This is a genomic window from Streptomyces sp. NPDC052701 (assembly GCF_040678355.1).
In the GTDB taxonomy this organism is placed as follows: domain Bacteria; phylum Actinomycetota; class Actinomycetes; order Streptomycetales; family Streptomycetaceae; genus Streptomyces.
The window spans coordinates 1-55,699 of record NZ_JBFATO010000010.1 but is presented as its reverse complement, the minus strand read 5'-3'; the positions used below and the strand labels follow the sequence as shown (position 1 = coordinate 55,699).

The 55,699-nt window shown below is 74.2% G+C and carries 51 protein-coding genes, 3 tRNA genes, 3 pseudogenes and 1 riboswitch (1 of these 58 cut by a window edge); of the genes and pseudogenes, 37 read left to right on the top strand and 20 right to left on the bottom strand.

The annotated features are described in order from the left end of the window. The 4 genes from dxs to AB0L29_RS14240 form a co-directional block, all read left to right on the top strand. Positions 1-1,072, top strand: partial view of a 1-deoxy-D-xylulose-5-phosphate synthase gene (dxs, locus tag AB0L29_RS14255; protein WP_365826807.1) — the 3' portion only. It extends 824 nt beyond the left edge of the window; 1,072 of the gene's 1,896 nt are visible here — the last part of the coding sequence; the start codon falls outside the window, past its left edge; it ends in the stop codon at positions 1,070-1,072. Continuing rightward, positions 1,069-2,475 (top strand): aspartate aminotransferase family protein, encoded by a 1,407-nt coding sequence (locus AB0L29_RS14250; RefSeq protein ID WP_365826805.1) that lies wholly within the window; start codon positions 1,069-1,071, stop codon positions 2,473-2,475. Before dxs ends, AB0L29_RS14250 begins: the two co-directional genes overlap by 4 nt. Before the next feature lie 74 nt (positions 2,476-2,549). Next, positions 2,550-3,194, top strand: a complete 645-nt coding sequence (locus AB0L29_RS14245) for an XRE family transcriptional regulator (protein ID WP_365826803.1) — start codon at positions 2,550-2,552, stop codon at positions 3,192-3,194. Further along, positions 3,191-3,310, top strand: coding sequence for a DUF6126 family protein (locus tag AB0L29_RS14240; protein WP_365826801.1), 120 nt, complete (start codon positions 3,191-3,193; stop codon positions 3,308-3,310). Before AB0L29_RS14245 ends, AB0L29_RS14240 begins: the two co-directional genes overlap by 4 nt. Positions 3,311-3,356: 46 nt before the next feature. Here AB0L29_RS14240 and AB0L29_RS14235 read toward each other — a convergent pair whose 3' ends face one another. After that, a complete protein-coding gene (locus AB0L29_RS14235) occupies positions 3,357-4,154 on the bottom strand; it encodes a tyrosine-protein phosphatase (protein WP_365826799.1) in 798 nt (265 codons plus the stop codon). Positions 4,155-4,333: 179 nt separating this feature from the next. On the opposite strand from AB0L29_RS14235, the gene AB0L29_RS14230 reads away from it, so the two are divergent. From AB0L29_RS14230 to AB0L29_RS14160, 15 genes and pseudogenes are all read left to right on the top strand, one after another. Next, complete coding sequence (locus tag AB0L29_RS14230; protein WP_365826797.1) at positions 4,334-6,412, top strand: alpha-galactosidase; 2,079 nt, start codon at positions 4,334-4,336, stop codon at positions 6,410-6,412. Positions 6,413-6,746: 334 nt separating this feature from the next. Further along, positions 6,747-6,907: riboswitch (cyclic di-AMP (ydaO/yuaA leader) on the top strand. A 4-nt stretch (positions 6,908-6,911) separates the two neighbouring features. After that, complete coding sequence (locus AB0L29_RS14225) at positions 6,912-7,880, top strand: LysM peptidoglycan-binding domain-containing M23 family metallopeptidase (protein ID WP_365826795.1); 969 nt, start codon at positions 6,912-6,914, stop codon at positions 7,878-7,880. Between the two features lie 369 nt (positions 7,881-8,249). Beyond that, on the top strand, positions 8,250-9,035 hold the full coding sequence (locus AB0L29_RS14220) for an SGNH/GDSL hydrolase family protein (protein ID WP_365827030.1): 786 nt from the start codon (positions 8,250-8,252) through the stop codon (positions 9,033-9,035). 665 nt (positions 9,036-9,700) lie between these two features. Further along, positions 9,701-10,966 (top strand): MBL fold metallo-hydrolase, encoded by a 1,266-nt coding sequence (locus AB0L29_RS14215; protein ID WP_365826793.1) that lies wholly within the window; start codon positions 9,701-9,703, stop codon positions 10,964-10,966. A 678-nt stretch (positions 10,967-11,644) separates the two neighbouring features. Further along, positions 11,645-13,612, top strand: a pseudogene (locus tag AB0L29_RS14210) (ATP-binding protein); the annotation flags it as partial. A 758-nt stretch (positions 13,613-14,370) separates the two neighbouring features. Next, a complete protein-coding gene (locus AB0L29_RS14205) occupies positions 14,371-14,805 on the top strand; it encodes a roadblock/LC7 domain-containing protein (RefSeq protein ID WP_365826791.1) in 435 nt (144 codons plus the stop codon). Positions 14,806-14,807: 2 nt separating this feature from the next. Continuing rightward, complete coding sequence (locus AB0L29_RS14200; RefSeq protein ID WP_365827028.1) at positions 14,808-15,179, top strand: DUF742 domain-containing protein; 372 nt, start codon at positions 14,808-14,810, stop codon at positions 15,177-15,179. After that, a complete protein-coding gene (locus AB0L29_RS14195; RefSeq protein WP_365826789.1) occupies positions 15,157-15,774 on the top strand; it encodes an ATP/GTP-binding protein in 618 nt (205 codons plus the stop codon). The genes AB0L29_RS14200 and AB0L29_RS14195 overlap by 23 nt, the downstream gene beginning before the upstream one ends. A gap of 61 nt (positions 15,775-15,835) precedes the next feature. After that, complete coding sequence (locus AB0L29_RS14190) at positions 15,836-16,411, top strand: GAF domain-containing protein (protein ID WP_365826787.1); 576 nt, start codon at positions 15,836-15,838, stop codon at positions 16,409-16,411. A gap of 240 nt (positions 16,412-16,651) precedes the next feature. After that, positions 16,652-17,680: an L-threonine 3-dehydrogenase gene (tdh, locus tag AB0L29_RS14185; RefSeq protein WP_365826785.1), complete on the top strand. Its 1,029-nt coding sequence runs from the start codon at positions 16,652-16,654 to the stop codon at positions 17,678-17,680. Positions 17,681-17,715: 35 nt separating this feature from the next. Further along, the gene (locus AB0L29_RS14180) at positions 17,716-18,918 is read left to right on the top strand and encodes a glycine C-acetyltransferase (protein ID WP_365826783.1); all 1,203 of its coding nucleotides are present in this window, start codon (positions 17,716-17,718) and stop codon (positions 18,916-18,918) included. Positions 18,919-18,944: 26 nt separating this feature from the next. Then, positions 18,945-19,847, top strand: a complete 903-nt coding sequence (locus tag AB0L29_RS14175) for a LysR family transcriptional regulator (protein ID WP_365826781.1) — start codon at positions 18,945-18,947, stop codon at positions 19,845-19,847. A 92-nt stretch (positions 19,848-19,939) separates the two neighbouring features. Beyond that, positions 19,940-20,263: pseudogene (locus AB0L29_RS14170) on the top strand (GNAT family N-acetyltransferase); the annotation flags it as partial. 30 nt (positions 20,264-20,293) lie between these two features. Further along, on the top strand, positions 20,294-20,677 hold the full coding sequence (locus AB0L29_RS14165) for an MmcQ/YjbR family DNA-binding protein (RefSeq protein WP_365826779.1): 384 nt from the start codon (positions 20,294-20,296) through the stop codon (positions 20,675-20,677). A gap of 139 nt (positions 20,678-20,816) precedes the next feature. Further along, a tRNA-Pro gene (locus AB0L29_RS14160) sits at positions 20,817-20,893 on the top strand. A gap of 133 nt (positions 20,894-21,026) precedes the next feature. Here AB0L29_RS14160 and katG read toward each other — a convergent pair. The 8 genes from katG to AB0L29_RS14120 form a co-directional block, all read right to left on the bottom strand. Beyond that, positions 21,027-23,252: a catalase/peroxidase HPI gene (katG, locus tag AB0L29_RS14155; RefSeq protein WP_365826777.1), complete on the bottom strand. Its 2,226-nt coding sequence runs from the start codon at positions 23,250-23,252 to the stop codon at positions 21,027-21,029. 32 nt (positions 23,253-23,284) lie between these two features. Beyond that, positions 23,285-23,722 (bottom strand): Fur family transcriptional regulator, encoded by a 438-nt coding sequence (locus tag AB0L29_RS14150; RefSeq protein ID WP_365826775.1) that lies wholly within the window; start codon positions 23,720-23,722, stop codon positions 23,285-23,287. 207 nt (positions 23,723-23,929) lie between these two features. After that, positions 23,930-24,466, bottom strand: coding sequence for an NUDIX hydrolase family protein (locus AB0L29_RS14145; RefSeq protein WP_365826773.1), 537 nt, complete (start codon positions 24,464-24,466; stop codon positions 23,930-23,932). Positions 24,467-24,600: 134 nt separating this feature from the next. Further along, on the bottom strand, positions 24,601-25,413 hold the full coding sequence (locus AB0L29_RS14140; RefSeq protein ID WP_365826771.1) for an SAM-dependent methyltransferase: 813 nt from the start codon (positions 25,411-25,413) through the stop codon (positions 24,601-24,603). A 392-nt stretch (positions 25,414-25,805) separates the two neighbouring features. Then, the gene (locus AB0L29_RS14135) at positions 25,806-26,150 is read right to left on the bottom strand and encodes a DUF3140 domain-containing protein (RefSeq protein WP_365826769.1); all 345 of its coding nucleotides are present in this window, start codon (positions 26,148-26,150) and stop codon (positions 25,806-25,808) included. A gap of 107 nt (positions 26,151-26,257) precedes the next feature. Further along, a complete protein-coding gene (locus AB0L29_RS14130) occupies positions 26,258-26,746 on the bottom strand; it encodes a DNA starvation/stationary phase protection protein (RefSeq protein ID WP_365826767.1) in 489 nt (162 codons plus the stop codon). Further along, on the bottom strand, positions 26,743-27,015 hold the full coding sequence (locus AB0L29_RS14125) for a WhiB family transcriptional regulator (RefSeq protein WP_365826765.1): 273 nt from the start codon (positions 27,013-27,015) through the stop codon (positions 26,743-26,745). The genes AB0L29_RS14130 and AB0L29_RS14125 overlap by 4 nt, the downstream gene beginning before the upstream one ends. 55 nt (positions 27,016-27,070) lie before the next feature. Then, the gene (locus tag AB0L29_RS14120) at positions 27,071-27,895 is read right to left on the bottom strand and encodes a lysophospholipase (RefSeq protein ID WP_365826763.1); all 825 of its coding nucleotides are present in this window, start codon (positions 27,893-27,895) and stop codon (positions 27,071-27,073) included. Between the two features lie 186 nt (positions 27,896-28,081). Here AB0L29_RS14120 and AB0L29_RS14115 point away from each other — a divergent pair, with 186 nt between their 5' ends. The 3 genes from AB0L29_RS14115 to AB0L29_RS14105 all read left to right on the top strand — a co-directional run bounded on the left by AB0L29_RS14115 (position 28,082) and on the right by AB0L29_RS14105 (position 31,015). Beyond that, positions 28,082-29,269 carry a thiolase family protein gene (locus tag AB0L29_RS14115; protein WP_365826761.1) on the top strand — a complete coding sequence of 396 codons (1,188 nt, stop codon included), beginning with the start codon at positions 28,082-28,084 and terminating at the stop codon, positions 29,267-29,269. A 113-nt stretch (positions 29,270-29,382) separates the two neighbouring features. After that, a complete protein-coding gene (locus tag AB0L29_RS14110) occupies positions 29,383-30,156 on the top strand; it encodes a sulfite exporter TauE/SafE family protein (protein ID WP_365826759.1) in 774 nt (257 codons plus the stop codon). Positions 30,157-30,229: 73 nt separating this feature from the next. Continuing rightward, a complete protein-coding gene (locus AB0L29_RS14105; protein WP_365826758.1) occupies positions 30,230-31,015 on the top strand; it encodes a cobalt-precorrin-6A reductase in 786 nt (261 codons plus the stop codon). A gap of 173 nt (positions 31,016-31,188) precedes the next feature. Here AB0L29_RS14105 and cobF read toward each other — a convergent pair whose 3' ends face one another. Both cobF and AB0L29_RS14095 read right to left on the bottom strand, forming a co-directional pair. After that, a complete protein-coding gene (cobF, locus tag AB0L29_RS14100) occupies positions 31,189-31,962 on the bottom strand; it encodes a precorrin-6A synthase (deacetylating) (protein WP_365826756.1) in 774 nt (257 codons plus the stop codon). Positions 31,963-32,096: 134 nt separating this feature from the next. Beyond that, a complete protein-coding gene (locus AB0L29_RS14095) occupies positions 32,097-32,621 on the bottom strand; it encodes a DUF309 domain-containing protein (RefSeq protein ID WP_365826754.1) in 525 nt (174 codons plus the stop codon). A gap of 100 nt (positions 32,622-32,721) precedes the next feature. Here AB0L29_RS14095 and AB0L29_RS14090 point away from each other — a divergent pair. From AB0L29_RS14090 to AB0L29_RS14080, 3 genes are all read left to right on the top strand, one after another. After that, positions 32,722-32,795 (top strand) — tRNA-Pro (locus AB0L29_RS14090). Between the two features lie 270 nt (positions 32,796-33,065). After that, positions 33,066-34,049 (top strand): aldo/keto reductase, encoded by a 984-nt coding sequence (locus AB0L29_RS14085; protein WP_365826752.1) that lies wholly within the window; start codon positions 33,066-33,068, stop codon positions 34,047-34,049. A 79-nt stretch (positions 34,050-34,128) separates the two neighbouring features. Then, positions 34,129-34,932, top strand: a complete 804-nt coding sequence (locus tag AB0L29_RS14080) for a DUF427 domain-containing protein (RefSeq protein WP_365826750.1) — start codon at positions 34,129-34,131, stop codon at positions 34,930-34,932. On the opposite strand, the gene AB0L29_RS14075 is transcribed toward AB0L29_RS14080, so the two are convergent. The 5 genes from AB0L29_RS14075 to iolC form a co-directional block, all read right to left on the bottom strand. Next, complete coding sequence (locus tag AB0L29_RS14075; protein WP_365826748.1) at positions 34,922-35,707, bottom strand: GntR family transcriptional regulator; 786 nt, start codon at positions 35,705-35,707, stop codon at positions 34,922-34,924. The two genes, AB0L29_RS14080 and AB0L29_RS14075, sit on opposite strands and share 11 nt — an antisense overlap. A 205-nt stretch (positions 35,708-35,912) precedes the next feature. After that, a complete protein-coding gene (gene iolD, locus AB0L29_RS14070) occupies positions 35,913-37,784 on the bottom strand; it encodes a 3D-(3,5/4)-trihydroxycyclohexane-1,2-dione acylhydrolase (decyclizing) (protein WP_365826746.1) in 1,872 nt (623 codons plus the stop codon). Beyond that, entirely contained in the window at positions 37,781-38,674 is an 894-nt protein-coding gene (gene iolB, locus AB0L29_RS14065) for a 5-deoxy-glucuronate isomerase (protein WP_365826744.1), read from the bottom strand. Before iolB ends, iolD begins: the two co-directional genes overlap by 4 nt. Before the next feature lie 32 nt (positions 38,675-38,706). Beyond that, on the bottom strand, positions 38,707-39,585 hold the full coding sequence (locus tag AB0L29_RS14060; protein ID WP_365826742.1) for a deoxyribose-phosphate aldolase: 879 nt from the start codon (positions 39,583-39,585) through the stop codon (positions 38,707-38,709). A gap of 28 nt (positions 39,586-39,613) precedes the next feature. Beyond that, positions 39,614-40,570 carry a 5-dehydro-2-deoxygluconokinase gene (gene iolC / locus AB0L29_RS14055; RefSeq protein ID WP_365826740.1) on the bottom strand — a complete coding sequence of 319 codons (957 nt, stop codon included), beginning with the start codon at positions 40,568-40,570 and terminating at the stop codon, positions 39,614-39,616. Positions 40,571-40,891: 321 nt separating this feature from the next. Between iolC and AB0L29_RS14050 the strand changes: the two genes are divergently transcribed. The 6 genes from AB0L29_RS14050 to AB0L29_RS14025 all read left to right on the top strand — a co-directional run bounded on the left by AB0L29_RS14050 (position 40,892) and on the right by AB0L29_RS14025 (position 46,755). Continuing rightward, positions 40,892-41,911 carry a sugar ABC transporter substrate-binding protein gene (locus AB0L29_RS14050; protein WP_365826738.1) on the top strand — a complete coding sequence of 340 codons (1,020 nt, stop codon included), beginning with the start codon at positions 40,892-40,894 and terminating at the stop codon, positions 41,909-41,911. After that, positions 41,911-42,987: an ABC transporter permease gene (locus tag AB0L29_RS14045; RefSeq protein ID WP_365826736.1), complete on the top strand. Its 1,077-nt coding sequence runs from the start codon at positions 41,911-41,913 to the stop codon at positions 42,985-42,987. Before AB0L29_RS14050 ends, AB0L29_RS14045 begins: the two co-directional genes overlap by 1 nt. 5 nt (positions 42,988-42,992) lie before the next feature. Next, positions 42,993-43,904, top strand: coding sequence for an ATP-binding cassette domain-containing protein (locus AB0L29_RS14040; protein ID WP_365826734.1), 912 nt, complete (start codon positions 42,993-42,995; stop codon positions 43,902-43,904). Position 43,905: 1 nt separating this feature from the next. Beyond that, the gene (locus AB0L29_RS14035) at positions 43,906-44,808 is read left to right on the top strand and encodes a sugar phosphate isomerase/epimerase (RefSeq protein WP_365826732.1); all 903 of its coding nucleotides are present in this window, start codon (positions 43,906-43,908) and stop codon (positions 44,806-44,808) included. Positions 44,809-44,826: 18 nt separating this feature from the next. Next, complete coding sequence (locus tag AB0L29_RS14030; protein WP_365826730.1) at positions 44,827-45,846, top strand: Gfo/Idh/MocA family oxidoreductase; 1,020 nt, start codon at positions 44,827-44,829, stop codon at positions 45,844-45,846. Between the two features lie 306 nt (positions 45,847-46,152). Beyond that, positions 46,153-46,755 carry a GPP34 family phosphoprotein gene (locus tag AB0L29_RS14025; RefSeq protein WP_365826728.1) on the top strand — a complete coding sequence of 201 codons (603 nt, stop codon included), beginning with the start codon at positions 46,153-46,155 and terminating at the stop codon, positions 46,753-46,755. A gap of 407 nt (positions 46,756-47,162) precedes the next feature. On the opposite strand, the gene AB0L29_RS14020 is transcribed toward AB0L29_RS14025, so the two are convergent. From AB0L29_RS14020 to AB0L29_RS14010, 3 genes and pseudogenes are all read right to left on the bottom strand, one after another. Beyond that, positions 47,163-48,167 (bottom strand): Gfo/Idh/MocA family oxidoreductase, encoded by a 1,005-nt coding sequence (locus AB0L29_RS14020; RefSeq protein ID WP_365826726.1) that lies wholly within the window; start codon positions 48,165-48,167, stop codon positions 47,163-47,165. A 45-nt stretch (positions 48,168-48,212) separates the two neighbouring features. Continuing rightward, positions 48,213-48,341, bottom strand: a pseudogene (locus AB0L29_RS14015) (short-chain dehydrogenase); the annotation flags it as partial. 132 nt (positions 48,342-48,473) lie between these two features. Continuing rightward, positions 48,474-49,640: a phytanoyl-CoA dioxygenase family protein gene (locus AB0L29_RS14010; RefSeq protein WP_365826724.1), complete on the bottom strand. Its 1,167-nt coding sequence runs from the start codon at positions 49,638-49,640 to the stop codon at positions 48,474-48,476. 116 nt (positions 49,641-49,756) lie between these two features. On the opposite strand from AB0L29_RS14010, the gene AB0L29_RS14005 reads away from it, so the two are divergent. Continuing rightward, on the top strand, positions 49,757-50,785 hold the full coding sequence (locus tag AB0L29_RS14005) for a LacI family DNA-binding transcriptional regulator (protein WP_365826723.1): 1,029 nt from the start codon (positions 49,757-49,759) through the stop codon (positions 50,783-50,785). Positions 50,786-50,850: 65 nt separating this feature from the next. Then, complete coding sequence (locus tag AB0L29_RS14000) at positions 50,851-51,462, top strand: TMEM175 family protein (RefSeq protein ID WP_365826721.1); 612 nt, start codon at positions 50,851-50,853, stop codon at positions 51,460-51,462. A 79-nt stretch (positions 51,463-51,541) separates the two neighbouring features. Here AB0L29_RS14000 and AB0L29_RS13995 read toward each other — a convergent pair whose 3' ends face one another. After that, positions 51,542-52,705, bottom strand: coding sequence for a Gfo/Idh/MocA family oxidoreductase (locus tag AB0L29_RS13995; protein WP_365826719.1), 1,164 nt, complete (start codon positions 52,703-52,705; stop codon positions 51,542-51,544). A gap of 109 nt (positions 52,706-52,814) precedes the next feature. On the opposite strand from AB0L29_RS13995, the gene AB0L29_RS13990 reads away from it, so the two are divergent. The 4 genes from AB0L29_RS13990 (at position 52,815) to AB0L29_RS13975 (ending at position 55,650) form a co-directional block, all read left to right on the top strand. Further along, the gene (locus AB0L29_RS13990; protein WP_365826717.1) at positions 52,815-53,870 is read left to right on the top strand and encodes a LacI family DNA-binding transcriptional regulator; all 1,056 of its coding nucleotides are present in this window, start codon (positions 52,815-52,817) and stop codon (positions 53,868-53,870) included. 271 nt (positions 53,871-54,141) lie between these two features. Beyond that, positions 54,142-54,215 (top strand) — tRNA-Pro (locus AB0L29_RS13985). Positions 54,216-54,514: 299 nt separating this feature from the next. Further along, entirely contained in the window at positions 54,515-54,637 is a 123-nt protein-coding gene (locus tag AB0L29_RS13980) for a putative leader peptide (protein WP_365826715.1), read from the top strand. A 146-nt stretch (positions 54,638-54,783) separates the two neighbouring features. Continuing rightward, entirely contained in the window at positions 54,784-55,650 is an 867-nt protein-coding gene (locus tag AB0L29_RS13975) for a glutathione S-transferase C-terminal domain-containing protein (protein WP_365826713.1), read from the top strand. Positions 55,651-55,699 lie beyond the last annotated feature (49 nt).

The window sequence follows — 55,699 nt, the reverse complement described above, 5'->3', positions numbered from 1 at the left end:
CCACTGCCTCACGGAGAAGGGCCGCGGATACGGGCCCGCCCTCGCCCACGAGGAGGACCGCTTCCACGCCGTCGGCGTGATGGACCCGCTGACCTGCGCGCCGCTCGCCCCCGCGGGCGGCCCCTCCTGGACCTCCGTGTTCGGCGACGAGCTGGTGAGGATCGGCGAGGAGCGCGAGGACGTGGTGGCGATAACCGCCGCCATGCTGCATCCGGTGGGCCTGGGCAGGTTCGCCGAGCGGTTCCCGGACCGGGTGTGGGACGTGGGCATCGCCGAGCAGCACGCGGCCGTGTCCGCGGCGGGCCTGGCCACGGGCGGGCTGCACCCGGTCGTCGCCGTCTACGCCACCTTCCTCAACCGCGCCTTCGACCAGCTCCTGATGGACGTGGCCCTGCACCGCTGCGGGGTGACCTTCGTCCTGGACCGGGCGGGCGTCACGGGCGTCGACGGGGCATCCCACAACGGCGTGTGGGACCTGTCCGTGCTCCAGGCCGTGCCCGGCCTGAGGATCGCGGCGCCGCGCGACGCCGACCGGCTGCGCGCCCAGCTGCGCGAGGCGGTCGCCGTCGACGACGCGCCGACCGTCGTGCGCTTCCCGAAGGAGTCCGTCGGCCCGTCGATCCCGGCGGTGGACCGGGTGGGCGGACTGGACGTGCTGCACCGGGCCGCCCGGCCGCAGGTGCTCCTGGTCGCCGTCGGAGTCATGGCCCCGGTGTGCCTGCAGGCCGCCGAGCTGCTCCGGGCCCGGGGCATCGGCTGCACCGTCGTCGACCCCCGCTGGGTCAAGCCCGTCGATCCCGCGCTCGCGCCCCTCGCCGCCGGGCACCGCCTGGTCGCGGTCGTGGAGGACAACAGCCGTGCGGCCGGGGTCGGCTCGGCGGTGGCCCTGGCGCTGGGCGACGCCGGCGTCGACGTGCCCGTGCGGAGGTTCGGCGTCCCGGAGCAGTTCCTCGCGCACGCCAAGCGGGCCGAGGTGCTCGCCGACATCGGCCTGACACCCGTCGAGGTCGCCGGACGGATCAGCGCGAGCCTGGCCGTCAAGGAAGAGCCGTTCAAGGAGAACCAGCCATGACCACCGCCGAACCGGCAGCCGGGGCAGGGGAGTTCGACCTCGGCAAGCTGCTGGCCGAGCGTGGCGGCGAACGCTACGACCTCCACGCCCGCCACCTCAACCACCAGCTCCCGCGCATGCTGCACACCATCGGCTTCGACAAGGTCTACGAGCGGGCCGAAGGCGCCTACTTCTTCGACGCGGACGGCAACGACTACCTGGACATGCTCGCCGGGTTCGGGGTGATGGGGCTCGGCCGCCACCACCCCGTCGTGCGCAAGGCGCTGCACGACGTCCTCGACGCCTCCCTCGCCGACCTCACCCGGTTCGACTGCCCGCCGCTGCCCGGCCTGCTGGCCGAGAAGCTGCTCGCGCACAGCCCGCACCTGGACCGGGTGTTCTTCGGCAACAGCGGCACGGAGGCCGTCGAGGGCGCGCTGAAGTTCGCCCGGTACGCGACCGGCAGACCCAGGATCCTGTACTGCGCGCACGCCTTCCACGGCCTGACCACCGGCTCGTTGTCGGTCAACGGGGAGGACGCCTTCCGGGACGGCTTCGCCCCGCTGCTGCCCGACACGGCCGTCCCCCTCGGCGACCTCGACGCCCTGGCGCGGGAGCTGAGGAAGGGCGACGTGGCCGCCCTGATCGTCGAGCCGGTCCAGGGCAAGGGCGTGCACGAGGCCCCGCCCGGCTATCTGCGCGCCGCCCAGGAGCTGCTGCGCAGGCACAAGGCGCTGCTCATCGCCGACGAGGTGCAGACGGGGCTCGGCCGGACCGGCGACTTCTACGCTTACCAGCACGAGGACGGCGTCGAGCCGGACCTGGTGTGCGTGGCCAAGGCGCTCTCCGGCGGCTACGTCCCGGTGGGCGCCACGCTCGGCCGGGACTGGATCTTCAAGAAGGTCTACTCGTCGATGGACCGGGTGCTCGTGCACTCGGCCAGCTTCGGCTCCAACGCGCAGGCCATGGCGGCCGGCCTCGCGGTGCTGTCGGTGATGGAGAACGAGCGGATCGCGGCGAACGCCCGTGCCACCGGCGAGCTGCTGAAGTCCCGGCTCGCCGCGCTGACCGAGAAGTACGAGCTGCTCGCGGACGTCCGGGGCCGGGGCCTGATGATCGGCATCGAGTTCGGCCGTCCCCGGTCGCTGAAGCTCCGCGGCCGCTGGAGCGTGCTGCAGGCCGCCCGCAGGGGACTCTTCGCGCAGATGGTGGTCGTCCCGCTGCTGCAGCGGCACCGGATCCTCACCCAGGTCTCCGGCGACCACATGGAGGTGATCAAGCTGATCCCGCCGCTGATCATCGGTGAGCGGGAGGTGGACCGGTTCGTGGAGGCCTTCACCGCCGTGATGGACGACGCCCACGACGGCGGGCTGGTGTGGGACTTCGGCAGGACGCTGGTGAAGCAGGCGCTGGCCGGCCGCTGACGGCGGCCGCGGAATGCTTTTGCCTCTGAGGCAAGAAATTTGCCGCAGAGGCAAGAGTCCGGCTGAATGGAGGCATGAGCTCCTCCGAGTCCGGGCCCGTCGCCGAGCCCGGCCCGTCGTCGGCCGGTCCGGCCGGCGCGCTGCCCGCCGTCGCGCCGCAGCTGCGCGCCCTGCGCCGCCGGGCCTCCCTCACGCTGGAGGCCGCGGCCCGCGCCGCCGGGCTGTCGCCCGCCCACCTCTCCCGGCTGGAGACCGGACAGCGCCAGCCCTCGCTGCCGATGCTGCTCGCGCTCGCCCGTATCTACGGTACGACCGTCTCGGAACTGCTCGGCGAGACGGTCGCCGACCGGGACTCCGTGATACGCGCCGCCGACATGGAACCCACCGCGGCGGGCGGCTGGACGTACTGGCCGGCCGGCGCGTCCGGGCGCGGGATGCAGGCCCTGCGGGTCCAGGTCCCGTACGGCTCCCAGGGCGACATCGTGCGCGTGCACCCCGGCGAGGAGTGGCTCCACGTGCTCAAGGGGCGGCTGCGGCTGCGGCTCGGGGACGCCACGCACCGGCTCGCCCCGGGCGACAGCGCGCACTTCGACTCGCTGACCCCGCACCGCATCGCCGCTCAGGACCCCGACGGGGTCGAGCTCCTGTTCGTCCACACCCTGCTGCAGAGCCCCACGGCCGCCCTGTGCCTGGGCCGCACCCCTGGAGACGCGCCATGAGCGACATGGAGGAGAAGTTCCCTCGCGCCCTGTGGGTGCGGCTGATCGTCTACATCGCGGTGGGGCACGTCTTCGCGGCCTTCGTCTACCTGCTGTTCGAGGTGGGCGCGAAGTAGCTCCTGTCCGCCCGGCCCGGGCGGCGGCTCCTGCGGGCCGCCGCCCTCAGTCCAGCAGGCGCTCGCGCAGCCGGTCCCGGGTCCGCGGCGTGATCCCCAGCCCCTTCTCCAGGTAGGCGTCGACGCCGCCCCAGGTCTCCTCGATGGTCTCGAAGGCCGCCGTCAGGTACTCGGCGCGCGCGTCGAACAGGGGGCTCAGCAGCTCCATGACCTCGGGGGAGTAGGCCGAGGCCGAGCTGCTGCTGCGGCGCACCTTGTAGCGGCGGTGCTTGGCGTTGGACTTCAGGTAGTCGTCGAGGACGGCCTCGCGCTCGACGCCCAGGGCCAGCAGCGTCACCGCGACGGACAAGCCCGCGCGGTCCTTGCCCGCCGCGCAGTGCATCAGGGCGGGGACGCTGCCCCCGGCGAGCGCGTGCAGCACCTGGGAGTGCTCGGCGGTGCGCTCCCGGATGATCGTGCGGTAGGAGGCGATCATCCGGCTGGCGCCCTTGCCGTCCGCGAGGATCTCGCGCAGCTGGTCGATGTCGCCGTCGCGCACCATCCTCCAGAACTCCGCGCCGTCGGCGGGGTCGGACAGCGGCAGGTTCACATTGCGCACGCCCGGCAGCGCGACGTCCGGCCCCTCCAGCTTCTGGTCGGCGGCGTTGCGGAAGTCGAAGATCGTGTGCAGGCCCAGCGAGGAGAGGAAGGCGGCGTCCTGCTCGGTGGCGTGCGCCAGGTGCCCGCTGCGGAACAGCACCCCGTGCCGCACCCGCCGGCCGTCCACGGTCGGCAGTCCGCCCACGTCGCGGAAGTTGCGCACTCCGGCCAGCTCGGGTTCGGTCGACGGGACCTGCTGCGTCACGGGGGCTCCCTCCCACTCGCCCCGCCGGCGCGGCTCGTCGACGGGCACCACTCGACGATACGGCATGGCCGCCGGGCCGACCGGGTCGTCCGCAGGCGTTGCCCGTCGGCCTCCGGACCCCTGATGATGTTGGTGTCCGATCGCACCTGTTCGCACCTGTTCGCATCTGTGGGGGCCTGATGCCGGAGATCTCGCGGGACGGTCGTACCTGGCTCCTGTCGGGGCCGGCCAGCAGCTACGCCGTCCACCTCACCGGCCGCGACGAGCTGGTGCACCTGCACTGGGGCCCGAGGATCGCGCTCGCCGACGCGCAGGCCCTCGCCGTCCGCCCGCTGCCGGACGAGTGGCCCTTCGAGTCCCCGCTCGACGGGCGCGAGGAGTACCCCGTCGAGGGCGGCCCGCGGTTCGTCCGGCCCGCCCTGTCGGTGCGCACCGCCGAGCGGCGCGGCACGCAGTGGGCGTACGAGGGGCACGAGACGGCCGGGGACGGCGCGCTGCGGCTCCGCTTCCGCGACGGCGGGCTGACCGTCACGCTGCACTACCGGATGCGCCCCTCCACGGACGTCGTCGAGCGCTGGGTGACCCTGGCGAACGAGGGCCCGGCCGTCGAGGTGCTGCGCGCCGACTCCGCCACCTGGACCCTGCCCGACCGCGACGGCTGGCGGCTGTCCCAGCTGCACGGCCGCTGGGGCGCCGAGTCCCGGCTGGTGCGCTCGGACCTCACCTACGGCGAGAAGGCCGTCGGCAGCCGCCGCGGCCACACCGGGCACCAGCACCTGCCCTGGGTCGCGCTCGACACGGACGCGGCCGAGGAACACGGCGAGGTCTACGGCTGCGCCCTGGGCTGGTCCGGCTCCTGGCGCATCGCCGTGGCCCAACTCCCGGACGCCCGCGTGCAGATCACCGGCGGCGCCGGACACGACGACTCCGGCCTGCTGATGCTGGGGGAGGGGGAGTCGTACACCACCCCGGTCTTCGCGGGGCTGTGGAGCGACGGCGGCTTCGGCGGCGCCAGCCGGGCCTGGCACGCCTACCAGCGGGCGTACGTCGTCCCGGACGCGGACCGGGACCGGCCCGTGCTGTTCAACTCCTGGGAGGCGACCGGTTTCGACATCTGCGAGCGGCAGCAGCGCGAGCTCGCCGAGCGGGCCGCCGCGACGGGCGTGGAGCTGTTCGTGGTCGACGACGGCTGGTTCGGGGCGCGCACCGGCGACCGGGCCGGGCTCGGCGACTGGTGGCCCGACCCGGACCGCTTCCCCGGCGGTCTGAGGCCCCTCGCCGACCACGTGCACGCCCTCGGCATGCAGTTCGGCATCTGGGTCGAGCCGGAGATGGTCAACCCGGACAGCGACCTGTACCGGGCGCACCCGGACTGGGTGCAGTTCCAGCCGGGACGGGTGCGCACGGAGTTCCGCAACCAGCTGGTGCTCAACCTGGCCCGCGAGGACGTCCGGGAGTACCTGTGGGAGCGGCTCGACGGGCTGCTGTCCGGCGTCCCGGTCGACTACGTCAAGTGGGACTTCAACCGCTGCTTCACCGACGCCGGCTGGCCCGGCGACCCCTATCCGCAGCGGCTGTGGGTGGACCACGTCCGCGCCCTGTACGCCCTGCTGGACCGGTTGCGGGCGGCCCACCCGGGCGTCGCCTTCGAATCCTGCTCGGGCGGCGGCGGCCGGATCGACCTCGGCGTGCTGAGCCGTACGGACCAGGTGTGGACCTCGGACAACACCGACCCGCTCGACCGGCTCGCCATCCAGCACGGCTTCAGCCAGATCCACCCGGCGCGGGTCATGGCGGCCTGGGTCACCGACAGCCCGAACGCGATGCTCAACCACCGGTCCAGCTCCCTGCGGTTCCGGTTCGTCAGCGCCATGGCCGGGGTGCTCGGCCTCGGCGGCGACCTGACCCGGTGGACCGAGGAAGAGCTCGCCGAGGCGCGCGAGTGGGTGGAGCTCTACAAGGAGATCCGGCCCGTGGTGCAGCGCGGCGACCTGTACCGGCTGCGCCCCCCGACGGGTGGGCTGAGCGCTGTGCAGTACGTCCTCGGCGACGAGACCGTCGTCCTCGCCTGGCTCCAGGCGCAGCGCCACGGGGAGCCCGCCGCGGCGCTCAGGCTGCGCGGCCTCGACCCGACGGCGTCGTACGAATGCCGCGAAACGGGAGAAATCCACCGGGGTGCGGTCCTGGTGCACCACGGTCTGCGGACCGGGCTGCGCGGGGACCTCGACGCCGCCGTGGTGCGGCTGCGGCGCCGGTGACCGGGCGTTCCCGCAGCGGTTCGCGGCAAGTGGCCGATCTGTCCGAATAGAGAACTTCGATATAACGTGCCCCGGAAATAGGGGAGATGGGGCCGAGTGCGTGAGCAGGCTCATATTCGTGACGATGCGTTGCCGTCATGCTCACGTAATCAAGGTGTTTTTCTTGGGGATTTGCGGACGGTGAATGATCCGGAATCCACGCAGGGTCACCGTGGAATGTCCGCGGAAATCACCGGAAACGCAGGCGCGGGCAATCGCAAACTTGTCCCTGCGCGTCCTGTTCGCTTACGTTCGCCACCGATCCGGACGGACGCCTAATCCTGCCGCCGCCCGGAGCCCGCACCCACTGACCCGTGTACGGCAGGAGCGGGGGACCCACAGGTACGACGCCTGTTCCGGTTCCCGGAACGGCTTGGGGTTAAGCCGCGCCTCGGCGCGGCCGGGCATCTCCAGCTCGCACCCGACAGCTCACCTCGCAGGCGCCGGAGAGGAATTCGTCATGCCCGCAAAGGGTAAGCACCGCCGTTCGAAGACCCAGAGCTTCACCCGGTCCATCGCCGTCGCCGGAACCGGTGGCGCCGTACTCGCCCTCCCGCTGCTGGGGGCCGTCGACGCCCACGCCGCCACCCCGCAGTCGGCGCCGGAGAAGGCCGTCCAGTCCGTTCCGGTGACCGGGGAGAAGACCGCCGGGAAGAACGACGCGGACGTGCGCACGTACATCGTGAAGGCCGGTGACTACCTGGCAAAGATCGCCGACGAGCAGGACGTCGACGGCGGCTGGAAGAAGCTCTACGCGGACAACCGCGAGGCCGTCGGCGACGACCCGTCGCTGATCCACCCCGGCCTGAAGCTGTCGATCGGCGAGAAGGCGGCGGCGGGTACGGCCGAGCCGTCCTCCTCCGCCAACTCCTCGGCCGCGGCGAAGCCTTCGTCCGGGAAGCCGGCGCAGAAGCCGTCCGCGAAGCCGTCGTCCCAGAAGGCGCAGAAGCCGTCCGCCGCGCCGTCCGCCGCCGCGCAGGCCGCGGCCGTGAGCCGGAGCGCCGGGACCGCCGACGCGGCCGGCGGCTACACCGCGCCGGTGTCCGGCGGCGTCGGCACCGGCTACAAGGTGGCCGGCAGCATGTGGTCCAGCGGCTACCACACCGGCGTCGACTTCTCCGTCCCGACCGGCACCCCCCTGAAGGCCGTCGCCGCGGGCACGGTCGTCTCCGCGGGCTGGGCCGGCGCGTACGGCAACCAGGTCGTCATCAAGCTCGACGACGGCTACTACGCGCAGTACGCCCACCTGTCCTCGCTGTCCGTCTCGGCCGGCCAGACCGTCACCGCCGGACAGCAGGTCGGCCTCTCCGGCTCGACCGGCAACTCGACCGGACCGCACCTGCACTTCGAGATCCGCACCACGCCCGACTACGGCTCGGACGTGGACCCGGTCGCCTACCTCCGCTCGCACGGCGTCTCCCTCGGCTGACCCCCGCGGCCACCCGCCCGGCACGCCGCCGAAGGCCGGACCCCGATCCCGGGGCCCGGCCTTCGGCGCACCGGGGCGCCGGCGGGAAACGGCGGCCCGGCCACGGAGCCGGCTCCCGCGCCACGGCCCCGAGCCTTACGCGCGGGGGCACTTCGCCCGCCGGACCGTGCGGAGCCGCCCCCGTGTCCGTGACGTCCGGGCGCGGTCGCCGCACCGGCGCCGCCGGGCCGCCGTATTCCCGGCTTGGGGAAGACTTTGGGCGTGGCTTATCTCACCGCGCGTCAATCCCTGCCTACGGTCGCGTAGGTCACATTCCACGGTGAATCATGTGCTGCTGTGGCAGACGATTCGAAGAGTGACAGCAGATCAGTGATCGGGTCGTACGTGGCGGTGGGGGACAGCTTCACCGAGGGCGTCGGCGACCCCGGCCCCGACGGGGCGTTCGTCGGCTGGGCCGACCGGTTCGCGGTGCTGCTCGCGGACCGCAGGCCCGAAGGCGACTTCCGGTACACGAACCTCGCCGTGCGCGGCAGGCTGCTCGACCAGATCGTTCAGGAGCAGGTTCCCAGAGCCGTCGAACTCGCCCCGGACCTGGTCTCGTTCTGCGCGGGGGGCAACGACATCCTCCGCCCGGGCACCGACCCGGACGAGGTGGCCGAGCGCTTCGAACGGGCGGTGGCCGCGCTCGCCGCGACGGCCGGCACCGTCATGGTGACCACCGGATTCGACACCCGTGGCGTGCCCGTGCTCAAGCACCTGCGCGGCAAGATCGCCACGTACAACGGGCACGTGCGGGCCATCGCCGACCGGTACGGCTGCCCGGTGCTCGACCTGTGGTCCCTCAGGAGCATCCAGGACCGCCGGGCCTGGGACACCGACCGGCTGCACCTGTCGCCCGAGGGGCACACGCGCGTGGCGCTGCGCGCCGGGCAGGTGCTCGGCCTGGAGGTCCCGGCCGACCCGGAGCAGCCCTGGCCGCCGCTGCCGGTGCGCGGCGCCTTCGAGATCCGCCGGGACGACGTCCAGTGGGCGCGGGAGTACCTGGTGCCGTGGATCGGACGCCGGCTGCGCGGGGAGTCCTCGGGGGACCACGTGACGGCCAAGGGGGCGCTGTCGCCGGACGACATCAAGATGCGGATCGCCGCGGTGGCCTGAGACGCCCTCGGCCGCGGGCCGCGCCGCAGGACGCCCGGCGCGGCCCGCGGCCGGGCGCCGGGGCCCTCCCGCAGGCGCAGGTCGCCGCCGCGGTGCCGTCGACTCCTCCTCCCGCTCCGGACCCGGTCCGCGAGCGAGCGCCTCGTCCGCCCGCGCTCGCGCTCGCGCCTGCGCCCGCGCTCGTGCCCGTGTCCGCAGCACCGTGCCCGGGTCCGCGGCACCGCGCCCGGGCCCGAGCCCGCGGCCCCGCACCCGCGTACGACCTCGGCCGCACGGCGAGCCCGTCCAGCGGGGCCGTCAGACGCAGGGCCGCGCCCGCGGGCCCGGGCAGCGGAGGACCTGACCCGAGGTTTCGCTTACACGGCGAGGACGCGTCCGCGGGGTCCGGGCAGCGGGACCCGCCCGCGGCCACCCTCCCCGCGATCCCCGGTGATCACAGCCCTCCACTGCCTGCCCAGGTCCCGCGCGACCTCCCGCAGCGCCGGTTCGCGCAGCGCCGCCGCCCGGCCCTCGCTCCACAGCCGCCGGCCCCCGGCCCACCGGGTCTTTCACCGGGCCGGGCGGATCGCCGAGGTCCCCGGGGCGCCCGCCGTGGCCCGGGGGCCCGGGGACGCCGGAGGGGCCGACCATAATGGGATGCCTGACCGATTCCACCTGGAGGTAGCGTGGCCGGTTTCCGTCCTACGAGTGCCGGGCTCCGCGCGTTGCGGCCCGCGGCCTTCGGCGTGGACCCCGGCGGTGCGCGCATGGCGCGTATCCGCAGCTCGCCCCATTTCAAGGACGGGGTCTTCCAGAACCCCGGAGGCACCGCCCGGACCCGCCCCTCGGGCTCGACGCGGGACTTCGCGAAGGTCTACTTCGACCGGGAGGCCCGGCCCCGCCGCACCCCGCGGGGCGCGGTGCCGGTCCACGCCACCACGCTCGCCGACCTGGCCGGGCCCCCGGCGAGCGGACTGCGGCTGACGTGGCTGGGGCACTCCAGCGTGCTCGCGGAGATAGCCGGACGGCGCGTGCTGTTCGACCCGGTGTGGGGCGAGCGCTGCTCACCGTTCCCCTTCGCCGGGCCCAAGCGGCTGCACCCGGTGCCGCTGCCGCTGGCCGCCCTCGGGCCGGTCGACGTCGTCGTCATCTCGCACGACCACTACGACCACCTGGACATGCCCACCATCAAGGCGCTGGCCGGGACGGACACGCTGTTCGCCGTTCCGCTCGGCGTCGGCGCCCACCTCGAGCACTGGGGCGTCCCCGCCGGCCGTCTGCGCGAGCTCGACTGGCACGAGGCGACGGAGATCGGCGGACTCACCCTGACCGCCACGCCGGCCCGCCACTTCTGCGGCCGGGGCCTGCGCAACACCCAGCACACCCTGTGGGCCTCCTGGGTCGTCGCCGGAGGGGAGCACCGCGTCTACCACAGCGGCGACACCGGGTACTTCGAGGGCTTCGAGGACATCGGCGCCGAACACGGCCCGTTCGACGCCACGATGATCCAGATCGGTGCGTACTCCGCCTTCTGGCCCGACATCCACATGACGCCCGAAGAGGGCATGCGGGCCCATCTCGACCTCCAGGGCGGGCCGGAGCGCGGCCTGATGCTCCCGATCCACTGGGCCACCTTCAACCTGGCGCCGCACCCGTGGGCGGAGCCCGGCGAGGGCACCCTCGCGGCCGCCCGCGCGACGGGTGCCCGCATCGCCCTGCCCCGTCCCGGGGAGCCGTTCGAGCCGACGTCCGCGACCGTGCCGTCCGAGCCGTGGTGGCGCGAGGTGGCACTGGCCCCGGAGGGCGGCTGGCCCTCCCCGCAGGCCCCCGCCGGGACGGCGGGCAGGAGCGGAACCGGCACGGCAGCCGTGGCCCGGGAAGATACGGTGAGTGACGAAACGAAGGGTGCGGCCGAGGCCACCGAGGACCCCGAGACCCTCTCGGCGAGCTGATCGCGGGAGGGTCGGCCGGTGCACGGCGAGGGCCGGGGAGCGACGGGCTCCCCGGCCCTCGCCGTTTTCCTGTGACCGCTTCTGAGCAGGTCGGATCGAACTGTTGTCTTTCCTGTACGGATGATCGAAGGGCTTATCGGTCTGTCGTGCGAAGCCTCATACCAGAGCGGGACGCTCCTCGTATGAGTTTGTCAACTGCCCACCGCACATGATGCGCTGGCGACTACGGTGAGTGGTCGTCGGGCGACGCAGGTCCGGATCCGGATTCCGGGGAGACCGCGCCGCAGGTGTCGCCTGCAGCAGGCAGGTCAGGGGAGCGGGGACTGGTACGTGCAGGCGCAAGACGGACGAGGGAACCGACGAGACGGGGAGCCCGGCCGCCCGGACGCGGCCGGCACCCCGGGCCGGCGACCTGCCTGCGCGGAGCCGGCCGGGGCGACGGACGCCGACGGCGGCGGCGAAGGCCCCGCGCGCCCTGCGAGCCGGACGGGGGCCGCCGACGGCGCCGGCGCGGGACGTGCGCGCCCCGCGCGGACCGAGGACCGCACCACCGCACGATCCGCGCGTCACGCGCGCGGCCACGCACCACGGACGGCGCACCCCCGGGCCCGCGAGCCCGGGCGCGCCACCACGAGCACCCCTGGCACCCAGGCCCGACGCACCCGTACGAGGACACCGATGTCTCAGCTCCGCGCCCCGGCCTCCCGCACGGACCGCCGTGAGGGCGGGCGGCACGGGAAGCCGGTCGCCCGCACCGCTCCCGCGCTGCCCGAGACCCACATACGGCCCCAGCTGATGCGTCTGGCCGTGCTGCCGCCCGTCGCCGTCGCCCTCGGCGCCTGCGCGGCCGTCCTGTTCACGGTCCGCTCCACCGGCGTGCGGCCGGGCCCCACCCTGTGGGCCGTGCTGGGCGGCGCCGTCTCGGTGGCCCTCGCCGGCATCGTGATCGCCGCCGTGGCCGCCGACCGGGCCGCCCGGTCCGTGCACGACCGCATCGACGCCCTGCGCCGCGGCACCGCACGGCGTGAGGCCGACCTGCGCGCCCTGGTCGACGCGCTGCGGCGCGGCGAGGGCCCGCCCGAGCGGGGGCCGCGCAACGAGCCGCCCGAGGACGCCGACGACATCGACCTGCTCGCCGCCGACCTGGCCCGCGCGCACGACGGCGCCGTCACCGCCGTCGTCCGGGCCGCCCGGCTGTCCAGCCAGGCGGGCAGCGAGCAGAAGCTCGAGGTCTTCGTGAACCTGGCCCGGCGCCTGCAGTCGCTGGTGCACCGCGAGATCTCGATCCTCGACGAGCTGGAGAACGAGATCGAGGACCCCGACCTGCTCAAGGGCCTCTTCCACGTCGACCACCTCGCCACCCGGATCCGCCGCCACGCCGAGAACCTCGCCGTGCTCGGCGGGGCGATGTCCCGGCGGCAGTGGAGCAACCCGGTCCCCATGACCGAAGTGCTGCGCTCGGCGATCGCGGAGGTCGAGCAGTACTCGCGGGTCAGGCTCGTGCCGCCCGTCGACGGCACGCTGCGCGGCCACGCCGTCGCCGACGTCATCCACCTGCTCGCCGAACTCGTCGAGAACGCCACGGTGTTCTCCGCCCCGCACACCCAGGTGCTGCTGCGCGCCAGCCTCGTCACCTCCGGTCTCGCCGTCGAGGTCGAGGACCGCGGACTCGGCATGCCCGTCGAGGAACAGCAGCGGATGAACGCCCTCCTCGCCGACCCGGACCAGGTGAACGTCGCCCGGCTCCTCGCGGACGGCCGCATCGGGCTGTTCGTCGTCTCCCAGCTCGCCCGGCGGCACGGCATCACCGTCCGGCTGCAGACCAACATCTACGGCGGGGTGCAGGCGGTCCTCGTCGTGCCCCAGGCACTGCTGGGGGCGCCGCCGGCGCCCGGTGCCGCCGCGCAGCCGCGGGACGAGGCGGACGGCGGTGCCGACCGCCCGGCCGTACCGTCACGGCAGCACCAGCGGTCCGCGCCGGCGCACGGCACGACGGTGCCGGCGGTGGGCACGGCCGGGCCGGCGCAGGGGATGCCGGCCGCGCAGGACGGGGTGCCCGGGTACGGAGCCCCGTCCGGACCCGGCCCTTCCTTCGCGCACGCGGACCCGGCCGCGCCAGGACAGACCTCGGGGCCGGGGAACCCCGCAGGGCCGCAGGCCTCGTTCGGTGCGGAGGGCCCGCTCGGCCCGGACGCCTCGTCCGTGCCCTCGTCCGGGCCCGGGGCCGGGGCCGATTCCGGGGCTCACGACGTGTCCCCGGCGGCTTCCGGCGCACCACGGCGGCACCGGCGCCCCTCCGCACCGGCCGCCGGGCGGGCCGACGTCGGGCCGCCGCCGCTGCCGGTGCGGGGAGCGCACAAGGAGCGGCCCAATCCGTCCGAGGCCAGGCCCGGCATCAGGCCCGACGACCGGCGGATCCTCGCCGAGAACGTGACGGCGCCGCCCACCCCCCGCAACGGCACCGTGCGCGGCACCGTGGACAAGCCCCGGCTGCCCCGCCGCCGCGCCCAGGAGCACATCGTGCCCCAGCTGCGCGGCGGCCCGGTCCCACGCCAGGACACCGCGGACCTGACCGGCCACGACCCCGGACTGATGGCCGCCTTCCAGCGCGGCGTCGGCCTGGCCGAGGCCCAACAACACCTGGAGGCGGGGCAGCTGGAGGTCGGCCACATGGAGGCCGGCCATATGGAGAGCCCTCCCATGGGGGCCGCCTACATCGAGGCCGGCCACATGGAGGTCGGCCATACGGAAGCCACCTACATCGAGGCTGGCCACATGGAGACCGGCCACACGGAAGCCAGCTACATGGAGGCCGCCTACATCGAGGCCGGTTCCATGAATCCCGGCCTCGTGGACGGCGGTTCCAGCAGCGCCCGCCCGGTGGGCTCCGAGCACACGGACACCTCGTCCGTGGAGCCCGCGTCCAGGAACCCCACCCACGCCGGGCCGCCCCGGAGCGAGCCGGCGCACACGGACCCGGCCCGCCGGCCCCCGATCGCCCCGGAGCCTCCCCCCATGGGGCCGCCCCCCATGGGCCTTTCCCCCGTAGCCCCTTCGCCCATGGTGCCCCGGCACAGGGAGCCGGAGGCCCTCAGGCAGTCGCCCTCCATGGAGCCGCCCCCCATGGCCCCGGCTCCCACGGGTCCCGCGCTGCCACCCCTCCCGCGTGCCATGGACATGCCCGCCGGGTTCAGCCCGCCCTCCCCGGACACGCACACCAGGGACACGGCCCGCACCACCGACGCACGCGGCACGCACGACGGTGTGCCCGCACCCCGTACCGACCGCACCGCCCGGCACGACGGGAGCGCACCCGCCGGATGACCGCCCCCGCCACCCCCGCCACCCCCCTTCCCACCCCCAGCGCTCCCGCAGAGCTACGTACCCCAAGGAGTCGATCCACCATGGTGAGCGAAGCGCCGACCGCCCAGGTATCCGATCTCGACTGGCTGATGAGCGGCCTCGTCCAGCGCGTACCGCACACGACCGCCGCGGTGCTCCTGTCCTGCGACGGACTCGTGAAGTCCGTGCACGGCCTGGACCCGGACAGCGCCGACCACATGGCGGCCCTGGCCTCCGGCCTGTACTCCCTCGGCCGCAGCGCCGGCGTCCGCTTCGGCGACGGCGGCGACGTCCGGCAGGTCGTCGTCGAACTCGACTCGACGCTGCTGTTCGTCAGCACGGCCGGGTCCGGCACCTGCCTCGCCGTGCTGGCCGGCCGCGAGGCCGACGCGGCGGTGCTCGGCTACGAGATGGCGATGCTGGTGAAGAGCGTCCGGCCGTACCTGGTGACCGCGCCCAGGCAGCACACCGCCGACTCCCCGGCGATGAGGCCTTGAGCGTGGCGGCGGCCGGCGACGGGCCCTGGCTGGACGACGCGGCCGGCCGGCTGGTGCGCCCCTTCACGGTCAGCAACGGCCGCACCCGGCCCACCGTCGCGCTCGATCTGATGTCGCAGGTGATGGCCACCGGGGCGACCCCCCTCGGCTACCTCGGCCCCGAGCACACCCAGGCGCTGGAGCTGTGCCGCGTCCCGCTGGCGGTCGCCGAGGTGGCCGCCCGTCTGAAGCTGCCGGTGGCCGTCACCAAGGTGCTGCTGGCGGACCTCGTCGACTGCGGGGCGCTCACCACCAAGCCCCCCGTGTTCCACCACAACCCGACGGACCGGGCCCTTCTGGAGGCAGTGCTCGATGGACTACGACGCCAGCTCTGACTACGACGGCGGCACCGACCCCTTCCCCACCGCGCTGAAGATCCTGGTGGCGGGCGGGTTCGGCGTGGGCAAGACGACCTTCGTCGGCGCGGTCAGCGAGATCGCCCCGCTCAGCACCGAGGAACTGCTCACCACGGTCAGCGCCGCGACCGACAACCTCGACGGGATCGAGAACAAGGTCGAGACGACCGTGGCCATGGACTTCGGCCGCATCACCCTCGGCCCCGAGCACGTGCTGTACCTGTTCGGCACGCCCGGCCAGGAGCGGTTCTGGTTCATGTGGGACGAACTGTGCGAGGGCGCGCTCGGCGCGGTCGTCCTCGCCGACACCCGCCGCCTGGAGGAGTGCTTCGCGGCCGTCGACTTCTTCGAACAGCGCGGCCTGGCCTTCATCGTCGCGGTCAACGAGTTCGACGGCGCCTACCGCTACGACCCCGGGGAGGTGCGCGCCGCCCTCGACCTCCCCCAGGGGGTCCCGGTCGTGTGCTGCGACGCCCGGATCTCCAGCTCGGGCGTCCAGACCCTGCTGACCCTCGTACGCCATCTGATCGCCCACGCACCGGCCCCCACCACGGGGCACGGCGCCCACATGTGATCCCCGCACACCCTGCCACGGAGCCGCACATGACGTACGCACACCGTCCGGGAGACCGCCCATGAGCTACGACCCGCCGCGTCCGGCCGGTCGTCCGCTGCTCACCCCCGAGGACAAGGAGGCCCCCGCCCGCACCCGCAGGCTGCGCCTGCTCGGCCTGGGGGAGCGCCCGGAGCCCGCACTCGACGCCTTCGCGACCCGTCTCGCCGAACACTCCGGGACGCTGTACGCCATGGTCACCTTCCTCGACGAGAACGGGCAGTTCTTCGCGGGCCTGCACACCCCGCCGGTCGCGCCGTTCGTGCGCGGCGACGGCACCGGCGCCCGGATCGGCCGCGCGCTGCCCCGTGACCACGGCTTCTGCCCCCATGTGGTGGCCCGGGGCAAGGCGCTGGTCCTGGAGGACGTCCGCGACTACCCGCGGTTCGCGGGCAACCCGGTCGTCGACGGGTTCGGCATCCGCTCCTACCTGGGCGCTCCCCTCATCGACAGCACCGGCATGGTACTCGGCACCGTGTGCGTGGCCGACCTCGTACCGCGCCCCTGGGGGAGGACGGGCCTGGCCGCCATCAAGGAACACGCGGCGGACCTCGCCCTGCGCCTGGAGCGCCGGGAGGGCGACGGGCTGCCGCTGTGAGCGCCCGCCGGTCCGGCGGGGAGGGGGACGGGCCGGTCCCGTCCGTGCGGCGCTCCGCGTCGGCCGGCCGGTGACCGGCGCGCGACCAGGCGTGAAGCAAAGCTGTGGCCGCGCTTAAGAAAACCTCGATGGACCGGTGGGCCGGAGTGCGGCAGATTGCTGTGCGATTCCACTCCTCTCCCTGGACCGGGGCTTTTTCGGCATGCCCGGAGCCGGGACTCACCCACAGGAGCCGTAGCGTTGAAGGCGCTGGTCAAGCAGAAGGCGGAGCCCGGGCTGTGGCTCGCGGACGTCCCGGAGCCCGCCGTCGGGCCCGGCGACGTACTGATCAAGGTGCTGCGCACCGGCATCTGCGGCACCGACCTGCACATCCGGGCCTGGGACGGCTGGGCGCAGCAGGCGATCCGCACCCCGCTGGTCGTCGGGCACGAGTTCGTCGGCGAGGTCGTCGAGACCGGGCGGGACGTCACGGACATCGCCGTCGGCGACCGCGTCAGCGGCGAGGGCCACCTGGTGTGCGGCAAGTGCCGCAACTGCCTGGCCGGCCGCCGCCACCTGTGCCGGGCCACGGTCGGCCTCGGCGTCGGCCGGGACGGCGCGTTCGCCGAGTACGTGGCCCTGCCCGCGGCCAACGTGTGGGTGCACCGGGTTCCGGTCGACCTCGACGTGGCGGCGATCTTCGACCCGTTCGGCAACGCCGTGCACACCGCGCTGTCCTTCCCGCTGGTCGGCGAGGACGTCCTGATCACCGGCGCCGGCCCGATCGGCCTGATGGCCGCCGCCGTGGCCCGGCACGCCGGCGCCCGCAACGTCGTGATCACCGACGTCAGCGAGGAACGGCTGGACCTGGCCCGCAAGATCGGCGTGAGCCTCGCGCTGAACGTGTCCCGGACGTCCATCGCCGACGGCCAGCGCGAACTCGGCCTGCGCGAGGGCTTCGACATCGGCCTGGAGATGTCCGGCCGCCCCGAGGCCATGCGCGACATGATCGCCAACATGACGCACGGCGGCCGGATCGCGATGCTCGGCCTGCCGGCGCAGGAGTTCCCGGTCGACTGGGCCCGGATCGTCACCTCGATGATCACCGTCAAGGGCATCTACGGCCGGGAGATGTTCGAGACCTGGTACGCGATGTCGGTGCTGCTGGAGGGCGGTCTGGACCTCGCCCCCGTGATCACCGGCCGGTACGGCCACCGCGACTTCGAGGCGGCGTTCGAGGACGCGGCGAGCGGGCGCGGCGGCAAGGTCATCCTCGACTGGACCGCGTAACCCCCTCCTCCGCGAGCACCTTAGGAGCTTCCCCGATGTTCGACTCCGTGCGCGACGACCTGCGCGCCACCCTCGACGAGATCCGCGCCGCCGGCCTGCACAAGCCCGAGCGCGTCATCGGCACCCCGCAGTCCGCGACCGTCAACGTCACCGCGGGCGGCCGCCCCGGCGAGGTCCTCAACTTCTGCGCCAACAACTACCTCGGCCTCGCCGACCACCCCGAGGTGATCGCCGCCGCCCACGCGGCCCTGGACCGCTGGGGCTACGGCATGGCCTCCGTGCGCTTCATCTGCGGCACGCAGGAGGTCCACAAGGAGCTGGAGGCACGCCTGTCGGCGTTCCTCGGCCAGGAGGACACGATCCTGTACTCCTCCTGCTTCGACGCCAACGGCGGCGTGTTCGAGACGCTGCTCGGCCCGGAGGACGCGGTGATCTCCGACGCCCTCAACCACGCGTCGATCATCGACGGCATCCGCCTGTCCAAGGCCCGCCGCCTCCGCTACGCCAACCGCGACCTGGCGGACCTGGAGGCGAGGCTGAAGGAGGCGTCCGACGCCCGTCGGCGCCTGATCGTCACCGACGGCGTCTTCTCCATGGACGGCTACGTGGCCCCGCTGCGCGAGATCTGTGACCTCGCCGACCGCCACGACGCGATGGTCATGGTCGACGACTCGCACGCCGTCGGCTTCGTCGGCCCCGGCGGGCGCGGCACGCCCGAGCTGCACGGCGTCATGGACCGCGTCGACATCATCACCGGCACCCTCGGCAAGGCGCTCGGCGGTGCCTCCGGCGGCTACGTCGCCGCCCGCGCCGAGATCGTCGCCCTGCTGCGCCAGCGCTCCCGCCCCTACCTGTTCTCCAACACCCTCGCCCCGGTGATCGCGGCGGCCTCGCTGAAGGTCCTGGACCTGCTGGAGTCGGCGGACGACCTGCGGGTCCGGCTCACCGAGAACACCGCCCTGTTCCGCCGCCGGATGACCGAGGAGGGCTTCGACATCCTCCCCGGCGACCACCCCATCGCCCCGGTGATGATCGGCGACGCGGCGAAGGCGGGCCGGATGGCGGAGCTGCTGCTGGAGCGCGGTGTGTACGTGATCGGCTTCTCCTACCCGGTCGTGCCGCAGGGGCAGGCCCGCATCCGGGTGCAACTGTCCGCCGCGCACTCCGCCGAGGACGTGAACCGGGCGGTGGAGGCGTTCGTGGCGGCGCGGGCCGAGCTGGACGCCGAGCAGGCCTGAGGGACGCGTTTGAGACAATCGGGCTCGTGATCGAGGCGCGGCGGCTCCACATCCTCCGTGCGGTGGCCGACCACCGCACGGTGACGGCGGCTGCCGCCGCGCTGTACCTGACCCCCTCGGCCGTCTCCCAGCAGCTGACCGCGCTGGAACAGGAGACCGGCCACCGGCTCGTGGAGCGCAGCGCGAAAGGCGTGCGGCTGACCCCCGCCGGCGAGATCCTGCTCAGCCACACCCACGCGGTCCTCGCCCAGCTGGAGCGGGCCGAGGCCGAACTCGCCGCGTACGGCTCGGGCGCCGCCGGCACGGTGACCGTCGCCTCCTTCGCGACCGGTATCGCCCAGGTCGTCGCGCCCGCCGTGGCGAGCCTCGCCGTGACCTCGCCCGGCATCCGCCTGCGCGTCCAGGACGCCGAGGGCGACGCGAGCCTGCCGATGGTGCTGGACCGGCAGGTCGACATAGCGGTCGCCGTCGAGTACCGCGGGGCCCCGCCCGCCGACGACCCCCGCCTGACGCACGTACCGCTGTACGCCGAGCCGTTCGACGCGGTGGTGCCCGTCACGCACCGCCTGGCCGACGCGGACGAGGTGCCGCTCGCCGAGCTGGCCAAGGACCCGTGGATCGGTCCGTACCCCGGCAACCCCTGCCACGACGTGGTGGTCCTGGCCTGTGAGAACGCCGGTTTCCAGCCGCGCCTGGAGCACTCCTCGGACGACTTCCGCGCCGTCGTGGCCCTCGCCTCCGCCGACGCGGGCGTGGCCCTCGTCCCCCGCTCGGCCCTGCGCGGCATGGACCTGACCGGTGTGGTGGTCCGTCCCGTCGACGGCGTCGCCCCCACCCGCCGGGTCTTCGCCGCCGTACGCCGGGGGGCCGAGGAGCACCCCCTCATCCGCCCGGTGCTGGACGCGCTGACGGAGGCGGCACGGGTGTGAGCGCTTCGTGACACCGGCCTCTCGCCTCCGGGGTACCGTCCCGGGCAGGGGAAGAACCGTCGGGACGCCCTCGCCGTGCGGGCGGCGTACGGCGGGGACGGGTGCTGGGCACCGTGAGCCTCGCGCTGCCCGGCCGGCCCGACAGCCGCCACCGCGCCGAGCCGGTGAAGCCGACGGTGCACCGGGAGGCCCGCGGCCGACGCCTCCTGGCCACCGCGGAGCGGGCGGCCGCCGCGGCCGGCATCACCCTCCTGCACCTGGACACCGGGACCGGCGGCCCCGCCGAGCACCTCCACCGCCGTGCCGGCTGGACCCCGGCCGGCACGATCCCGCACTACGCGGCCGACCCGGCAGACGTGCCGAGACCGACCACGATCCACTACGAGCGCGTGGGGACGGACGCTCTCCCCGGGTGATTGTCAGTGGCACGGGCTACGGTGCGTGCCATGCCGGATGCCGAAGCCGTACGACGCGCCGCCCTGTCCCTGCCGGACACGACGGAGAAGATCGCCTGGAGCATGCCCACGTTCCGGGTCGCGGGAAAGATGTTCGCCACCCTGCCCGAGGACGAGACGTCCATCGCCGTGCGCTGTCCCAAGGAGGAGCGCGACGAACTGGTCCTCGCCGAGCCGGAGAAGTTCTGGATCGCCGGCCACGAGGCGCAGTTCGCCTGGGTGAGGGTCCGCCTCGCCGCGCTGGAGGACGAGGACGAGCTGCACGACATCCTCGCCGACTCCTGGCGCCAGGCGGCTCCGCCCCGGCTGCTGGAGGCGCACCCCCGGCTCGGGGTGCCGGCCGCGGACCACGGCCTTCGCGAACGGCGGCACTGACCAGCGTCGTGCCGGCGCCCCGCCGCCCCCGCCCCGGCCCCGGACCGGGGCCCGGTAAAGGAGTGCGCGATCACCACCCCGAGTGCGGTATTGTTTTCCTGCACGTTCGGCCGGGGGAAACCCCAGGTCAGACGGGCAACGGGACGTGGCGCAGCTTGGTAGCGCACTTGACTGGGGGTCAAGGGGTCGCAGGTTCAAATCCTGTCGTCCCGACCAGCTTCACCGTGTGGTCGGAGGCCGTTTTCTCAGCGATGGGGAAACGGCCTTCGCCGTGTCCGCCGGACCTTCCGGGCGGCGGACCGCCCGGGCCGCCCCCGCGGGAGCGGCCCGGGCGCCGGGAGCGGATCGGTCAGACGAGGTCGAACCGGTCGAGGTTCATGACCTTGTCCCACGCCGCGACGAAGTCGTGCACGAACTTCTCCTTCGCGTCGTCGCTCGCGTAGACCTCCGCGAGGGCGCGCAGCTCGGAGTTCGACCCGAAGACCAGGTCGGCGCGGCTGCCGGCCCACCTCAGCTCGCCCGTGGCGGCGTCGCGGCCCTCGAAGGTGGTCTGGTCCTCGGAGGTCGCCTTCCACGTCGTGCCCAGGTCGAGCAGGTTGACGAAGAAGTCGTTGGTCAGCGACCCGGGGGTGTCGGTGAAGACACCGAGCCTGGACTCCTGGTGGTTGGCGCCCAGGACGCGCAGGCCGCCGACGAGCACCGTCATCTCGGGGGCGCTCAGGGTCAGCAGGTTCGCCTTGTCCAGCAGCAGGTACTCGGCCGGCAGGCGGTTGCCCTTGCCGAGGTAGTTGCGGAACCCGTCGGCGGTCGGCTCCAGCGCGGCGAACGACTCGACGTCGGTCTGCTCCTGCGAGGCGTCCACCCGGCCCGGCGTGAAGGGCACCTTGACCTGGAAGCCGGCCTCCTTGGCGGCCTTCTCGACGCCCGCCGCGCCGGCGAGCACGATCAGGTCGGCGAGCGAGACCCGCTTGCCGCCGGTCTGGGCGGCGTTGAACTCCTCCTGGACGCCCTCCAGGGTGCGCAGCACCGGCGCGAGCCGGTCGGGGTCGTTGACCTCCCAGGTACGCTGCGGCTCCAGGCGGATGCGGGCGCCGTTGGCGCCGCCGCGCTTGTCGCTGCCGCGGAAGGAGGAGGCCGACGCCCACGCGGTGGACACCAGCTGGGACACCGACAGGTCGGTGGCGAGGACCTTGCTCTTGAGCAGGGCGACATCCTCGGCGTCGATCAGCTCGTGGGTCCGCTCGGGCAGCGGGTCCTGCCACAGCAGCGTCTCGGAGGGGACCTCGGGGCCCAGGTACAGCGACTTCGGGCCCATGTCGCGGTGGGTCAGCTTGAACCAGGCGCGGGCGAAGGCGTCCGCGAACTCGTCCGGGTTCTCGTAGAAGCGACGCGAGATCTGCTCGTACACCGGGTCGAAGCGCAGCGCCAGGTCCGTGGTGAGCATCGTCGGGAGGTGCTTCTTCGACGGGTCGTGCGCGTCCGGGATGATCGCCTCGGCGTCCTTGGCGACCCACTGCTTGGCCCCGGCCGGGGACTCGGTCAGCTCGTACTCGAACTCGAACAGGTTCTTGAAGAAGCCGTTGCTCCACCGGGTCGGCGTGCTGGTCCAGGTGACCTCGAGGCCGCTGGTGATGGTGTCGCCGCCCTTGCCGGTGCCGTAGGTGTTCCTCCAGCCCAGGCCCTGCTCCGCCATGGAGGCGGCCTCCGGGTCGGGACCGACGTGGTCCGCCGGGCCGGCACCGTGGGTCTTGCCGAAGGTGTGGCCGCCGGCGATCAGGGCGACCGTCTCCTCGTCGTTCATCGCCATCCGGCGGAATGTCTCCCGGATGTCGCGGGCCGCGGCCAGCGGGTCCGGGTTGCCGTTCGGGCCCTCGGGGTTGACGTAGATGAGGCCCATCTGGACCGCGCCGAGCGGGTTCTCCAGCTCCCGGTCACCGGTGTAGCGCTCGTCGCCGAGCCAGGTGGTCTCGGGGCCCCAGTAGACGTCCTCCTCCGGCTCCCAGACGTCCTCGCGGCCGCCGGCGAAACCGAAGGTCTTGAAGCCCATCGTCTCCAGGGCGACGTTGCCGGCGAGGATCAGCAGGTCGGCCCACGAGATGCTCTGGCCGTACTTCTTCTTGACCGGCCACAGCAGACGGCGGGCCTTGTCGAGGTTGGCGTTGTCCGGCCAGCTGTTGAGCGGGGCGAAGCGCTGCTGGCCGGCGCCCGCGCCGCCGCGGCCGTCGCTGATCCGGTAGGTGCCGGCGCTGTGCCAGGCCATCCGGACCATGAGCGGGCCGTAGTGCCCGAAGTCGGCCGGCCACCAGTCCTGCGAGGTCGTCAGCACCTGCGCGATGTCCCGTTTGACCGCCGGGAGGTCCAGGGACCGGAACGCCTCGGCGTAGTCGAACTCCTCGCCGAGCGGGTTGGCCACGGCGGGGTTCTTGGCGAGGATCTTCAGGTTGAGCCGCTCCGGCCACCACTGGCGGTTCCCGCCGCCCTGAGTCGGGTGCAGGGCGCGCCCGTGCGCGACCGGGCAGCCACCTGTGCCCTCCGCCTTCGGGTCGGTGACGATTGCCTCGTGGTTCTCGGACATGGGAATCCTTCCGGACGGGTGGATCTCGGTGCTCAGGAACTGCGGGCGGTGGAACAGGCGGGGCACAGGCCCCGGTAGATGACCTCGGCCTCGTCGATCGAGAAGCCGTGGTCGTCGGACGCGGTCAGGCACGGGGCCTGGCCGACCGCGCAGTCGACGTCGGCGAGGGCACCGCACGACCGGCACAGGACGTGGTGGTGGTTGTCGCCGACGCGCCCCTCGAACCGGGCCGGGCCGCCGGGCGGTTCGATGCGGCGTACGAGGCCCGCCGCGGTGAGGGCGTGCAGGGCTTCGTAGACGGCCTGGAGGGAGATGTGGCCGACGCGGTCGCGCACCCCGGCGGCGATCGTCTCGACGTCGAGGTGGTCACCGTCCCGGACGGTGTCGAGCAGCGCGACGCGGGCGGCCGTCACTCGCAGGCCGGCACCGCGCAACTCGTCGGCGGGGGACGGCGTCTGGGACGCGGTCATGGGGCCGAACCTATCCCCGTAAACACGAGGGGTACAAGAAAACGAACCGTTAAAGTTTCGCGCCGTGACCGGAACCCTCCGCCCCTCAAGGGCGCGGTACGCGGGCCGGTGGGCGGTTTCGCGGCGCGGCGCGGCCCCGGCAGTGCGCGGCGCGCAGCCGGGCCGGGGCCCGTTCGCGGGAGGGGGCGTGCCGGACGGGCGGTCGCGTCAGATCGCGCAGCCCGCGTGCGCCAGGGCCTGCTTCAGCAGCACCCCGTGCCCGCCCGGCATCTCGCTCTGCACCGCCGGCGAGACGGCCTCCTGCGGGCTGAACCACACCAGGTCGAGCGCGTCCTGACGAGGCCGGCAGTCCCCGGTCACCGGCACGACGTAGGCGAGGGACACCGCGTGCTGCCGGGGGTCGTGGTACGGCGTGATGCCCTGGGTCGGGAAGTACTCCGCGACCGTGAACGGCTGCAGCGACGCCGGCACGCGGGGCAGCGCCACCGGTCCGAGGTCCTTCTCCAGATGGCGCAGCAGGGCGTCGCGGACGCGCTCGTGGTGCAGCACCCGGCCGGAGACCAGAGTCCGGCTGACCGTCCCGTCGGGCCCGATGCGCAGCAGCAGCCCGACGCTGGTGACTTCGCCGCTGTCGTCGACGCGTACGGGGACGGCTTCGACGTACAGGATCGGCATGCGGGCGCGCGCCAGTTCCAGCTCGTCGGGGGAGAGCCAGCCGGGCGTGGTTTCGGTCATGTCAGACATTGCTTGATCATACTTTCAGCGGTTCGGGCTTCCTGGAAAGCCGCTGCGGGACGACTGTGACCGGCCCCACGCTCCCCGCCCCCGGCCGGGGTCCGCGACCGGGCCCCGGCCGGGGCCCGCGACGGGCCGGGGCGTCAGGGCTTCACGGCCACCGCGCCGTACTGCGGCACGGGGGCGGGGGAGCCGTTCCCGGCGCGCCACTGCGAGCAGGACACCAGGCCCGGCTCCAGAAGTTCCAGCCCTTCGAAGAACGCGGCGATGTCGCTTCCGCTGCGGGCGGTGATCGGCGGGGTGGCGTTCTCGTTCCAGAACTTCATGGCCGGGATCTGGCCCTCGCCGCCGACCTCGGCGTCGAAGGTGGGGTGCGTCAGGACGAGGAAGCTGCCGGAGGGCACGGCGGCCATCACCCTGTGCGCGATCTCCCGGGCCTTGTCGGTGTCGAGCACGAAGTTGAGGATGCCCAGCATCATCACCGCGACGGGCCGGGTGAGGTCGAGGGTCTGCGCGGCCCGTTCGACGATGGCGTCCGGGTCGTGCACGTCGGCGTCGATGTAGGCGGTGGCACCCTCGTGGGTGCCGGTCAGCAGGGTGCGGGCGTGCACCAGCACGATCGGGTCGTTGTCGACGTAGACGATCCGCGACTCGGGCGCGATGCGCTGGGCGATCTCGTGGGTGTTCTCCGCCGTCGGCAGTCCGGTGCCGATGTCGAGGAACTGCCGCACGCCGCGCTCGCCGGCCAGGAACGTCACCGCCCGGCCGAGGAAGTCGCGGTCCGCGCGGGCGATGTCCCGGATGACCGGGAACATGCCGGCGACCTGCTCACCGACCTGCTGGTCGACCTCGTAGTTGTCCTTGCCGCCGATCCAGTAGTTCCACACGCGCGCGTTGTGCGCCACACCGGTGTTCAGCCTCGCGGCCCCGCTCGTCGGGGTGTGGCTCTCGCTCACGTGTCAGCTCCTTCGTCGCCCGGGTGGTTCTCGCCGCCCATTGTGCCGTCCGGTGATCACCGGTGTCCCGGAAACCGGCACGCGAGCGGCGGCGGCCGGCCCGGTGTCCCCGGCCGGTCCCGCCCGGAGAACCCCCGCGGCCGGCGGCGCGGTTCGGCGGCCCGCCGTCCGCCCTGCCGGGCCGGGACGCGTTCGCCGCGCGCGCCGGTGGCGGCCCCGCCCCGCACCGCAGGCGGACGCTGGGCAGGGGAACGCCCACCGGCAGCCGGTACGGCGGCCGGTGGGCGTTCCCCTGCCGGGCGTTCCCCTGCCGGGCGTCCGCCTCCGCCGCGCGTGCGCCGGACCGGGCGCGCCGGCGGGGCCGCGTGCGGCGCGCCCGTCACGGTGTGCGGCTACGGCTTCAGCGGGTCGTGCCCGAGTGTCATCAGCCGGTGCCGGCGGCGCGTGTCCTCGGCCGTCCTCTCGGTCTCGGGCTCGTTCTCGAGGTCGGCCTGTGCGGTGACCGTGTCGACGACCCTGTGCATCACGCGGATGTCGTCGTCGGTGAGGTCGGTGCGCCGCTTCTGCAGGATCGCGAGCACATGCTGCCCGGTGGGCGTGCCCGCCTCCTCCGGCAGCGGTTCGGTGTTCTCCTCGGCGTCCCGGACCCGCAGCCAGGCCGCGAGCTCCGCCGAGGTCATGTTCACCACGCGGTGGAAGTCCTCCCACAGCGCGTCGAGTTCGAGGGCGTCGGTCATCGGGTGCCCCTTCCGTAACGTACGTGCCGGCCGAGGCCGGTCCGTCGGGCATGGCGGGAAGGCCGCGGCTCGTGCGCCGGCCTCGGCCGGGAGGCCGCGGCGTTCCGTCAGGCGCCGTCGCGGGGGAAGTCCTCGGCGTCGAACATCCACCGCTGCTTCTCCAGTTCGGCGGTGATGCCGATCAGCAGGTCCTGCGTGACCGGGTCCGCCTTCTCCGTCGCGCCGATCCGCTCGCGCAGCCGCCCGACCGCCTCCTCCAGCGACTCCACCATCACCCGGACGACGTCCGCGTCGCGCACCCAGCCCTCCTTCGGGGCGGACAGGGTGAAGGCCTTGGCGATCGTCTCGGGGCGGCCGTCCGCCGGCACGCCGAGCGCGGCGGAGCGCTCCGCCACCGTGTCCGCGAACGTACGGGCCGACGACACCAGTTCGTCGAGCTGGAGGTGGACCGACCGGAACCGCGGTCCCACGACGTTCCAGTGCGCCTGCTTGCCGATGAGCGAGAGTCCGAGCAGGTCGACCAGGGTGTCCTGGAGCGCCTCGCCGGCGACCCGGCGGGCCTCCTCGGGCAGCGTGCTCCTCACGGCCGATGTCATAGAGCGCTTCTCCTTCTCGCGTCGTCCCCGGACGCACCGGCTCCCGAGGCGCGGAGCAGCTCCACGCGCTCCTCCTCGCAGGTCCCGCCCCACACGCCCGAGTTCTGACCGCTGCCGAGCGCGAACCCCAGGCAGTCGGCGACGACCTCGCAGCGGGCGCACACGCGCTTGGCGGCCGTGGTGTCCCGCAGCGCCGGGCCGCTGGTGCCCACGGGGAAGAACAACTCGGGGTCCTCGCCCACGCACGCCGCTCTGCGCAACCACTCCATGCGGGCGCGGGTGCCCCGGGCGAACCGGCACAAACGCGGCGGCTCGCGGTGCTCCTCAACCCTTGAGAACCGTGTCCAGGAAGTCTTTCGTGTCCGCGAGGACGTGTTCCCTGTTCGTCTCGTTGAACACCTCGTGCCGGGCCCCGGGGTAGATTCGCGCGGTCGCCTCACCGCCGCTCAGCTCCTCGACGCCCACCCGGCTCCCGGACGGCGGCACCAGCCGGTCGTCGCCGCCGTGCAGCCACAGCAGCGGGAGCCCGTCCACGGCGCCGCCTTCCGACACGGTCCGCAGCGTCCGTGCGAACGCCTCCACCGTCGGCCGCTTCATCGGTCCGTGCCACACCAGCGGATCCGCCGCGTAGGCGGCGCCCACCGCCCGGTCGCGGGAGAGCGCGGCCGGGGAGACCGGGACGTCGGGGATGCCGCCGTGGGCCTCGGCGTGCGCGAGCAGCCGCGCGGGCGTCTCCCACCGGCCGATCACCGGGCCGGACAGCACGAGCGCGGCCAGCGCGCCGCCGTGGCGCTGCGCGTAGCGCGCGGCGATCAGGCCGCCCATGGAGTGCCCGATCATCACGACCGGCAGGCCCGGGTGCGCGGCCCGGGCCGACTCGGCCAGCGTGTGCACGTCCGTGACCACGTCCTCGAAGTCCTCGATCACCGCCCGTTCGCCCGCCGACCTCCCGTGTCCCGTGTGGTCGGCTCCGTGGACGGCCGCGCCGTGCCGCACCAGGGCGTCCGCGAGTCCCTCGTACCGTCCGACGTGCTCCCCGTAGCCGTGCACGACGAGGGCGACGTAGCGCGCTCGCCCCCCGGAGGACCACTCCCGGGCGGCGACCGTGCCCCGGGTGCCGGTCAGGACGTGCTCGCGGGTCTGGGCCATGTCTCCTCCAGCTGCGCCGGTGCGGGTGTCCGGCGGATCTTCCCAGCGTGCCGCCCCGCGGTCTATAGTCCAAAACTAGCGATGCTAATTAAGCAGTCCCCGCCATGCCGGGCGGCCGAGCCCCCGCCACCGGCTGCCGGCGGGGGCCGCCGCCACGACTGAGCGAAGACGGTCAGGAGTTTTCTCGTGCGTCCCGTCCACTTCGCGGCCGCCCGCCGCACCCCCATCGGCAAACTGCGCGGAGCCCTGTCCCCGGTCCGCCCCGACGACCTCGCCGCGACCGTGATCCGCGCCCTGGTCGCCGACGTGCCCGCCCTCGACCCGGCCCGTGTCGACGACGTCTACTGGGGCGCCGCCAACCAGGCCGGTGAGGACAACCGCAACGTCGCCCGCATGGCCGCCCTGCTCGCGGGCCTGCCGGAGTCCGTGCCCGGCGCGACGGTGAACCGGCTGTGCGCCTCGGGCCTGGAGGCCGTCACCACCGCCGCCCGCACCATCGCCGCGGGCGAGGCCGACATCGTCGTCGCCGGCGGCTCGGAGTCGATGAGCCGCGCCCCCTTCGTGCTGCCCCGCCCCGACGAGGCCCTGCCGCACCGCGTCGAGACCGCCGACACCCGGCTCGGCTGGCGCCTGGTCAACCCGGCGATGAAGGACCTGCACGGCGTGCTGTCCATGGGGGAGACGGCGGAGGAGGTCGCCGAGCGGTACGGCATCGCGCGCGAACGCCAGGACGAGTTCGCCCTGCGCAGCCACCGGCTGGCCGCCGACGCCCGCAAGAACGGCCACTTCGACGACGAGCTCCTGCCCGTGCAGCGGCCCGATGGGGTGGTCGTCGACAGCGACGAGTGCATCCGCGAGGACACCTCGTACGAGAAGCTGGCGAAGCTGAAGCCGGTCTTCCGGCAGGGCGGCACGGTCACCGCGGGCAACGCCTCGCCGATGAACGACGGCGCGGCGGGTCTGCTCCTGGTCAGCGAGGAGGCCCTGAACGAACTGGGCCTGGAGTCGCTGGGCCGCTACGTCGCCGGTGCGTCGGCGGGCGTCCACCCGGACGTGATGGGCATCGGCCCGGTCCCGGCCACGCGCAAGGCCCTGGCCCGTGCGGACTGGAGCGTCGGCGACATCGAGGAGGCCGAGTTCAACGAGGCGTTCGCGGCACAGGCCCTGGCCTGCGTGGACCAGCTCGGCATCGACCCCGACCGGGTCAACCCGAGCGGCGGCGCGATCGCGCTGGGGCATCCGCTGGGCTGCTCGGGGGCCCGCATCCTCACCACCCTCCTGCACCGGATGCGCAGGACCGGAGCGGCCCGCGGGCTCGCCACGATGTGCGTGGGCGTGGGGCAGGGGAGCGCGGTGCTGGTGGAACGGCACTGACCGGGCCGGGGCCCGGCGGCCGGCACCGCCGCGCGGGACCGGCAGGCGGGGCGGGTCCGACGGGCGGGGCGGGTCCGACGGGCCGGACCGGACGCGCATAGCATCGTGCCCGCATGAACACGATGACGCTCTGGCACCTCACCGGCCGGGAGTTCGCCGCCCTCGCCTTCGCGGCGCTGCTCGTCGGCTTCTCGAAGACCGCGGTGAGCGGCGCCAACACGGTCAGCCTCGCGATCTTCGCCGCGGTGCTGCCCGCCCGCGCCTCCACCGGCGTGCTGCTGCCGATCCTGATCGCCGGGGACGTCCTCGCCGTCCTCACCTACCGGCGGCACGCCCACTGGCCCACCCTGTGGCGGCTGTTCCCGGCGGTCGCGGCGGGCGTGGTCGTGGGCACGGTCTTCCTGGTGTGGGCGGACGACGGGATCATGCGGACCTCGATCGGCGCGATCCTGCTGCTGACGGCCGCGGTGACGGTGTGGCGGCGGCGCACGGCCGAGGCGGCGGAGCGGCCGGAGGAGGTCACCACCCGGGCGGGCCGGATCAAGGCCCGCTCCTACGGCGTCCTGGGCGGCTTCACCACCATGGTCGCCAACGCGGGCGGCCCGGTGATGTCGATGTACCTCCTGTCCGCCGGCTTCCGCAAGCTCGGCTTCCTCGGCACGTCGGCTTTCTTCTTCCTGGTCGTCAACGTCTCCAAGGTGCCCTTCAGCGCCGGACTCGGCCTCATCGACGGGCGTTCGCTGCTGCTCGACGCGGCGCTGCTGGTGTTCGTCGTCCCGGGGGCGCTGCTCGGCAAGTGGGCCGTGAAGCGGATCGACCAGCGGCTGTTCGAACAACTGGTGATCGCGGCGACCGTGCTGGGCGGCCTGCAGCTGCTGCTGCGCTGAAGGCCCGCACGACGTGACGCGGTACGTCGTCCCGGCGTCCGTCCCCGCCCGGCGACCTCGTACGCTCGTCGTCATGCCCCCGCACGTGCTGATCCTCGGCGGCACCACCGAGGCCCGCGAACTCGCCGCCGGGCTCGCGGCGCGCGGCGTCCGCGTGACGACCTCCCTCGCGGGACGCGTCGCACGGCCGGGCGCGCTGGACGGGGACGTGCGGGTGGGTGGTTTCGGCGGCGCGGAGGGCCTGGCCGCGTGGCTGCGCGAGCAGCGCGTGGACGCCCTCGTCGACGCCACGCACCCCTTCGCCGAGGCGATCACGGCGAACGCCGCGCGGGCCGCCGCCGCGACCGGCGTCCCGGCGGTGGTGCTGCGCCGCCCCGGCTGGCACCCCGGCCCCGACGACCGCTGGCACCCGGTCGCCTCCCTGCCCGAGGCGGCGGACCTGCTGCCGCGCCTGGGCCGCCGGGTGTTCCTGACGACGGGCCGCCTGGGCCTCGCCGCGTTCGCGCACCTCACGGACCTGCACTTCGTCGTCCGCTCCGTGGAGCCGCCCGAACCGCCGATGCCCCCGCACACCCGCACCGTGCTGGCCCGCGGCCCGTTCACGGTGGCCGACGAACACGCCCTGCTCCGCGAACACGCCGTCGACGTACTGGTCACCAAGGACAGCGGGGGAGAGGCCACGGCCGCCAAACTCACCGCCGCCCGCGACCTCGGCCTGCCGGTGGTGGTCGTCCGCCGGCCGCCGCTCCCGGCGGGGACACCGGCGGTGCCGGACGTGGCGGGGGCCCTGGCCTTCCTGGGCCTCGCCCCGCGCCGACCCGGGCCCGGGGCGTCCGGCGGCACGCAGCGCTTCGTCTAGGGCCCGTCGTCGACCTCCCGCCTGCCCCGCGACGCCCTGCACGCCCTCTCGCCGCACCGGGCGCGGACCCGAGTGCATCCGGGTACGAGGGCCGGCACCCGGCACGCCGGGAGCACGCACCCGACGCCGCGGGCCCGCCCTCCGGGCGGACGACGGGGGTTCGACGACAGGCCCTAGGCGTCCTCGGGCCGGCGCCGCAGCAGGTACGTGTCCATGATCCAGCCCTTGCGCTCGCGGGCCTCGGCGCGGAGGCGCTCGATGCGGGGGGCCGCCTCGGCGATGGGGCCCCGGACGAGGATCTCGTCCGGGGTGCCGATGTAGGCGCCCCAGTAGATCTCCATGTCCTCGTCGACGTACCGCCGGAAGGCCTGGTGGGCGTCGAGCATCACCACCACGTCGTCCACGCCCTCGGGGAAGCCCTCCGCGAGCCGCCGGCCCGTGGTGATCTGCACCGGCCGCGCGACCCGGTTGAGCCCCGTGCGGTGCCGGGCGACCAGTGCCGACACGCTGCTGATCCCGGGCACGACGTCGTACTCGAAGGACACCGCGCCCCGCGCCAGGACCTCCTGCAGGATCCCGATCGTGCTGTCGTACAGCGACGGGTCGCCCCACACCAGGAACGCGCCGCTCTCGTCCTCGCCGAGCTCCTCGGCGATCAGCTTCTCGTAGATGTCGGCGCGTGCGCTGCGCCAGTCGCCGACGGCGGGGGAGTAGGCCGCGCCGTCCGCGCCGCGGTCCCGTTCCGGGTCGCGCGCCTCGACGACGCGGTACGTCCCCTCCGGCACGTGCGCGTCGAGCATGTCCCGGCGGAGCCGCGTGAGGTCCGCCTTCACCTCGCCCTTGTCCAGGACGAAGAACACGTCCGTGCCGCGCAGCGCACGGACCGCCTGAAGGGTGAGCTGGTCGGGGTCGCCCGCGCCGATACCGATGACATGAATCCTTCGCACGCCCCGAGTCTGCCGCACGCCGCCGACGACGCGTGCACCGCGTCCCGCGGACGGGGGCGACCACCCGGTCGCCGCCCCCCGCCGGGCCCGCTCCCCGGGGCCGGCCGCGCCACCGACCCGTCCGGACGGCACACCTAGCTCCGAAGCCGCGGTGCCCGCGCCCCCGCGTCGACGGGCCCGCCGCCCCGCTCCACGTCCCGCGCCAGCTCCCGCGCCCAGGCCACCACCGGCGCGAGACCGATGCCGTACGGCCGGGGCCGCCCGGACTCCGAGGCCCACGCCTCCACCGCGCCCGCGCCGCGCCGCAGCAGCCGTGCTCCGCCCGTCGCGTTCCCCCGGGCCGCGTGGGTCAGCCCCACGGCGAGCTGGGCGAGCCCGCGCCACAGCTCGCGCTCCTCCCCGGGACCCGACTTCCAGGCGTCCTCGAAGACCTCGTGCGCGTGGAACGGCCTCCCCTCGTCCAGCAGCCGCTGCGCCTCGGCGACGGTCTCCTGCGGGGCGCGCACGACCCCCTCGGGCTGCCGCGGCACGCCGTCCGCCCCGTACGGCAGGGGCCGCCCGAGCCCGTCCCGCGGCCGGGCGTTGCGCGCCCGCCCCTCGTCGTCGCGGTCGCGTGCGCCGGCCGGCCGGCCGGAAGGGGTACTGCCCATGCTGCCCATACGCCGATTGTCGCGCGCCGGGGTCCCCTTTCGGCACGGCCGGGGGTGTGCGGTAAAGTGCTGTCCGCGCGATCACGCGGTTCTCCGCGGGTCCGCGCACCGGGACGTGGCGCAGCTTGGTAGCGCACTTGACTGGGGGTCAAGGGGTCGCAGGTTCAAATCCTGTCGTCCCGACCGGTGACCGGGCGGATCGCCCGGATCGGGGCCCTGGCTCACTTCGGTGAGCCAGGGCCCCCGGTCGTTTTCCCGGCCTTCCGGCCCGCCTCCGCCCCCGCCCGCCTGTGGGCCGGCCCGTCCGGACAGGAGGGCGGGGGACGGTTCCACCGCGTCGCCGGAGTCCGTACGCGCCCTCGCGGACCGAACGTCCTTGACTTGGAGCGCACTTCAGACTGAAGACTTCCTCCCGTGCGCCCCGGGGCGGGGCGCGAACGGGAGGGAGCAGCCATGAAGTACCGCACGATCGGCACCGATCCGCACACCCGCCGCGAGGTGAGCGTGCTCGCGCTCGGCGCGATGCTGTTCGGGTCGGTGACCGACGAGAAGACCTCCTTCGCCGTGCTCGACCGCTACGTCGAGGCCGGCGGGAACTTCATCGACACCTCCGACAACTACGCGTTCTGGACCGACGGCGGCCAGGGCGGCCACAGCGAGGAACTCCTCGGCCGCTGGCGCCGCAGCCGCGGCGTCGGCGACGAGGTGGTCATCGCCACCAAGCTCGGCGCCCGCCCCCTGGCCCCCGGCACCGGCTACGTCGACAATCCGGAGGGCCTGTCGGCGAAGGTGATCCGCGAGTCGGCCGAGCGCAGCAGGGAGCGGCTCGGCGTGGAGAGGCTGGACCTGCTGTACGCCCACATCGAGGACCGCACCGTCCCCCTGCGGGAGACCGTCGAGGGCTTCGCCGCCCTGGTCGCCGAGGGCACGGTGGGCCTGCTCGGCGTGAGCAACCACGCCGTGTGGCGCGTGGAACGGGCCCGCGCCCTCGCCGCCGCGGCCGGACTGCCCGGCTACGAGGTGCTCCAGTACGCGCACAGCCACCTGCGTCCCCGCACCGACGTGCCCGACGACCTGTTCCCCGACGGCAGCCTCGGCCACGCGGGCGCGGAACTGCTCTCCTACCTCAGGGCCGAGCCGGGCCTGACCCTGGTCGCCTACTCGCCCCTGCTGAAGGGCGCCTACACCCGCCCGGACCGGCTGCCGGCCGACTTCGACCACCCCGGCACCCCCGCCCGGCTGGCGGCGCTGCGCGAGGTGGCCCGCGAGACCGGCGCGACCGTCAACCAGGTGGTGCTGGCGTGGCAGCTCGGCGGCGGGCTGCCGATCGTCCCGCTCGTCGGGGTGTCCTCGCCGGCGCAGCTGGAGGAGAACCTGGCCGCCGTGGACCTGGAGCTGACCGCGCAGCAGCGGGCCCGCCTGGACACCGCGCACTGAGCGCCGGGGCCGCGGGGCGGGCGGCCGGCGGCGGTGGGACCGTGGAGGGGGGAGCGGACGTCCGGAGGGAGCCCCGGCCATGACCACCCACCTCGCGGCCCTCGCCATGCGGACCACACCGGAAGGACTCGTGTGGGAGCCCGGCGAGCGCTGGGTGCGCGGACGCAAGGGCGACGTCACCGTCGTCGACAGCCGCCACCCCGTCCTCGTCTGGGAGCCGCACCTGCCGGTGCCGCAGTACGCCTTCCCCCGCGAGGAGGTCCGCACCGACCTCCTCCGCCCGGCGAAGGACCCGCCCGCCGGCCGGCACACCGGCTCGCGGGTCTTCTACGACCTCGACGCCGACGGCGAGGTACGGCGCAACGCGGCCTGGACGTTCCCCGCCGAGGACCTGTCCGGCCACATCGCCTTCGAGTGGTTCCCGCGCACCGACACGGGCCTGGACCACTGGTACGAGGAAGAGGAGGAGATCTTCGTCCACCCCCGTGACCCGCACAAGCGGGTCGACGCGCTGCCCAGCAGCCGCCACGTCCGCATCGAGCTCGCCGGCACGGTCGTGGCGCGGACCCGCCGGCCGGTGCTGCTCTTCGAGACCGGCCTGCCGCCGCGGTACTACCTCCCGCCCGAGGACGTCCGCCTCGACCTGTTCGAACCCACCGGCCACAGCACCGGCTGCCCGTACAAGGGCACGGCCCGGTACTGGACCTGGCGCGGCGGGGGCGGGGTGCCCCGGAACGTCCTGTGGAGCTACCCCGAGCCGCTGCCCGCGGTGGCCCCGATCAAAGGCCTCCTCGCCTTCTACGACGAAGCCGTCGACGTCACCGTGGACGGCGAGCGCCTGAGGCGCCCGGTGACGCCCTTCACCGCGAGCCTCACGCCCTGACCAGCAGCCGGAAGTCGAACGAGTACCGGGAGGCGCGGTAGAGGTGCCTGCCGTACTCCACCGGGCGTCCGCCCTGGTCGTACGCGGTGCGCTCCACGGTGAGCAGCGCGGCGCCCTCCTCCTCGTCGAGGCGGGCGGCCTCCTCGGCGGTGGCCGAGCGGGCGCCGACGGTCTGGCGGGCGCTGTGCAGGGTGACGCCGGCTGCCCGCATCACCCGGTACAGGCCGGTCGACTCCAGCCGGGCGCCGTCGAGGTCCGGCAGGCCCGCCGGAAGGTAGGTGCACAGCAGGGCGAGGGGCCGGCCGTGCGCGCGGCGCAGCCGCTCCAGGAGGACGACCTCGGCGCCTTCCGGGACGGCGAGGGCGGCGGCCACGTCCGCGGCGGCCGGGACGGTCTCGTTGCGCACCACCTGCGTGGTGGGGTCCTGGCCGGCCGCCTCCAGGTCGTCGTGGAGGCTGCTCAGTTCCAGGGGCCGCCTGACCCGGCTGTGCACCACCTGGGTGCCCACCCCGCGCCGCCGGACCAGCAGCCCCTTGTCGACCAGGGACCGGATGGCCTGGCGGACGGTGGGGCGGGACAGGCCCAAGCGCGCGGACAGGTCGACCTCGTTGCCCAGGCGGTCTCCCGGGGCGAGGACGCCGCGCTCGATCGCCGCCTCCAGCTGCCGGGCGAGCTGGTGGTACAGCGGCACCGGACTGCCCCGGTCCAGGGCGAAGTCCAGCGGGCCGGCCGCGGGGGCGGTCACGGCGCGGGCGCGGTCACCGGTCCTCGCCATGGACGTACCTCCTTCCGAGGGCTCCGGACGGTCAGGGGCGGCCCCGGGCGCCCCGGGCGCCCCGGGCGCCCCGGGCGCCGGGGGCGCCCGGGGCGCCGGCGGCCGTGGACCGGCCCGAAGCGGCCGGAGGCGTCCTCCACGGGCCTGCCGCCGATCCGGTGGGCGAGGGTCTTCACGGGGCGCGGGGACCTTTCGGGGCAGGGGCTCAGAGGTGGCGGCGGCGGTCGGCGACCCGGCGGTCGTACTCCCGGCGCGCCCGCACGGCGGCCTCCCGGGAGGCGGTCTCGGCCACCGGCACGTCCCACCAGGCCTCGGCCGGGGGAGCGGTGGGCGTCGGGTCGGTCTCGACGTACACGCAGGTCGGCCGGTCCGCGGCGCGGGCCGCGGCGAGCGCCTCGCGCAGCTCGCGCACCGTCCCCGCGCGCAGCACGTCCATGCCGAGGCTGGCCGCGTTGGCGGCGAGGTCGACGGGGAGCGGGGCGCCGGTGAAGGTGCCGTCGGCGGCCCGGTGGCGGTAGGCGGTGCCGAAGCGCTCGCCGCCGACCGACTCGGACAGGCCGCCGATGGAGGCGTACCCGTGGTTCTGGACCAGGACCACCTTGATGGGCAGGCCCTCCTGGACGGCGGTCACGAGCTCCGTCGGCATCATCAGGTAGGTGCCGTCGCCGACCAGGGCCCACACCGGCGTGCCGGGGGCGGCCTGCTGGACGCCGAGGGCCGCCGGGATCTCGTAGCCCATGCAGGAGTAGCCGTACTCCAGGTGGTACTGGCGCGGGCCGCGCGAGCGCCACAGCTTGTGCAGGTCGCCGGGGAGCGAACCCGCCGCGTTGATCACCACGTCGTCGTCGCCCACGACCGCGTCCAGGGCGCCCAGCACCTGCGTCTGCGTCGGGACCGCGTGGTCGTCCTCGGCCCGGTAGGCCGCCTCGACCACCTGCTCCCAGCGCTCCTTGCCCGCGCGGTACCCGGCCTCGTACGACGGGTCCACGCGGTGTCCGGCCAGGGCCTCGGTGAGCTGTTCGAGGCCGGTCCTGGCGTCGCAGACCAGGGTCCGCGCGGCCAGCTTGTGGGCGTCGAAGCCGGTGATGTTGAGGTTCACGAACCGCACGCCGGGGTTCTGGAAGAGCGTGCCGGAGGCCGTGGTGAAGTCCGTGTAGCGGGTGCCGACGCCGATGACCAGGTCGGCGGTGCGGGCGATGTCGTCGCAGACCGCGGTGCCGGTGTGGCCGATGCCGCCGAGGTCGGCGGGGTGGTCGTGGCGCAGGGAGCCCTTGCCGGCCTGGGTGGAGGCGACCGGGATGCCGGTGGCCGCCACGAACGCCGCCAGCGCCTGCTCGGCCTCGCTGTGGTGGACGCCGCCGCCCGCGACGACCAGGGGGCGCGCGGCCGAGCGGATCGCCTCCGCGGCCGCCGCCAGCTCCACCGGGTCCGGCGCGGGACGCCGCACGTACCAGACGCGCTCGGCGAAGAACTCCTCCGGCCAGTCGTACGCCTCGGCCTGCACGTCCTGCGGGAGGGCGAGGGTGACGGCGCCGGTCTCGGCCGGGTCGGCCAGCACCCGCATGGCGTTGAGCGCCGAGGGGATCAGCGCCTCCGGGCGGGTGATCCGGTCGAAGTACCTGGACACCGGGCGCAGGGTGTCGTTCACCGAGACGTCCGCCTCGACCGGGTGCTCCAGCTGCTGGAGCAGGGGGTCGGCGGCGTGTGTGGCGAAGTAGTCGCCGGGGAGCAGCAGCACCGGCAGCCGGTTGACGGTGGCGAGGGCGGCGCCGGTGACCAGGTTGGTGGCGCCCGGGCCGATGGACGTCGTCACCGCCTGCGCGGAGAGGCGGTTGAGCTGGCGGGCGTGGGCGACGGCCGCGTGCACCATGGACTGCTCGTTGCGGCCCTGGTGGAACGGCATGACGTCCGCGTGCTCGACGAGCGCCTGGCCGATCCCGGCGACGTTGCCGTGGCCGAAGATGCCCCAGGTGCCGGCGATCAGCCGGCGCCGTACGCCGTCCCGCTCGGTGTACTGGGCGGACAGGAACCGCACCAGCGCCTGGGCGGTCGTCAGTCGGCGGGTCGTGGCGCTCATGCGGACGTCTCCGGTGCGGTGTAGAGGGGGAGCCGGGGGTCGACGGGCCGGTCCGGCCAGGTGTCGCGGATCCAGGCGTGGTCGGGGTGGTCGCAGATCAGCCAGGCGCGCTCGGCCCCGGGGCCCGCCATGACGTTGAGGTAGTACATGTGGTGGCCCGGCACGGCCATCGACGGACCGTGCCAGCCGTCCGGGATGAGGACGACGTCGCCGTCGCGGACCTCGGCGAGCACGTCCGTCCCGCGGCCCCGGCCGGACGGCGAGACCCGCTGGTAGCCGAGGCCGGGCGTGCCCTCGTGGGCGGCGAACTCGAAGTAGTAGATCTCCTCCAGCACGGACTCCTCGCCCGGCCGGTGCTCGTCGTGCTTGTGCGGCGGGAAGGACGACCAGTTGCCGCCCGGGGTGAGCACCTCGACCGCGATGAGCTTGTCGCACTCGAACACCCCGGCCGCGCCGAAGTTGTTGACCTGCCGGGAGCAGGCGCCGGTGCCGCGCAGCTCCACGGGGACGGAGGAGGCCGGGCCGTAGCGGGCGGGCAGGCGGCGGGAGCAGCGGGCGCCGGTCAGCGCGAACCGGCCGCCCCCGGCGGACGTCACGGTCGCGCGGGCGTCGCGCGGCACGTACGCGAAGTCGCTGACGGCGCTGAAGACGTCGGGGCGGCCCCGCAGGTCGAAGGTGTCCCGGCCGAAGTCGTCGGCCGCGGCGACCGTGCAGGCGCCGCTGAGCGGCAGGACGATCCACTCGCTGTCGCCGGTGTCGAAGGCGTGCGTGCCGCCCGGCGGCAGTTCCAGGATCCGCAGGCCGGCGTGGCCCCAGCCGGCCCTCTCGGGCGTGACGTCGACGACGTAGGGGCCGCCGAGGGCCTTGCCGGCGGGAAGGTGGTAGGTCATGGTGTCCCTCTCGGATCGCGTCCGGATCGCGGTCACAACAGGCCGACGGCCGTGTCCACCGCCTGCTCCACGCTGCCCTCGGCCGGGTAGAGCAGCGACCGGCCCACCACCATCCCCTGGACGGTGGGCAGCCGCAGCGCCTTGCGCCAGCGTGCGTAGGCGCCCTCCTGGTCGGCGCCGACCTCGCCGCCGAGCAGCACGACCGGCAGGGTGGAGGTCTCCAGCACCTCGGCCATGTCGTCGGGATCCTCGGTGACGGGCAGCTTCAGCCAGGTGTAGGCGGAGGTGCCGCCCAGGCCCGAGGCGATGGCGACGGAACGGGTGACGGCCTCGGCGGACAGGTCGTTGCGGACCCGGCCGCCGACGCGGCGGGAGATGAACGGCTCGACGAAGACCGGCAGCCGGCGCGCGGCCATCGCGTCGATCGCCCGGGCGGTGGACTCCAGTGTGGCCAGCGAGCCGGGGTCGTCGTAGTCGATGCGCAGGAGCAGCTTGCCGGCGTCGAAGCCGAGGCGTTCGATGTCCTCGGCACGGTGGCCGGTGAAGCGGTCGTCCATCTCGAAGGCGGCTCCGGCGAGCCCCCCGCGGTTCATCGACCCCATCACGACCTTGTTCTCCAGCACCCCGAGGAGCAGCAGGTCCTCCAGGACGTCGGCGGTGGCGAGCACCCCGTCCACGCCGGGCCGGGACAGCGCCACGCACAGGCGCCGCAGCAGATCGGCGCGGTTGGCCATGGCCAGGCGCCGGTCGCCGACGGCCAGCGCGCCGCGGGCCGGGTGGTCGGCGGCCACGATCATCAGGCGGCCGCTGTCACCGAGCAGCGGGCGGCGCGCCCGGCGCGCGGCCGCCTCGGCGACGGCCTGCGGATTGCGGGCCCTGACCGCGGTGAGGTCGGGGATGCTGAGGTTCACGTCGGGCTCCGTTCGAGAGGGGCTCACGTCAGCCGCGCGCGAGGAGGTCGTCGACCTCGGACCCGGTCGGCATCGCGGAGGAGCAGGCGAGGCGGGAGGCGACGAGGGCGCCGGCGGCGTTGGCGTACCGCATGGTCCTCGTCAGGTCCCAGCCGGAGAGCAGGCCGTGGCAGAGCGAGCCGCCGAACGCGTCGCCCGCACCGAGGCCGTTGACCACCTCGACCGGCACCGGCGGCACCTCGGCCCGGGTGCCGTCGCGGTGCACGGCGAGCACGCCCCTGGGGCCCTGCTTGACGACGGCCAGCTCGACGCCCGTCGCCAGCAGCGCCTCCGCGCACGCCCGCGGCTCGCGCACGCCGGTGGCGATCTCGCACTCGTCGAGGTTGCCGACCGCGACGGTGGCGTGGCGCAGCGCCTGGCGGTAGTACGGGCGGGCCTGCTCGGGGTCGCGCCAGAACATCGGGCGCCAGTCGAGGTCGAAGACGGTGGTGCCCGCCCTGCCGCGCGCCTCCAGGGCGGCGAGCGTGGCGGAGCGGCTCGGCTCCTCGCTCAGCCCGGTGCCGGTGACCCAGAAGACGCGGGCCCCGCGGATGGCGGGGAGGTCCAGCTCGTCGGGGCGGATCTCCAGGTCGGGGGCCTTGGGGCGGCGGTAGAAGTACAGCGGGAAGTCGTCCGGCGGGAAGATCTCGCAGAAGGTGATCGGGGTCGGGTACGCGGCGACCGGGGTCACCCAGCGGTCGTCGACCCCGAAGTCCTTCAGCGCCTGGTGCAGGTAGGCCCCGAAGGGATCGTCGCCGGTGCGCGTGATCACCGCGGCGGAACGGCCGAGCCGGGCGGCGGCGACCGCCACGTTGGCGGCCGAGCCCCCGAGGAACTTCCCGAAGGTCTCCACTTGGGCCAGGGGTACGCCGGTCTGCAGGGGGTAGAGGTCGACCCCGATGCGGCCCATCGTGATCAGGTCGAAATACTGGGCTGAGTCGGCCATGCGCGACGCTCCTCGAGCTGCTGGGGATGCGGGTCCCGGGACGCCCTGCCACCGTGGGGGCGGGAAGTCCGGGGCCTGCCGCCTCCCAGATGTAGGTCTCGGAGGGCGGCGCTGTCAATAGTTTGTACTTACATTCGGACCTGTGCGTGAAATGATGTCTTAACAAAGTATTGACAGGGGGCGTGCCAAGGGCTTGGATCCGGTCCCAGCGCAACAGCCGTTTTCGAGGCATCATGACCCGGACTCCGCAGGGCACCGGGCCTCCCGGATCCCTGTGGTCCCCGACCTTCCCCGCAGCAGCACAGTGAGGTGCCAGGAAAGATGGACCGCTCTTCTCAGCCCCGCTCCCGCAGGATCGCGCCCGTCGTCGCGGTCGCCGCGGCAGCCGCCCTGACCCTCGCCGGCTGCTCCAGCAGTTCCGGGGGCAAGAAGTCCGAGGGCGGCGGGGCCGACGCCTCCGCGGGCAAGGCGACCACGCCGCGGATGACGGTCGCCCTCGTCACCCACCAGTCGCCCGGCGACACCTTCTGGGACATCGTCCGCAAGGGCGCCGAGGCCGCGGCCGCCAAGGACAACATCAAGCTCGTCTACTCCGCCAACCCCAGCGCGGGCGAGCAGGCCAACCTGGTGCAGAACGCCATCGACCAGAAGGTCGACGGCATCGCGGTCACCCTCGCCAAGCCGGACGCCCTCAAGAGCGTGATCGGCAAGGCCGAGCAGGCCGGCATACCCGTCGTCGGCCTCAACTCCGGCCTGAACGACTGGAAGGACCTGGGCCTGCTGCAGTTCTTCGGGCAGGACGAGAGCGTGGCGGGCGAGGCGTTCGGCAAGAAGCTGAACGAGGTCGGTGCCAAGAAGGCCGTCTGCGTGATCCACGAGCAGGGCAACGTGGGCCTGACCCAGCGCTGCGACGGCGTGAAGAAGACCTTCGAGGGCAAGACCGACACCCTCTACGTCAACGGCACCGACATGCCGTCCGTGAAGTCGACGATCACCGCCAAGCTGAAGCAGGACTCCGCCATCGACCACGTCGTCACCCTCGGCGCCCCCTTCGCGCTGACCGCGGTGCAGTCGGTGGACGAGTCCGGCAGCAAGGCGAAGGTCGCCACCTTCGACCTCAACAAGGACCTCACCAAGGCCGTCCAGGACGACACCATCCGGTTCGCCGTCGACCAGCAGCCCTACCTCCAGGGCTACCTGGCGGTCGACTCCCTGTGGCTCTACAAGAACAACGGCAACTACAGCGGCGGCGGCGAGCAGCCGGTGCTGACCGGCCCGGCCTTCGTGGACAAGTCCAACGTCGAGCGGATCGCCGAGTTCGCCGCGAAGGGCACCCGGTGATGAGCATGACCCAACAGGCTGCGCCGGCGGTGGGCTCACCGCCGGCTCCCGGCCCGAAGCAGAGCGACGGCCGGACCCGGCAGCGCCCCCTCGCGCTGCGCCTGCTGGCCCGGCCCGAGGTCGGCGTCTTCCTCGGCGCCGTCGCCGTGCTGGTGTTCTTCCTGTTCGCCGCGCCGCCGGTGCGCGACGGCAGCTCGATGGCCAACATCCTGTACCAGTCGTCGACCATCGGGATCATGGCCCTGCCCGTGGCCCTGCTGATGATCGGCGGCGAGTTCGACCTGTCGGCCGGCGTCGCCGTGATCACCTCGGCGCTGACCGCGTCGATGCTCAGCTACCAGCTCACCCTGAACGTGTGGATGGGCGTCGTCGCCGCCCTGGTCGTGTCCCTGGCGATCGGCGCCTTCAACGGCTGGATGCTGGTGAAGACCGGACTGCCCAGCTTCCTGGTCACCCTCGGCACCTTCCTGATCCTGCAGGGCGCCAACCTGGCCGTCACCAAGCTGGTCACCGGCAACGTCGCCACCGACGACATCAGCGACATGGACGGCTTCTCCCAGGCCAAGGCGCTCTTCGCCTCCTCCTTCGACGTCGCCGGCGTCCAGGTCAAGATCACCGTCGTGTGGTGGCTGGTCTTCGCCGCCCTGGCCACCTGGGTGCTGCTGCGCACCAAGTACGGCAACTGGGTCTTCGCGTCCGGCGGCAACAAGGACAGCGCCCGCGCGGTCGGCGTCCCGGTGACCTTCACCAAGATCTCGCTGTTCATGCTGGTCGGCTTCGGCGCCTGGTTCGTCGGCATGCACAACCTGTTCTCCTTCAACACCGTGCAGTCCGGCGAGGGCGTCGGCCAGGAGCTCATCTACATCGCCGCGGCCGTCATCGGCGGCTGCCTGCTCACCGGCGGCTACGGCTCCGCGATCGGGCCGGTCTTCGGCGCCTTCATGTTCGGCATGGTGCAGCAGGGCATCGTCTACGCCGGCTGGAACCCCGACTGGTTCAAGGCCTTCCTCGGCGTGATGCTGCTCGGCGCCGTCCTGATCAATCTGTGGGTCCAGCGCACGGCGACCCGGAGGTGAGCGCAATGACCAGCAACACGACCGGCACCCACGGGGCCGTCCTGAAGGACACCGCGCCCGAGGGGGACCGCCCCCTGGTGGAACTGCGCGGGGCCGGCAAGTCCTACGGCAACATCCGCGCCCTGCACGGCGTCGACCTGGCCGTCCGCCCCGGCGAGGTCACCTGCGTGCTCGGCGACAACGGGGCCGGCAAGTCCACCCTCATCAAGATCGTCTCCGGGCTGCACCAGCACACCGAGGGCGAGTTCCTCGTCGACGGCGAACCGGTGCGCTTCTCCACCCCGCGCGAGGCCCTCGACCGGGGCATCGCCACCGTCTACCAGGACCTGGCCGTCGTCCCGCTCATGCCGGTGTGGCGCAACTTCTTCCTCGGCTCCGAGCTGACCAAGGGCCCCTGGCCGCTGCGCCGCCTCGACATCGCCCGGATGAAGCGGACCGCGGACGAGGAACTGCGCAACATGGGCATCGTCCTGGACGACCTGGAGCAGCCCATCGGCACCCTGTCCGGCGGCCAGCGCCAGTGCGTGGCGATCGCCCGCGCGGTCCACTTCGGCGCCCGCGTCCTCATCCTGGACGAGCCGACCGCCGCCCTCGGCGTCAAGCAGTCCGGCGTGGTGCTGAAGTACATCGCCGCCGCCCGCGACCGCGGCCTCGGCGTCATCTTCATCACCCACAACCCCCACCACGCCTACATGGTCGGCGACCACTTCAGCGTGCTGCGCCTGGGCACCCTGGAGCTGAGCGCCGGCCGCAGCGAGGTCACCCTGGAGGAACTGACCGACCACATGGCGGGCGGCGCCGAACTGGCCTCCCTGAAGCACGAGTTGGCGCAGGTCCGCGGCGTCGACGTCGCAGGGCTCCCGGACGAGGGAGACCTCACGGCCCCCGTAGCGGCATCCTCGGAAGGGAAGTCCTGACATGGCCCCTGTGCTCGACCGCATCCGGGTCGGCTCCGCCCCCGACTCCTGGGGCGTGTGGTTCCCCGACGACCCGCGGCAGGTGCCCTGGCAGCGCTTCCTCGACGAGGTCGCCGAGGCCGGCTACGCCTGGATCGAACTCGGCCCCTACGGCTACCTGCCCACCGACCCGGCCCGCCTCACCGACGAGGTGAGCAGGCGGAACCTGAAGGTCTCGGCGGGCACGGTCTTCACCGGCCTGCACCGGGGACCGGCGGTGTGGGAGTCCACCTGGGAGCACGTCGGCCAGGTCGCCGCCCTCACCCGCGCCATGGGAGCCAAGCACCTCGTCGTCATTCCGTCCTTCTGGCGCGACGACAAGACGGCCGAGATCCTGGAGCCGCCGGAGCTCACCCCCGAACAGTGGGCGTACCTGACGAAGGGCATGGAGCGGCTCGGCCACGAGGTGAAGGAGACCTACGGCCTGGACATCGTCGTCCACCCGCACGCCGACACCCACATCGACACCGAGGAACACGTCGAGCGGTTCCTGGACTCCACCGACTCCGACCTGGTCAACCTCTGCCTGGACACCGGGCACTACGCCTACTGCGGCGGCGACAGCGTCAAGCTGATCGAGACCTACGGCGAGCGCATCGGCTACCTGCACCTCAAGCAGGTCGACCCGCGGATCCTCGCCGAGGTGCGGGCCGGCGGGGTCCCGTTCGGCCCGGCCGTGCAGCGCGGCGTGATGTGCGAACCCCCCGCCGGCGTCCCGGAGCTGGGGCCGGTGCTGGAGGCCGCGCAGAAGCTCGGCGTGGAGCTCTTCGCCATCGTCGAGCAGGACATGTACCCCTGCGAGCCCGACAAGCCGCTGCCCATCGCGGTACGCACCCGCAGGTTCCTGCGTTCCTGCGGCGCCTGACGACCCGAGGGGGAGGGCATGAGCCGGAGCGAGACGCTCGGGGTCGCCGTCATCGGCGCGGGCCGGATGGGAGCCGACCACGTGCGCCGCGTCGACCGGGTCACCAGCGGCGCCCGGGTGACCGCCGTCGTGGACGTCGACGGGGAGCGGGCCGAGGCCGTCGCGGCCCGCGTCGACGGCTGCACGGCCCACACCGACCCGGCCGCCGCCCTGGCGGCGGCCGACGTCGACGCCGTGCTCGTCGCCTCCCCGGGCCCGGCGCACGAGGCTGCGCTGCTCGCCGCGCTGGAGCGCGACCTGCCCGTGCTGTGCGAGAAGCCGCTCACCCCCGACGCGGCCTCCGCGCTGCGCGTCCTGGACGCCGAACAGCGACTCGGCCACCGCCGCATCCAGGTCGGCTTCATGCGCCGCTACGACGCCGAGTACACCAGGCTCAAGGCGCTGCTGGACACCGGGCAGCTGGGCCGCCCGCTGATGCTGCACAACCGGCACCGCAACGTGGCCGGTCCGCCCTTCTTCACCAGCTCCATGCTCATCACCGACTCCGTGGCCCACGAGGTGGACGCGACCCGCTGGCTGCTCGGCCACGAGATCAGGGCCGTCACCGTGCTGCGCCCGACCCCGTCCGCCCACGCGCCGGACACCCTGCAGGACCCGCAGTTCGTCGTCCTGGAGACCGACGGCGGCGCCCTGTCCGACGTCGAGATCTTCGTCAACTGCGGCTTCGGCTACCAGGTGCAGGCCGAGGTCGTGTGCGAACGCGGCACCGCCCGCATCGGCGACGGCCACGCCCTGGTGACCCACACGGCCGGCCGCTGGGGCGGCACCATCGCCCAGGACTGGACCGAACGCTTCGCCGACGCCTACGACCGCGAGGTCCAGGCCTGGGTCGACGCCGCCCGCCGCGGCGAGGTCACCGGCCCCGGCGCCTGGGACGGCTACGCCGCGTCCGCCGTGTGCGAGGCGGGCGTACGGGCGCTGGAGGAGGGCGGCCGGGTGGAGGTCGAGCTGGTGGAGAAGCCGGCACTGTACCGGTGAGCGGGGCGGTCGCCGGACCCGGGCCGCGGGGATCCGCCCCGGGTGCCGCGACGCCCCTCCGGCCGGCGGGTCCCTCCGGCCGGCGGGCCCCTCCGATCGGCGGGCCCCTCCGATCGGCGGGTCCCTCCGGCCGGCGGGTCCCTCCGGCGGTCCGGCCCCGCTGCCGGGACGTCCCCGGCCGCGCGGGGGAGGGCCGGGCGCGCACGGCGCGCCGTACGCCACCCCGGCGGGGTACGGCGGACGGGTACGGCTCACTCGTCCGGCGCCGGCGGCGTAACGTCACCTGTGCCGTCGAGAGGAGCGCTGATGAGCGCGGCACGCGACCTGATGATCGTCGCGATGGACGTGGCGCCCGGCCGGCACGTGGCACAGGGGGACCTGTCGCTCGCGCTGGCCGGGGCCGAGCTGGTCGACCTGCTCCGCGCCGAGGCGGTGACGCTCGACGGCGACCGCGTGGTGCCGGGGGCGACGCCGTCCCTCGACGACCCCCTGCTGGAGCGGGCCGCGGCGGGGCTGGTGCGGGACGAGCCGTACGAGCCGGTCGAGGACTGGCTGTGGCGCAGGGGCCGCGGACTGGCCCAGGAATACCTGACCGTCCTGGAGGCGGAGGGCCTGCTCGTACGTCCCCGCGGCTCCTGGCTCCCCTTCCGCAGCGCCCGGCCGGTGCCGGCCGAGTCCCCCGCCCGGCAGCGGGCCGCGCACCGCTGGGCGGCCGACGAGCCGGTGCTCACCACCCTCGCGGCGGTCGCCGGGGTGCGCGGCGAGGTGCCCGAGGACGTCCCGCCGCCCGAGGGCGCGGCCCAGACCGTGTGCGCCGCCGTGGCCGACGCGGTGGCGGAACTGGAGGCCGTACGCCGGCGGCGGGCCATCGAGAACGCCGCGTTCTCCAACGTCTGGCGCGGCGCGTGAGACCGGCGGGACCCGTCCCGGCGGGACGGCCGCGAGGTGAGCTCCTCCCCTGAGGAGGGACGACCGTCGGACTCCGAGCCCGGCGGCACGGCCGCGCCCCGCACCCCGTGCGCCAGCCGTGGGGCACGCGTGCACCGGTTCTCCGCGGGGGCACCGTCGCGACGGGCGTCCCCCTCGTGCCGACGGGGGGGCGGACGGCCTGGGGTCTGTCGTCGGACTCCCGTCGTCCGCCCGGAGGGCGGGCCCCGCGGCGTCGGGTGCGTGCTCCCGGCGTGCCGGGCGCGGGCCCTCGTACGGGATGTACCCGGGTCCGCGCCCGGTACGGCGGAGTGCGTGCAGGGCGTCGCGGGGCAGGCGGGAGTTCGACGACAGACCCTACGGCCCGCCCCCCGTCCGGCGCCGGCGGGTCACATCGACCGCACCTCGTCGATCCGCACCGGCCGGCGCCGCGCCAGCGACAGCGTGCACGCCTCGGCGATCCACCCCGCCTCCAGCGCGTCCCCGACGGTGCAGGGGGAGGGCCGGGTACCGGCCACGACCTCGGTGAACGCGGTGAGTTCGGCACGGTAGGCCGCGGCGAAGCGGTCCATGAAGAAGTCGTGCGGGCTGCCCGCGGGGAACCTCACGCCGGGCTCGACCGACCGCAGCGGCAGCTTGTCCTCCAGACCGACGGCGATGGAGTCCTCAAAGCCGTGCAGCTCCATGCGGACGTCGTAGCCCCGGCCGTTGTGGCGGCTGTTGGAGACCACCGCGATCGTGCCGTCGTCCAGGGTGAGGACCGCGCCGGTGGTGTCGGCGTCACCGGCGCGCGCGATGTACTCGGCGCCCTTGTTGCCGCCGACGGCGTACACCTCGCTCACCTCGCGGCCGGTCACCCAGCGGATGATGTCGAAGTCGTGCACGGAGCAGTCGCGGAAAATGCCGCCGGAGGCGGCCACGTACGCGGCGGGCGGCGGCGCCGGGTCCAGCGTGACCGACCGCACGGTGTGCAGCTGCCCCAGCTCACCGCCGCGCACGGCGGCCCGGGCGGCGGCGAACCCGGCGTCGAAGCGGCGGTTGTAGCCGATCTGGACCGGCACGTCCCGGTCCTGGACGGCCCTGAGCACCTCGACTCCCTCGGCCATGGTGCGGGCGACGGGCTTCTCGCAGAAGACGGGCACGCCGGCCTCGACTCCGGCGAGGATCAGGGCGGGGTGGGCGTCGGTCGCCGCGGCGACGACGAGACCGTCCACACCGGCGGCCAGCAGGGCCTCGGGGGAGTCCGCGACCTGCGCGCCGAACCGTTCCGCGGCGGCCTTCGCGGCGTCCGCGAACGGGTCGGACACGACGAGGGACTCGACGGCGTCGAGCCCGGAGAGGGTCTCGGCGTGGAAGGCGCCGATGCGGCCGAGGCCGAGGATTCCGATGCGCATGGGTCCTTGCTCCTTGAATGCGGGTCCTGCCGGGGCACAGGGGGGTCAGTCGGGTCCGCCGGGCACGTTCCGGTCCCGGCCGGCCACGGACCCGGTGACCACCCCGGACCGTTCCGACAGCGGGAAGACCACGAAACCGGCGGTCTCCTCCGGCCGGCCGAGCCTGCCCGGCAGGGCCTCACCGGGTCCGGCGCGGCGTCCGGTGGCGGCCACGACCGCGCGGACGGTGGCCCGCGCGGGCGCGGCGCCGGCGCCCCGGCCGCCGACGCCGACGGCCCCGTCGTCGGGAAGTCCCATGGTCCGTCCTCAGCTCTGCCGCCGCCCGGCGCCGGCCCGCAGCTCCGCCCGCAGCCGTCGCGGCGTCCACTCCTCGCGCAGCGCCCGCCGCACGACGTCCGCCTGCGAGGGCGGGGCCAGGCCGTCGGCCGGCGGGTCGCTGTCGAGGTTGGTGGGGAAGGGGTAGCCCTCGGCGCTCGCCGCGACGACGTTCTCCAGCCACCGCTGCGTGGCGCCCTCGGCCTTGCGTCCGAGCAGCACCGGATAGACGGCGCCCACGACGGCCTCCCGGTCCACCGTCTCCATCGCGCGCCCGAACGCGGACGACACCTGCAGCAGGTTGGCCATGCGCCGGATGCCCGCCGAGCGGTTGGCGCCGGCGGCGTGGAACAGCGCCGGGTTGAAGAAGAGCGCGTCGCCCTTGGCGAGCGGGAGCTGGACGCGGTGCGCCTCGAAGTAGGCCCGGAACTCCGGACGGCGCCAGGCCAGGTAGCCAGGCTCGTACTTCTGCGAGTGCGGCAGGTACATCGTCGGCCCGGACTCGACCGGCATGTCGCAGTGCGCGACCGCGCCCTGGAGGGTCAGTACGGGGGAGAGGCGGTGCACGTGCGCCGGGTAGGCGGCGGCGGCCTCGTCGGACAGGAAGCCCAGGTGGTAGTCGCGGTGCGCGGTCTGCGCGGCACCGCCGGGGTTGACCACGTTGATCTGCGAGGTGACCTGGTAGCCGGGGCCCAGCCAGGCCGAGGACACCAGGGCGATCACGTCGTTGGCGTAGTAGTCGGCGAACGCCGCCGGGTCGTACAGGGCCGCCTTCTCCAGGGCGTTCCACACCCGGTCGTTGGCGCCCGGCTTCGCGAAGTGGTCGCCGGCCGTCGCGCCCGAGGCGCGCTGCCCGGCGATCAGGGCGTCGAAGACGGCGGTGGCCCGGTCGACGACGGCCGGGTCCGCGAAGGCGCCCCGGAACACCACGACGCCGGGGCCGTCGGCGAGCGCGTGCACCAGCTCGTCCCGCAGCGCGCGGCCCGCCTCCAGCCGGGCGGCGTCGTACACCGGCACGCCCTGCTCCACGGCGGCGGCGTGCGGAAGGCCGGCGGGGTCGGTCTCCTGCTCGACCAGTGCGCGGAAGGCGTCCAGGTCGCAGTCCTGCCCGGACAGCCAGGCACGGTGGTGTGCGGTGACGGAGGACGTGGAGGACATGGAGGACATCGTCGTCCCTTCGGGCTCACGAGCGACGCGGCCCTGTCATTCTTGTCAGTACAAACCCCTCGAACAACCGGCAGGAAGCCATCAAAAAACCCTCAAGGAGCCGCCGCATGGGCCACCCCTTCCCGCTCCGGGAGATCGCGCGTCAGGCCGGGCTGAGCGAGGCCACCGTCGACCGGGTCCTCAACGGCCGGGGCGGGGTGCGCGAGAGCACCGCGCAGGAGGTGCACCGGGCGATCGCCGACCTGGACCGGCAGCGCACCCAGGTCCGGCTCGTCGGCCGCACCTTCATGGTCGACATCGTGATGCAGGCCCCCGAGCGCTTCACCACCGCCGTCCGCGCGGCCCTGGAGGCCGAACTGCCCTCCCTGCACCCGGCCGTGGTGCGCTCGCGCTTCCACTTCCGCGAGACCGGCCCGGTCGCCGCACTGGTCGGGATCCTGGACCGGATCGCCCGGCGCGGCTCCCAGGGCGTCGTCCTCAAGGCCCCCGACGTCCCCGAGGTCACCGCCGCCGTCGGCCGGCTCGCGGAGGCGGGCATCCCGGTCGTGACCCTGGTGACCGACCTGCCCGCCAGCGCCCGCCTCGCCTACGTCGGCATCGACAACCGGGCGGCGGGCGCGACGGCCGCCTACCTGACGGGCCAGTGGCTGGGCGACCGCCCCGGCAACGTCCTTACCAGCCTCAGCAGCGGCTTCTTCCGCAACGAGGAGGAGCGCGAGATGGGCTTCCGCGGCGCCATGCGCGCCCGGCACCCCGAGCGCGCCCTCGTCGAGATCACCGAGGGCCAGGGCCTGGACGCCACCCAGTACGACCTCGTCCGCGCAGCCCTGGAACGCGATCCGGACATCTGCGCGGTCTACTCGATCGGCGGCGGCAACATCGCCACGCTGCGGGCGTTCGAGGACCTCGGCCGCACCTGCGCCGTCTTCGTCGCGCACGACCTCGACCACGACAACACCCGGCTGCTGCGCGAGCACCGGCTGTCCGCCGTGCTCCACCACGACCTGCGCCACGACCTGCGCGAGGCCTGCCACCTCGTGATGCGCGCCCACGGCGCCCTGCCGCCGGCGGGACCGACCCTGCCGTCCGCGATCCAGGTGGTCACGCCCTACAACATGCCCGCGCCCGTACGGTGACATCCGGGGCGCGGCCCGGGCGTGTATCCCCGCCCGGCGGGCCCCGGCTCCCTACCGTCGTGCGCATGTGGAAGTCGAGCCCGGACGGCGGGCCCGAGCGGCTCCTGACGCTCGCCGACGGCGTCTTCGCCATCGCCGTCACCCTGCTGGTCCTGGACCTCTCCGTGCCGCGCGGGCTGGACTCCGCGCAGTACCGGGCGGCACTGCGCGGCCTCCTCCCGGACCTGGGGGCCTACGCGCTCAGCGTGGCGGTGCTGGGCGGCTTCTGGCGCGACCACCGCCGGATCTTCCGCACGGTCCGGCAGGTCGACGGACAGGTGGTCGTGCTGTCCCTGCTCGGCCTCGCCGTCGCGGCCCTGCTGCCCTTCCCCACCCGGCTGGTCTCCGACTACGGCGACGAACCCGCCTCGGTCGCCGTCTACGCGGCCGCGGTCGCCGCGCTCGGCGCCACCCACCTCGCCCTGGACATGCTCCTGGCCGGGCGCCCCTGGCTGAGCGACGGCACACCCCCCGACCCGGAGGCCGGGTTCTACCGCCTGGACCTCGGCACGACGGTGGTGGTGTTCCTCCTCACCGTTCCGCTGGCCCTGGTGGTGGGGCCCGCGGCCGCGTGGTGGTGGCTCGTCCTGATCCCGGCCAAGTACGTGATCGCCCGGCGGGCCCGCCGGGCGCGCTGACCGTTCTCCCTCACGCGGCCCGCCGGCGCGTTGACCGCTCTACCTCACGCGGCCCGTCGGGTGCGCTGACCGCTCTCCCTCACGCGGGCGCGTCCACCGCGATCCAGGCGCCGCTCTCGGCGGACCGGCTCATCGCGTCCAGGACGGCGGCGCTGCGCACGGCGTCCGCGAGGACGGCGCCGTACGGCGTGCCCTCGGCGATCGAGCGCAGGAAGCGGTACGCCTCGATGACCTTCAGGTCGTCGTAGCCCATGGCGTTCGCCGCGCCCGGCTGGAAGGCCGCGAACTCCCCGTGGCCCGGGCCGACGTACACCGTGCTCACGGGCTGGTCCTGGTACGTCGTGCCGCGGCTGACCGCGAGCTCGTTCATGCGCCGGAAGTCCCAGGACACCGCTCCCCGGGTGCCGTGCACCTCGAAGCCGTAGTTGTTCTGCTCGCCGACCGAGACCCGGCAGGCCTCCAGGACACCGCGCGCGCCGGAGGCGAAACGCAGCAGGCAGCCGACGTAGTCCTCGTTCTCGACGGGGCCCAGCTCGCCGCCCGCGGCGCGGGAGTGGCCCGCCGTGGCGCCGGCCGGGCGGGCCCGCTCGGGCAGGAAGACGGCCGTGTCGGCGGCGAGGGAGACGATGTCGCCGAGCAGGAAGCGGGCCAGGTCGGCGCCGTGCGAGGCCAGGTCGCCCAGCACCCCGCTGCCGCCGCGCTCGCGCTCGTAACGCCAGGTCAGGGCAGCCTCCGGGTGGGCCGCGTAGTCGCTGAACAGCCGGATGCGCGCATGCGTGACGGTGCCGATCTCCCCGGCGGCGATCAGGTCCCGGGCGGCCTCGACGGCGGGGGCGTTGCGGTAGTTGAAGCCGACCGCGCCCTGCACGCCGGCCCGGGCGACCGCGTCGGCGACCGCGCGGGCGTCCGCGGCGGTCAGGCCGACCGGCTTCTCGATCCAGAGGTGCTTGCCGGCCTCGGCCATCGCCACGCCGATCTCACGGTGCAGGAAGTTCGGGGCGGTGACGCTGACCGCCTTCACGCGCGGGTCGGCGGCCACCTCACGCCAGTCGCGGGTCGTCGAGGCGAAGCCGAACTGCGCGGCGGCCTCCTCCGCACGCCCCGGCACCTCCTCGGCGACCGCGACGAGCTCCGGGCGCAGGGGCAGCAGCGGATAGTGGTGCGCCACGCGCGCGTACGCCTGGGTGTGCACCCGCCCCATCCAGCCGAAACCGACGACGGCGACGCCGAGCGTGTCCACCATGAGAGCCCCTCTTTGGACCGTTCCAGAACTTTCCGGCCCACCCTGGGCGCGCCTGTGCACGCTGTCAACCCTTTGACAACCCCCGACGGCCCGTGGAACGGTCCAACACATGAGACCGCCGACGATCCGCGACGTGGCCGAACGGGCCGGTGTCTCCAAGTCGCTGGTCTCACTGGTGCTGCGCGGCTCCGGGCGGGTGCGCCCCGAGAAGCGGGAGGCCGTGCTGCGGGCGGCCCGGGAGCTCGGCTACCGGCCGAACGCCGCCGCCCGCAGCCTCAGCGAGCGGCGCGGCCTGCCCCGAGCCCTCGACTCCGCTCGGCCAGGGGGCGCCCCCGTGGTCGGCGTCCTCCTCGACGACCTGCGCAACCCCTGGTTCGTCGACCTCCTGGACGGCCTCGACTCCCTGCTGCACGCGAACGGCCTGCGCATGCTGCTCGCCGACGCCCGCCTCAACCGCCGCGCCGGGCAGGACCCGGCCGACCTCTTCCTGGACCTGCGCGTCGACGGCCTGGTCGTGGTCGGCACGCTGCCCGATCCGGCAGTGCTCGGCGCGGTCGCCGGGCGGATACCGGTCGTCCTGGCGGGCGCCCGCGAGCGGGTGCCGCCCGGCGTGGACGTGGTGGCGGGCGACGACGAGCGCGGCGCGCGCCTGGCCACCGAGCACCTCCTCGGCCTCGGCCACCGCCGTATCGCGCACATCACGGGCCACGGCGCGGTCGGTGAACTGCGCCGCCGCAGCTTCGAGGCGACGATGCGGGCCCGGGGACCGGCCGCCGAGGCGGTGGTCGAGCCCGGCGACATGACCGAGGAGGGCGGCTACCGCACCGCCGTCCGCCTGCTCAGCCGCCCCGACCGCCCCACCGCCGTCTTCGCCGTCAACGACGTCGCCTGCGTCGGCGCCCTGTCGGCGGCCGGGGAACTGGGCCTGCGGGTCCCGCACGACGTGTCCGTGGTCGGCTACGACAACACGGGCATCTCCCGGCTGCGCCACCTGTGGCTCACCACCGTGGACAACGCGAGCCACGAGGTCGGCCGCCGCGCCGCCCGCTGCCTCCTCGACCGCTTCGAGCGGCCCGGGGGGCACGGGCGGCTCCACCTCGCCGCACCGACACTGGAGGTCCGGCGCACGACGGCACCGCCGCCCGGGCGGGCCTCCGGCGGCTGACGCCCGGGCGGGCTCCCGGCGGCTGACGCCCGGCGCGGCGCTCCGCCCCGGCCCCGCCCGCGGCGCGTGACCGAGCGCGCCTCGCGCGGCGGCCCGTGCGCCACCCACGTCCGTGCGGCCGCTCCGGGTGCGCCGTTCGTCACCGGCCCGCCCGGTTCCCGCCCGAGCCGCCGGGCTGCCCGCCCGGGGCCGCGCCGGCCGCTCGGGCCCGCCACGCCCATGAGGTAGGGTTGACCTGCGCGATCACACGGGCCGACCGTGTGGGACGCACCGGGACGTGGCGCAGCTTGGTAGCGCACTTGACTGGGGGTCAAGGGGTCGCAGGTTCAAATCCTGTCGTCCCGACGGTGTGAAGACGCGGCAGGAGGCCGTGCCGGAGCGATCCGGCACGGCCTCCTGTGCGTTCGGGCCACGCGCAGGAGACGCTCGGCGCCCGTGCCGTCGAAGCGATGCCGGAGCGGGGCCGGGGGAGGGCCGCCGGGGTGCCGATGCCGTGCTCCGGGCCCGGGGCGCCGTCGACGACGGCCGGGCCGCCGCGGCGGCCCGCACATCCGGGTCCGCCTCACTTCGTGGACGCCCCCTTGACCGGCGGGCGGGAACGGGCCGACACTCCACAAGGATCCCTAGTGAACGGGTAGGAAAACATGGGGCGCCTTGAGTCGGTCACCGGCCGAGCGAGCAGTACGCCGCGGCCGTCGCCCCTGCTGACCTCCCGCCGGCACATCGACCTGCTGCGCGTCTGCAGCGCGATCAGCCCGCTGCGCTGAGCCCGGGCCCCTCCCGCGTCCACCGGCGGTGCCCCCGACGGGCGGCACCCCGCCCGTGCCCGTGCCGAACGCCCCTCACCCGACGTCCCTTCCGCCGCGCGTCCGCGCCTCCTCGCGCCCACGCGCGCTCATCCCCGGGGAGAACCATGTCCGTCACACCGCTCGCCCCCGTCACCTCCGGCCGGACCGCCGCCGTCTTCCGGGGCAGGATCGGCCGGGACGCGCGCAGCGGGCACTACGCCGTGCCGCGCCGCTACCGCCTCCACCTGTCGCCCGGCTGTCCGCGCAGCCTGCGCATCGCCGTCGTCCACGGCCTGCTGGGCCTGGACGACGCCTGTCCTGTGGAGTTCCTCGACGCCGTCCCCGACTGTCCCGACGGCGGCCACCTCGCGCTGCGCCCGCTGTACGAGGCGAGCGCGCACCGCTACACCGGACCGGCCGCGGCGCCGGTGCTCAGCGACGACTGGTCGGGCCGGATCGTGAGCACCCACGCCCCGGACATCACGCGCGACCTGGCCCGGCACTTCGGCGCGGGCCGCCCGGCGCTGTACCCGTGCGGTGCGCAGGCGGAGATCGAGGCCGTCGAGCGGCTGTGCGCCGAGGGCCTGGACGCGGCCGCGCAGCGTGCCGGGCGGGCGGGAGCCGACGCGGGGGAGCGGTCGGCGGCGCTCGGCGAACTGCTGGCCGCCCTGGGCGCGCTGGAGCGCCGGCTGGCCGCGCGGCCCTACCTCCTCGGCGACCGGCTCACCGCCGCCGACGTCGAGGTGTGGGCCGCGCTGGTGGAACTCGACACCGTCCACCGCGTCCACCTGGACGCCGCCGCCGTGCACCGCATCGCCGGCCACCCCGCCCTGTGGGCCCACGCCCGTCGCCTGACCGCCCACCCCGGCATCGGCGTCCACCTCGACCTCGACGGCATCGCCCGCCGGCACCGCGCCCACTGCCGCGGCCTGGAGGCCGCCGGAGCCGCGGTGGGCGTCCTCGACTGGCCGGCCCACGTCCGCCGGGCCTGACCCCCGGGTCCCGGCGGCCCGTGCCCGGCGCCCGCGGGCGCCGGGCACG

Excerpts from the sequence above, each read along its gene's own strand:
- AB0L29_RS14250 (WP_365826805.1), top strand. The coding sequence starts at position 1,069 with ATGACCACCGCCGAACCGGCAGCCGGGGCAGGGGAGTTCGACCTCGGC.
- AB0L29_RS14245 (WP_365826803.1), top strand. The coding sequence starts at position 2,550 with ATGAGCTCCTCCGAGTCCGGGCCCGTCGCCGAGCCCGGCCCGTCGTCG.
- AB0L29_RS14240 (WP_365826801.1), top strand. The coding sequence starts at position 3,191 with ATGAGCGACATGGAGGAGAAGTTCCCTCGCGCCCTGTGGGTGCGGCTG.
- AB0L29_RS14230 (WP_365826797.1), top strand. The coding sequence starts at position 4,334 with ATGCCGGAGATCTCGCGGGACGGTCGTACCTGGCTCCTGTCGGGGCCG.
- AB0L29_RS14225 (WP_365826795.1), top strand. The coding sequence starts at position 6,912 with ATGCCCGCAAAGGGTAAGCACCGCCGTTCGAAGACCCAGAGCTTCACC.
- AB0L29_RS14205 (WP_365826791.1), top strand. The coding sequence starts at position 14,371 with ATGGTGAGCGAAGCGCCGACCGCCCAGGTATCCGATCTCGACTGGCTG.
- AB0L29_RS14195 (WP_365826789.1), top strand. The coding sequence starts at position 15,157 with ATGGACTACGACGCCAGCTCTGACTACGACGGCGGCACCGACCCCTTC.
- AB0L29_RS14190 (WP_365826787.1), top strand. The coding sequence starts at position 15,836 with ATGAGCTACGACCCGCCGCGTCCGGCCGGTCGTCCGCTGCTCACCCCC.
- AB0L29_RS14180 (WP_365826783.1), top strand. The coding sequence starts at position 17,716 with ATGTTCGACTCCGTGCGCGACGACCTGCGCGCCACCCTCGACGAGATC.
- AB0L29_RS14165 (WP_365826779.1), top strand. The coding sequence starts at position 20,294 with ATGCCGGATGCCGAAGCCGTACGACGCGCCGCCCTGTCCCTGCCGGAC.
- katG (WP_365826777.1), bottom strand. The coding sequence starts at position 23,252 with ATGTCCGAGAACCACGAGGCAATCGTCACCGACCCGAAGGCGGAGGGC.
- AB0L29_RS14150 (WP_365826775.1), bottom strand. The coding sequence starts at position 23,722 with ATGACCGCGTCCCAGACGCCGTCCCCCGCCGACGAGTTGCGCGGTGCC.
- AB0L29_RS14145 (WP_365826773.1), bottom strand. The coding sequence starts at position 24,466 with ATGTCTGACATGACCGAAACCACGCCCGGCTGGCTCTCCCCCGACGAG.
- AB0L29_RS14135 (WP_365826769.1), bottom strand. The coding sequence starts at position 26,150 with ATGACCGACGCCCTCGAACTCGACGCGCTGTGGGAGGACTTCCACCGC.
- AB0L29_RS14130 (WP_365826767.1), bottom strand. The coding sequence starts at position 26,746 with ATGACATCGGCCGTGAGGAGCACGCTGCCCGAGGAGGCCCGCCGGGTC.
- AB0L29_RS14125 (WP_365826765.1), bottom strand. The coding sequence starts at position 27,015 with ATGGAGTGGTTGCGCAGAGCGGCGTGCGTGGGCGAGGACCCCGAGTTG.
- AB0L29_RS14120 (WP_365826763.1), bottom strand. The coding sequence starts at position 27,895 with ATGGCCCAGACCCGCGAGCACGTCCTGACCGGCACCCGGGGCACGGTC.
- AB0L29_RS14110 (WP_365826759.1), top strand. The coding sequence starts at position 29,383 with ATGAACACGATGACGCTCTGGCACCTCACCGGCCGGGAGTTCGCCGCC.
- AB0L29_RS14105 (WP_365826758.1), top strand. The coding sequence starts at position 30,230 with ATGCCCCCGCACGTGCTGATCCTCGGCGGCACCACCGAGGCCCGCGAA.
- AB0L29_RS14095 (WP_365826754.1), bottom strand. The coding sequence starts at position 32,621 with ATGGGCAGCATGGGCAGTACCCCTTCCGGCCGGCCGGCCGGCGCACGC.
- AB0L29_RS14085 (WP_365826752.1), top strand. The coding sequence starts at position 33,066 with ATGAAGTACCGCACGATCGGCACCGATCCGCACACCCGCCGCGAGGTG.
- AB0L29_RS14080 (WP_365826750.1), top strand. The coding sequence starts at position 34,129 with ATGACCACCCACCTCGCGGCCCTCGCCATGCGGACCACACCGGAAGGA.
- AB0L29_RS14075 (WP_365826748.1), bottom strand. The coding sequence starts at position 35,707 with ATGGCGAGGACCGGTGACCGCGCCCGCGCCGTGACCGCCCCCGCGGCC.
- iolD (WP_365826746.1), bottom strand. The coding sequence starts at position 37,784 with ATGAGCGCCACGACCCGCCGACTGACGACCGCCCAGGCGCTGGTGCGG.
- iolB (WP_365826744.1), bottom strand. The coding sequence starts at position 38,674 with ATGACCTACCACCTTCCCGCCGGCAAGGCCCTCGGCGGCCCCTACGTC.
- iolC (WP_365826740.1), bottom strand. The coding sequence starts at position 40,570 with ATGGCCGACTCAGCCCAGTATTTCGACCTGATCACGATGGGCCGCATC.
- AB0L29_RS14050 (WP_365826738.1), top strand. The coding sequence starts at position 40,892 with ATGGACCGCTCTTCTCAGCCCCGCTCCCGCAGGATCGCGCCCGTCGTC.
- AB0L29_RS14045 (WP_365826736.1), top strand. The coding sequence starts at position 41,911 with ATGAGCATGACCCAACAGGCTGCGCCGGCGGTGGGCTCACCGCCGGCT.
- AB0L29_RS14040 (WP_365826734.1), top strand. The coding sequence starts at position 42,993 with ATGACCAGCAACACGACCGGCACCCACGGGGCCGTCCTGAAGGACACC.
- AB0L29_RS14035 (WP_365826732.1), top strand. The coding sequence starts at position 43,906 with ATGGCCCCTGTGCTCGACCGCATCCGGGTCGGCTCCGCCCCCGACTCC.
- AB0L29_RS14030 (WP_365826730.1), top strand. The coding sequence starts at position 44,827 with ATGAGCCGGAGCGAGACGCTCGGGGTCGCCGTCATCGGCGCGGGCCGG.
- AB0L29_RS14025 (WP_365826728.1), top strand. The coding sequence starts at position 46,153 with ATGAGCGCGGCACGCGACCTGATGATCGTCGCGATGGACGTGGCGCCC.
- AB0L29_RS14020 (WP_365826726.1), bottom strand. The coding sequence starts at position 48,167 with ATGCGCATCGGAATCCTCGGCCTCGGCCGCATCGGCGCCTTCCACGCC.
- AB0L29_RS14010 (WP_365826724.1), bottom strand. The coding sequence starts at position 49,640 with ATGTCCTCCACGTCCTCCGTCACCGCACACCACCGTGCCTGGCTGTCC.
- AB0L29_RS14005 (WP_365826723.1), top strand. The coding sequence starts at position 49,757 with ATGGGCCACCCCTTCCCGCTCCGGGAGATCGCGCGTCAGGCCGGGCTG.
- AB0L29_RS14000 (WP_365826721.1), top strand. The coding sequence starts at position 50,851 with ATGTGGAAGTCGAGCCCGGACGGCGGGCCCGAGCGGCTCCTGACGCTC.
- AB0L29_RS13995 (WP_365826719.1), bottom strand. The coding sequence starts at position 52,705 with ATGGTGGACACGCTCGGCGTCGCCGTCGTCGGTTTCGGCTGGATGGGG.
- AB0L29_RS13990 (WP_365826717.1), top strand. The coding sequence starts at position 52,815 with ATGAGACCGCCGACGATCCGCGACGTGGCCGAACGGGCCGGTGTCTCC.
- AB0L29_RS13980 (WP_365826715.1), top strand. The coding sequence starts at position 54,515 with ATGGGGCGCCTTGAGTCGGTCACCGGCCGAGCGAGCAGTACGCCGCGG.
- AB0L29_RS13975 (WP_365826713.1), top strand. The coding sequence starts at position 54,784 with ATGTCCGTCACACCGCTCGCCCCCGTCACCTCCGGCCGGACCGCCGCC.